The organism is Chromatiaceae bacterium (genome assembly GCA_024235395.1).
Classification (GTDB): domain Bacteria; phylum Pseudomonadota; class Gammaproteobacteria; order Chromatiales; family Chromatiaceae; genus Thiosocius.
On record JACKMK010000001.1, the window covers coordinates 749,730 to 807,400 of the forward strand.

At 63.7% G+C, this 57,671-nt stretch carries 55 protein-coding genes and 2 tRNA genes (2 of these 57 cut by a window edge); 28 read left to right on the forward strand and 29 right to left on the reverse strand.

The features are described from left to right. Nucleotides 1–965: the 5' portion of a hypothetical protein gene (locus H6955_03425; GenBank protein MCP5312580.1), read on the reverse strand. It extends 1,036 nt beyond the left edge of the window; the window shows 965 of its 2,001 coding nt (coding positions 1–965); its start codon is at nt 963–965; its stop codon lies off the left edge, out of view. 1,158 nt (nt 966–2,123) lie between these two features. Between H6955_03425 and H6955_03430 the strand changes: the two genes are divergently transcribed. After that, complete coding sequence (locus tag H6955_03430) at nt 2,124–2,900, forward strand: hypothetical protein (GenBank protein ID MCP5312581.1); 777 nt, start codon at nt 2,124–2,126, stop codon at nt 2,898–2,900. A 198-nt stretch (nt 2,901–3,098) separates the two neighbouring features. On the opposite strand, the gene H6955_03435 is transcribed toward H6955_03430, so the two are convergent. The 7 genes from H6955_03435 to H6955_03465 all read right to left on the reverse strand — a co-directional run bounded on the left by H6955_03435 (nt 3,099) and on the right by H6955_03465 (nt 11,058). Beyond that, nucleotides 3,099–4,112: a hypothetical protein gene (locus tag H6955_03435; protein ID MCP5312582.1), complete on the reverse strand. Its 1,014-nt coding sequence runs from the start codon at nt 4,110–4,112 to the stop codon at nt 3,099–3,101. Nucleotides 4,113–4,138: 26 nt separating this feature from the next. Then, complete coding sequence (locus H6955_03440; protein ID MCP5312583.1) at nt 4,139–5,014, reverse strand: hypothetical protein; 876 nt, start codon at nt 5,012–5,014, stop codon at nt 4,139–4,141. Nucleotides 5,015–5,069: 55 nt separating this feature from the next. Beyond that, nucleotides 5,070–5,900: a hypothetical protein gene (locus H6955_03445; GenBank protein MCP5312584.1), complete on the reverse strand. Its 831-nt coding sequence runs from the start codon at nt 5,898–5,900 to the stop codon at nt 5,070–5,072. 61 nt (nt 5,901–5,961) lie between these two features. Then, the gene (locus H6955_03450) at nt 5,962–6,585 is read right to left on the reverse strand and encodes a hypothetical protein (GenBank protein ID MCP5312585.1); all 624 of its coding nucleotides are present in this window, start codon (nt 6,583–6,585) and stop codon (nt 5,962–5,964) included. Between the two features lie 97 nt (nt 6,586–6,682). Beyond that, on the reverse strand, nt 6,683–7,102 hold the full coding sequence (locus H6955_03455) for a DUF393 domain-containing protein (protein ID MCP5312586.1): 420 nt from the start codon (nt 7,100–7,102) through the stop codon (nt 6,683–6,685). Nucleotides 7,103–7,460: 358 nt separating this feature from the next. Next, nucleotides 7,461–8,915 carry a cardiolipin synthase gene (gene cls, locus H6955_03460; protein ID MCP5312587.1) on the reverse strand — a complete coding sequence of 485 codons (1,455 nt, stop codon included), beginning with the start codon at nt 8,913–8,915 and terminating at the stop codon, nt 7,461–7,463. A gap of 175 nt (nt 8,916–9,090) precedes the next feature. Next, a complete protein-coding gene (locus tag H6955_03465; GenBank protein MCP5312588.1) occupies nt 9,091–11,058 on the reverse strand; it encodes an acetoacetate--CoA ligase in 1,968 nt (655 codons plus the stop codon). Between the two features lie 69 nt (nt 11,059–11,127). On the opposite strand from H6955_03465, the gene H6955_03470 reads away from it, so the two are divergent. Further along, nucleotides 11,128–12,417: an aminotransferase class I/II-fold pyridoxal phosphate-dependent enzyme gene (locus tag H6955_03470; GenBank protein MCP5312589.1), complete on the forward strand. Its 1,290-nt coding sequence runs from the start codon at nt 11,128–11,130 to the stop codon at nt 12,415–12,417. Nucleotides 12,418–12,536: 119 nt separating this feature from the next. Continuing rightward, nucleotides 12,537–13,241: a TSUP family transporter gene (locus tag H6955_03475; protein ID MCP5312590.1), complete on the forward strand. Its 705-nt coding sequence runs from the start codon at nt 12,537–12,539 to the stop codon at nt 13,239–13,241. 233 nt (nt 13,242–13,474) lie between these two features. On the opposite strand, the gene H6955_03480 is transcribed toward H6955_03475, so the two are convergent. Then, on the reverse strand, nt 13,475–14,326 hold the full coding sequence (locus tag H6955_03480; GenBank protein ID MCP5312591.1) for a ketohexokinase: 852 nt from the start codon (nt 14,324–14,326) through the stop codon (nt 13,475–13,477). A 90-nt stretch (nt 14,327–14,416) separates the two neighbouring features. After that, nucleotides 14,417–15,544 (reverse strand): NAD(P)/FAD-dependent oxidoreductase, encoded by a 1,128-nt coding sequence (locus H6955_03485; GenBank protein ID MCP5312592.1) that lies wholly within the window; start codon nt 15,542–15,544, stop codon nt 14,417–14,419. A gap of 142 nt (nt 15,545–15,686) precedes the next feature. Between H6955_03485 and H6955_03490 the strand changes: the two genes are divergently transcribed. Next, nucleotides 15,687–17,327, forward strand: coding sequence for an ATP-binding protein (locus tag H6955_03490; protein MCP5312593.1), 1,641 nt, complete (start codon nt 15,687–15,689; stop codon nt 17,325–17,327). Further along, nucleotides 17,324–17,563, forward strand: coding sequence for a hypothetical protein (locus H6955_03495; protein MCP5312594.1), 240 nt, complete (start codon nt 17,324–17,326; stop codon nt 17,561–17,563). The genes H6955_03490 and H6955_03495 overlap by 4 nt, the downstream gene beginning before the upstream one ends. Nucleotides 17,564–17,581: 18 nt before the next feature. On the opposite strand, the gene H6955_03500 is transcribed toward H6955_03495, so the two are convergent. The 7 genes from H6955_03500 to queA all read right to left on the reverse strand — a co-directional run bounded on the left by H6955_03500 (nt 17,582) and on the right by queA (nt 26,043). Then, nucleotides 17,582–18,856 (reverse strand): aminotransferase class I/II-fold pyridoxal phosphate-dependent enzyme, encoded by a 1,275-nt coding sequence (locus H6955_03500; protein MCP5312595.1) that lies wholly within the window; start codon nt 18,854–18,856, stop codon nt 17,582–17,584. A 112-nt stretch (nt 18,857–18,968) separates the two neighbouring features. After that, nucleotides 18,969–20,156 carry a glycosyltransferase family 4 protein gene (locus H6955_03505; GenBank protein MCP5312596.1) on the reverse strand — a complete coding sequence of 396 codons (1,188 nt, stop codon included), beginning with the start codon at nt 20,154–20,156 and terminating at the stop codon, nt 18,969–18,971. A 240-nt stretch (nt 20,157–20,396) separates the two neighbouring features. Further along, complete coding sequence (gene secF, locus H6955_03510) at nt 20,397–21,338, reverse strand: protein translocase subunit SecF (GenBank protein MCP5312597.1); 942 nt, start codon at nt 21,336–21,338, stop codon at nt 20,397–20,399. Nucleotides 21,339–21,353: 15 nt separating this feature from the next. After that, complete coding sequence (secD, locus tag H6955_03515) at nt 21,354–23,210, reverse strand: protein translocase subunit SecD (protein ID MCP5312598.1); 1,857 nt, start codon at nt 23,208–23,210, stop codon at nt 21,354–21,356. 55 nt (nt 23,211–23,265) lie between these two features. Next, on the reverse strand, nt 23,266–23,592 hold the full coding sequence (yajC, locus tag H6955_03520) for a preprotein translocase subunit YajC (GenBank protein MCP5312599.1): 327 nt from the start codon (nt 23,590–23,592) through the stop codon (nt 23,266–23,268). A 162-nt stretch (nt 23,593–23,754) separates the two neighbouring features. Beyond that, nucleotides 23,755–24,864, reverse strand: coding sequence for a tRNA guanosine(34) transglycosylase Tgt (gene tgt / locus H6955_03525; protein ID MCP5312600.1), 1,110 nt, complete (start codon nt 24,862–24,864; stop codon nt 23,755–23,757). 138 nt (nt 24,865–25,002) lie between these two features. Next, nucleotides 25,003–26,043 (reverse strand): tRNA preQ1(34) S-adenosylmethionine ribosyltransferase-isomerase QueA, encoded by a 1,041-nt coding sequence (gene queA / locus H6955_03530; GenBank protein MCP5312601.1) that lies wholly within the window; start codon nt 26,041–26,043, stop codon nt 25,003–25,005. Nucleotides 26,044–26,108: 65 nt separating this feature from the next. Here queA and H6955_03535 point away from each other — a divergent pair. The 10 genes from H6955_03535 (at nt 26,109) to H6955_03580 (ending at nt 32,864) form a co-directional block, all read left to right on the forward strand. Next, nucleotides 26,109–26,195, forward strand: a tRNA-Leu gene (locus tag H6955_03535). A 138-nt stretch (nt 26,196–26,333) separates the two neighbouring features. Next, nucleotides 26,334–27,047, forward strand: a complete 714-nt coding sequence (locus tag H6955_03540) for a hypothetical protein (protein ID MCP5312602.1) — start codon at nt 26,334–26,336, stop codon at nt 27,045–27,047. A 305-nt stretch (nt 27,048–27,352) separates the two neighbouring features. Further along, a complete protein-coding gene (locus H6955_03545) occupies nt 27,353–28,603 on the forward strand; it encodes a hypothetical protein (protein MCP5312603.1) in 1,251 nt (416 codons plus the stop codon). A 16-nt stretch (nt 28,604–28,619) separates the two neighbouring features. Beyond that, the gene (locus H6955_03550; GenBank protein MCP5312604.1) at nt 28,620–29,162 is read left to right on the forward strand and encodes an ATP/GTP-binding protein; all 543 of its coding nucleotides are present in this window, start codon (nt 28,620–28,622) and stop codon (nt 29,160–29,162) included. Then, nucleotides 29,155–29,799 carry a hypothetical protein gene (locus H6955_03555; GenBank protein MCP5312605.1) on the forward strand — a complete coding sequence of 215 codons (645 nt, stop codon included), beginning with the start codon at nt 29,155–29,157 and terminating at the stop codon, nt 29,797–29,799. The genes H6955_03550 and H6955_03555 overlap by 8 nt, the downstream gene beginning before the upstream one ends. Before the next feature lie 70 nt (nt 29,800–29,869). Beyond that, a complete protein-coding gene (locus H6955_03560; protein MCP5312606.1) occupies nt 29,870–30,232 on the forward strand; it encodes a roadblock/LC7 domain-containing protein in 363 nt (120 codons plus the stop codon). A 133-nt stretch (nt 30,233–30,365) separates the two neighbouring features. Continuing rightward, nucleotides 30,366–30,830, forward strand: a complete 465-nt coding sequence (locus H6955_03565) for a PAS domain-containing protein (GenBank protein MCP5312607.1) — start codon at nt 30,366–30,368, stop codon at nt 30,828–30,830. A gap of 12 nt (nt 30,831–30,842) precedes the next feature. Beyond that, on the forward strand, nt 30,843–31,589 hold the full coding sequence (locus H6955_03570; protein MCP5312608.1) for a phosphate/phosphite/phosphonate ABC transporter substrate-binding protein: 747 nt from the start codon (nt 30,843–30,845) through the stop codon (nt 31,587–31,589). Nucleotides 31,590–31,825: 236 nt separating this feature from the next. Beyond that, a tRNA-Leu gene (locus H6955_03575) sits at nt 31,826–31,912 on the forward strand. Between the two features lie 355 nt (nt 31,913–32,267). Then, a complete protein-coding gene (locus tag H6955_03580; protein ID MCP5312609.1) occupies nt 32,268–32,864 on the forward strand; it encodes a TIR domain-containing protein in 597 nt (198 codons plus the stop codon). A gap of 79 nt (nt 32,865–32,943) precedes the next feature. Here the strand turns inward: H6955_03580 and H6955_03585 are convergent, their stop codons facing one another. Genes H6955_03585 through H6955_03625 form a run of 9 tightly spaced genes read right to left on the reverse strand, consistent with a single transcriptional unit; the run spans nt 32,944 to nt 44,213 of the window. Further along, nucleotides 32,944–33,804, reverse strand: coding sequence for an oxidoreductase (locus tag H6955_03585; protein MCP5312610.1), 861 nt, complete (start codon nt 33,802–33,804; stop codon nt 32,944–32,946). After that, nucleotides 33,789–34,055 carry a hypothetical protein gene (locus tag H6955_03590; protein ID MCP5312611.1) on the reverse strand — a complete coding sequence of 89 codons (267 nt, stop codon included), beginning with the start codon at nt 34,053–34,055 and terminating at the stop codon, nt 33,789–33,791. Before H6955_03590 ends, H6955_03585 begins: the two co-directional genes overlap by 16 nt. Next, on the reverse strand, nt 34,048–34,638 hold the full coding sequence (locus H6955_03595; GenBank protein MCP5312612.1) for an RnfABCDGE type electron transport complex subunit A: 591 nt from the start codon (nt 34,636–34,638) through the stop codon (nt 34,048–34,050). The genes H6955_03590 and H6955_03595 overlap by 8 nt, the downstream gene beginning before the upstream one ends. After that, nucleotides 34,628–35,287 carry an electron transport complex subunit E gene (locus tag H6955_03600; GenBank protein ID MCP5312613.1) on the reverse strand — a complete coding sequence of 220 codons (660 nt, stop codon included), beginning with the start codon at nt 35,285–35,287 and terminating at the stop codon, nt 34,628–34,630. Before H6955_03600 ends, H6955_03595 begins: the two co-directional genes overlap by 11 nt. Continuing rightward, entirely contained in the window at nt 35,287–35,940 is a 654-nt protein-coding gene (locus tag H6955_03605; protein ID MCP5312614.1) for an FMN-binding protein, read from the reverse strand. Before H6955_03605 ends, H6955_03600 begins: the two co-directional genes overlap by 1 nt. 47 nt (nt 35,941–35,987) lie before the next feature. Next, nucleotides 35,988–37,040, reverse strand: a complete 1,053-nt coding sequence (locus H6955_03610) for an RnfABCDGE type electron transport complex subunit D (GenBank protein ID MCP5312615.1) — start codon at nt 37,038–37,040, stop codon at nt 35,988–35,990. A gap of 7 nt (nt 37,041–37,047) precedes the next feature. Next, nucleotides 37,048–38,403, reverse strand: coding sequence for an electron transport complex subunit RsxC (gene rsxC / locus H6955_03615; protein ID MCP5312616.1), 1,356 nt, complete (start codon nt 38,401–38,403; stop codon nt 37,048–37,050). A 16-nt stretch (nt 38,404–38,419) separates the two neighbouring features. Continuing rightward, entirely contained in the window at nt 38,420–43,345 is a 4,926-nt protein-coding gene (locus H6955_03620) for a 2-oxoacid:acceptor oxidoreductase family protein (protein ID MCP5312617.1), read from the reverse strand. A 31-nt stretch (nt 43,346–43,376) separates the two neighbouring features. Further along, nucleotides 43,377–44,213, reverse strand: a complete 837-nt coding sequence (locus H6955_03625; protein MCP5312618.1) for an RnfABCDGE type electron transport complex subunit B — start codon at nt 44,211–44,213, stop codon at nt 43,377–43,379. Between the two features lie 765 nt (nt 44,214–44,978). Between H6955_03625 and H6955_03630 the strand changes: the two genes are divergently transcribed. Together H6955_03630 and mog are read left to right on the forward strand one after the other, a co-directional pair. After that, entirely contained in the window at nt 44,979–45,923 is a 945-nt protein-coding gene (locus H6955_03630) for a chemotaxis protein CheV (protein ID MCP5312619.1), read from the forward strand. A gap of 267 nt (nt 45,924–46,190) precedes the next feature. Beyond that, nucleotides 46,191–46,748, forward strand: coding sequence for a molybdopterin adenylyltransferase (gene mog / locus H6955_03635; protein MCP5312620.1), 558 nt, complete (start codon nt 46,191–46,193; stop codon nt 46,746–46,748). A 10-nt stretch (nt 46,749–46,758) separates the two neighbouring features. Here mog and H6955_03640 read toward each other — a convergent pair whose 3' ends face one another. Both H6955_03640 and H6955_03645 read right to left on the reverse strand, forming a co-directional pair. Continuing rightward, the gene (locus tag H6955_03640) at nt 46,759–47,712 is read right to left on the reverse strand and encodes a hypothetical protein (GenBank protein MCP5312621.1); all 954 of its coding nucleotides are present in this window, start codon (nt 47,710–47,712) and stop codon (nt 46,759–46,761) included. Further along, nucleotides 47,712–49,223, reverse strand: coding sequence for a HAMP domain-containing protein (locus tag H6955_03645; GenBank protein ID MCP5312622.1), 1,512 nt, complete (start codon nt 49,221–49,223; stop codon nt 47,712–47,714). Before H6955_03645 ends, H6955_03640 begins: the two co-directional genes overlap by 1 nt. 214 nt (nt 49,224–49,437) lie before the next feature. Here H6955_03645 and H6955_03650 point away from each other — a divergent pair, with 214 nt between their 5' ends. The 9 genes from H6955_03650 to H6955_03690 all read left to right on the forward strand — a co-directional run bounded on the left by H6955_03650 (nt 49,438) and on the right by H6955_03690 (nt 55,881). Next, a complete protein-coding gene (locus tag H6955_03650) occupies nt 49,438–50,388 on the forward strand; it encodes a zinc ABC transporter substrate-binding protein (protein ID MCP5312623.1) in 951 nt (316 codons plus the stop codon). A gap of 5 nt (nt 50,389–50,393) precedes the next feature. Further along, nucleotides 50,394–50,885 carry a transcriptional repressor gene (locus tag H6955_03655; protein ID MCP5312624.1) on the forward strand — a complete coding sequence of 164 codons (492 nt, stop codon included), beginning with the start codon at nt 50,394–50,396 and terminating at the stop codon, nt 50,883–50,885. Then, nucleotides 50,875–51,633, forward strand: a complete 759-nt coding sequence (znuC, locus tag H6955_03660) for a zinc ABC transporter ATP-binding protein ZnuC (GenBank protein ID MCP5312625.1) — start codon at nt 50,875–50,877, stop codon at nt 51,631–51,633. Before H6955_03655 ends, znuC begins: the two co-directional genes overlap by 11 nt. After that, nucleotides 51,626–52,408 carry a zinc ABC transporter permease subunit ZnuB gene (znuB, locus tag H6955_03665; GenBank protein MCP5312626.1) on the forward strand — a complete coding sequence of 261 codons (783 nt, stop codon included), beginning with the start codon at nt 51,626–51,628 and terminating at the stop codon, nt 52,406–52,408. The genes znuC and znuB overlap by 8 nt, the downstream gene beginning before the upstream one ends. Before the next feature lie 94 nt (nt 52,409–52,502). Next, a complete protein-coding gene (locus H6955_03670; GenBank protein MCP5312627.1) occupies nt 52,503–52,949 on the forward strand; it encodes a glycine zipper 2TM domain-containing protein in 447 nt (148 codons plus the stop codon). A gap of 12 nt (nt 52,950–52,961) precedes the next feature. Continuing rightward, the gene (locus H6955_03675) at nt 52,962–53,219 is read left to right on the forward strand and encodes a PepSY domain-containing protein (GenBank protein ID MCP5312628.1); all 258 of its coding nucleotides are present in this window, start codon (nt 52,962–52,964) and stop codon (nt 53,217–53,219) included. Between the two features lie 4 nt (nt 53,220–53,223). After that, entirely contained in the window at nt 53,224–53,901 is a 678-nt protein-coding gene (locus H6955_03680) for a response regulator transcription factor (GenBank protein MCP5312629.1), read from the forward strand. A gap of 2 nt (nt 53,902–53,903) precedes the next feature. Continuing rightward, the gene (locus H6955_03685) at nt 53,904–55,232 is read left to right on the forward strand and encodes a GHKL domain-containing protein (GenBank protein MCP5312630.1); all 1,329 of its coding nucleotides are present in this window, start codon (nt 53,904–53,906) and stop codon (nt 55,230–55,232) included. Between the two features lie 115 nt (nt 55,233–55,347). Continuing rightward, complete coding sequence (locus H6955_03690) at nt 55,348–55,881, forward strand: hypothetical protein (protein ID MCP5312631.1); 534 nt, start codon at nt 55,348–55,350, stop codon at nt 55,879–55,881. A gap of 6 nt (nt 55,882–55,887) precedes the next feature. Here H6955_03690 and msrB read toward each other — a convergent pair whose 3' ends face one another. Further along, complete coding sequence (msrB, locus tag H6955_03695) at nt 55,888–56,301, reverse strand: peptide-methionine (R)-S-oxide reductase MsrB (protein ID MCP5312632.1); 414 nt, start codon at nt 56,299–56,301, stop codon at nt 55,888–55,890. 121 nt (nt 56,302–56,422) lie between these two features. Between msrB and H6955_03700 the strand changes: the two genes are divergently transcribed. Both H6955_03700 and H6955_03705 read left to right on the forward strand, forming a co-directional pair. After that, nucleotides 56,423–57,604, forward strand: a complete 1,182-nt coding sequence (locus H6955_03700) for an alanine--glyoxylate aminotransferase family protein (protein ID MCP5312633.1) — start codon at nt 56,423–56,425, stop codon at nt 57,602–57,604. 5 nt (nt 57,605–57,609) lie between these two features. Then, a protein-coding gene (locus H6955_03705; protein ID MCP5312634.1) for a hypothetical protein crosses the window boundary here: on the forward strand, nt 57,610–57,671 show its start. 529 nt of this gene lie beyond the right edge of the window; 62 of the gene's 591 nt are visible here — the first part of the coding sequence; its start codon is at nt 57,610–57,612; its stop codon lies off the right edge, out of view.

The window sequence follows — 57,671 nt, forward strand, 5'->3', positions numbered from 1 at the left end:
TCGACAGGCGGTTCAGTCGCTACGAAGTGGAGCGCATCGAGGCCCAAAAAGCGCGCGGCCGGTTCCAGTGCGGTCACCAGGTCAGGATGTTTGATCACGACACCGTTCCCCAGGCGCAAGACATCGCCATCGCTGAAAACCGGCTTGCCTTCGAACAGGATCTCCGTTGAGAAATGAATCGAGCGTCGGTTGCCGTGACGATCTGCACTGACGGCGTCCAGGCCAAAGTCCACTCCGCGATTCGGAACGCCGGCCGGCACGGACACAGGCAACAAAATCGAATTCCTTGCGACAATGGTCCCCGTCCTGGCGGACAGCAGGTCCCCATCGAGGAAAGGCAGCTTGGGCGAGTACGCCGTCCCCTCGGTCGAGAACCAGATGTCCAGTTGCATTTCGTCGAGTATCTTGGGCAATGCCTGCGGATTTTCGACCCAGAACTCACGCCCTTTTTCCTGGATCAACATCAACAATCGAACGATCGCCTCCTGGTCACCGACAAAGTGCACGGCGTCCAGGCCGAAATCCTGGGGTTTTGGTGTTTGAAACTGGGCCAGAAGCGCGACATTTGGCAGGATGGCACCGTTTGTCGCCAACAAGTCACCGGCGGTGAAACGGCCTTTTTCGTCGTCCAGTTCCGTAGAGAACGCGATCAGATGCTTTTCGGCAAGCACAACATCGACGGCATCGAGCCCGAGATCGAGTCGGACATCAAATGCACGCAGCAGATCACTGTTCCTGGCACATACCGAGACACCACCACCGGGGATCGCCCTAGCCAACAGGTCCCCATCCGAGATGATCGGGTTTCCGTCCGGTGGAACGGGCCCTCTGGTAAGAAAGTCCTCTTCCGTTGAAAAGACGAGACCTTGGCACAGCGGAGCCTGTGCGAAGCTCAGAACGGGTGCGGCGCAGAGTGCAACAAGCAATAGCGCCCTTTTCGCAGTAAGAAACAATCGCTTTTTCATCGCTACGTCCTCTATGTCTTGGGAGTTGTTGATCGCACCGCTGTCGATACGCGCAACGACTCGAATCACTGAAAAAAACGAAAGTCTTCTTATTTGTTGATCAAGCTTTGACTGGGTGTTCTCTCACTCCTTCACACGCATCTGCGACAACCGGGCATGCGCCATCTTCATCCAAGCCAATCAGCGCCTGCTTTTCTCCTCGACCGTACTGTCACAGAGAAAGACATGTACACGAACCCCGTTTCCCCCAAACTCCAACCCGGTGGTCCAGTTGGCATCGCGACGCTGAACGTCGCATCCATTCGGACCGCAGCGAACGAACAGGTTGCGTTACGGACCCTCGCCCCAGGAGTGACCGTTGCAACTTTCGCCACAACACGGCTTTACGGTTGCGCAGATAGTCGATCTCGCGCTCTGCTCTCATCGATCGACGGATTCTCCCGTTCGCACCGAACCACAGCGTGAACAAACCGTTACCGTTGATGGTTCAACGGAAACGCAGCGACAGAACGGGTAGTGTTTTGGGTTAACGCGGGGGCGGATCCGATGGAGCGCCAGGCACCGGGATGATCAGGAGAGTGAGTGACACACCGAGCAACATCCCTTGTCGAAGGCAGATCCACCAGACCAACTACGCAACATTGGTCACCTCCTAATCCCTTAGTGCCTGTATTGAATATAGACGACGTCGCAACAACTGCAATCGTCCAAAAGCCGTCGAAAAATCCTTCGCCACACATCCAGGGACCGGTGTCCGTCCATGAACCACATTCAATCGCCCAGATCACGACGGATCCAAGTCACACCATCCCAGACAACCCTCCGGGTACACCAGGGGAAGGATCGCAACCCGTCGATGAGCGCCCTACGGTTGCGTCGTCCGACGATCGTCGCCACGGCAGCTCATGGGGAAAGTCAGGTGGGCAACACTGGTCATTCACGCTTCCCTCAATGTCGACCTCGTGGCCAACCGCCACCGTGCACGATAGGCAATCCCCGCCCACACCCTCATAATCCCGCCATGCAGTCCGTCGGATCGTTGTGCGATCTCTTTTTCAGCCAACTGCCCGCGGGACCGGCCACGCCGCCGGGTCGAGGTGACCGGCTCATCGGAGGCCGGGTTGCCAGGCAAAACAGGGTCAGAAGAGGTAAGGGTTGATGATTTTTGGGTTGCTCGATCGTGGGCCACTGTTGGACGAGAGCTATGCCGAATGGATGCTGGACGTCTTCGCGTGGGCATTGCGCAACTTCGACGCCGCGATGTTCCACGATGAAACCGTGCTGGTCACGCCCTCCAATGAGCATTTTCCGGGTCGGGCGAACAGTCCCGACGAAATGGCAAGCCTGATCTTCGATCGGGTGGTTTCCTATGCGGGCATGGCGCATTGGCCACTGAAACTGTTGCCGCCGGACAGCTGCGTACTGGAACCGGCCGCCGAAGTGCGGGTGGTCGCAGGTGCACGCGGTTCACGCGCGGTAGCGGCCGCTGCGTCTCCGGCCAGTCTGACAATCAGCTACGACGCCAGCCATCTGAACAATCCCGAGGCGATGATCGCGGTATTCGCCCACACCTTGGCCCACTACCTGGGCACGTCGGCCAAAGAACCGCCACCGGGTGGCGTCGAAAACTGGCCACAGGTGACCGAGATACTCGCGGTATTCCTGGGGTTCGGCCTGATGTTCGCGAACACCGCCCTGGTTCTGCCACAGGGAGGCTGTTGTGGTGGTCCGGTGGTGCGACGCCAGGCGTTCGTGTCGCAACACGACATCACCTACGCGCTGGCCATATTCGCGGCCCTCAAGCGTCTTTCGGCAAAACACGTACAGAGCCACCTGAAGAAGTCTCTGCGCGGACATTTCAAGCGCGCATTGCGCGAGATAGAAGTCAGACATGCGCCGCGACTGCGCGAGATCGAACAGTACTCCATCCATTGATGACAGCGTTCAGACGCAGGCGCTCACGACCAGGTGCCGCCGGCATGCGCGATGTCTTGAATCACCATGACGCATCAGTAATGCCGACTTCCCCGTTGTACGCACATTGCCTGTCCACACTTTTAGCGAGAGCCATAAGGGCAAAGCGGGGCAGCCCCCAACGCCTCGACTGTGGCTGCGAAACGACCTTCGTGGCAATCAAGGTGGGCAGGCCGAGGCCGCCGGCACCAGCGCGGGCGCACTCGGGTTCGAAACGCCGGCACCGAACACCTGGGCCCGGGTGGGACGGGTGTTGAACGTGTTCCACAGATTGTTTGCCGAGGTCACGATCTGGTTACGGAAACCGGTCGTGACCGGCATGACGTTATCGGCACACGCACTGAGCCACCACAGATACAGAATCTGGTAGCGATTCGCGCCGTTGTATCCCCACGTGGAATCGCAGGAGCCCCCATTGCCACACGCGGTACCGCCGTCGTGCCCCTTGTCGTCGTGGCGCGCTTCGTGGACGATCGTACCGGCTCGCTGGAACACGTTCTGGTTATAGAAAAACGGCCAATAGAGTTCGATGTATTCGTCGATACCATCGAAATGCGTCGCAAAGGTTTGCTGCCCACAGCCGGGACAGAAGCCGGGACAACCGGATCCGCAGCGGCCGAGCAGTTCGTCGGTGTCGGCGGCGTAGTCGTAAAAATACGGCAACCAGTTGTTGCTGCCACTTGGTTTCGAGGTTCCGAAAAAGTCCAGGAGGTTCAGCGCATTGAAGGTGCGTCCCAGCGGCAGGTTTTCATTGCATGGCGCGTTGTAGCCGAAACCGCCATCCCAGTCATCACGTTCCATGTCGAAGTCATTCCAATGCTGGTTGATCGACGACTGGTTGCAGAATGCATCGAAGAACGTATCGAAGCTGGTCGTGTTGTTGCCAGGCGACGGTGAGCAGGCACCGACCCGGTGACAGGCATTGATCCGGAAGCCACGTGCCTGAAAATCGTTCAGCATCGCATTGATGTTGCCGCGGCGTCCGGCGATCTCGCGTACTTCCTCGACATTGCAGTTCTCTTCGAAGCACTCGCTTTCGTAGCTTTCGTGCAGCTCTTCCGATTCCTCGTTGTCGCAGCTTTCCTCGACGCACTCCTCCTCGAAATCAGCGCACGCGAGCGGGACGCTGAACATCAGTGCGAATCCGGCGAGTATCTGGAGTGATTGCTTCATTCGCATTCCCCTCGCAGGCAAACGGATCAAGGCGCCGGTGGCGCGACACCCGTCAATACCAGCCAATCACGGTAATCGCCAGGGAAGATCTCCACGAGCCATTTCAGCCGCACTTTTTCGCGCTCACGGACGATGACCTCAGCGAGCGACTGCCTCGCCTGCTCACGCAGCGGTATCTCGCGGTGTTCTGCAAGCACCCCGAGTCGCCGTGCTGCAACATCGTCTTCGAATGCGAGGTTTCCAAGCCCGCGAATTGCGGTCATGCGGACGATCGTCTCCTGCTGGATGGGGCCGTAGGTATCGTCCGGTAGCGGTTGACGTTCCGGAAGCTTCGCATTGGTGATCCGCAGCAGCGGGTCACGCGCTTGTGCGACGCGCAATTCGGCGAGTGTTTCGACCAGAATCGCTCGCTCGAAGTACAACGCCTTGTCCGCTTCCTCGTACGTCTCGACGATGGCCGTTACGCTTTCTCCAGGCTTTTCGCGCAATGCCTGCAACGATGCCTGGTAGTTGTTCTCGGCGTCGGGGCCGATAGCGAGCATGGTTTCAAGATGGCTGGCGACGGCACGGCCCGCATCTGTGTCGGGAAACACAAGTCCGGGCCTCGGCGTGATATCGACGTCAACTTGCCCATCGGCATCGGGCGCTTTGTCGCAGCCGGACAAAAGCGCTACTGCCAACAGTGCGCCGCACAGGCGTGACAGATGCGCAATACGCACTGAAAAAGACCGGCCGGGATCGACCAGGGAACGGACGACGGGCGCCAACCCGCGATTACTGCACCTGTCTCTCCCTGTCATGTGCCGGTCTCCCCAGCCGTCAGCGCTGTTGACCTGCCCTGTACCTACATGAACATCGGGGCTGTAATCAGAAAAGCTAGTCCCGCGTTGTGGGCTTGTCAATTCAGGGTGCCGGGACGCCTGCCATGCGTTATCGAAACGCGTCGTCAGCGAGCGTTCAACTGCCAGGGAACAACGTCGACCACGGGTATTTGTAGACCTGCAAAAGCACGAAGGCGAACAGATACAGCAGGCGGGTCGTGACTGCAGTCCGTTCGAGCTGGGCAATGCCGAGGATGATCAGTACCCAACCGAATCCGATGACCGGTGCGAACAGATAGGTTGAGAAAATGAACAACAAGAGCAGCGGGTGCCGCCAGGCGGCCGGCCGGCTGTTGGACGGCGCGACGAACGCAATCGCGATCGCGCACTGCACGAGGTAGTTCCACCATGTCACGAATCTTGCGAGGTCGTGCAGTTGACCACTACTCGCCAGTTTCACGCTGGTGAGCACACTGTCGTAGTTGACCAGTGCACGCCTGGCCGATGCATTGAGATCGCTGACGAACTCCTGGATACCGCCGACATACTGCGCCAACCCTGAGAAACGCCGGTCGAACAGCAGCTCGAAGTAAAAGAAATCCGTAGACAGGTAGTCGTCGGACAGTGACTTCTGCAACACCGCGATCGAAATGACGCCGACTATCAGCCAACGGGCCACGGTCTGCAGGGACCGTTCGGGGTCGCGGGTCGCGAGGCTGCAACAGATCGCCAGGCACCAGTAGGCAAGCAGATATTTGTGATTGTCGGTCGTATGCCAGTTCACGACACTGACAATCCCGACCAGGGTCGCTGCGAACAGCCAGAATCCTGGACGGTAGCGCAGGGCCGGCACGACCAAGGCGCAGATCGCCATTACCGACAATGGCAGACTTACGTAGACGTATTGCGGCGGATAAAACACCAGCAACAACAGCGTCAACAGGAGCGCCAAGTCCAGTCGACTCATCTCGCCGACGGCGTCGCGCAAACCTAGGTGCCACGCTTGTGTCGTTCGGCGGCTGATCCTTTCATCCACCGGTCTGACCCCGCGAAAACGCCTGCGCAATCTTTTCTGCACGCAACACGAGCTCTTCGCGATCGAAGCGATAGCGCCACACCTCGACGCGTACGCCGCTGACCTCCAATGGCGTATCCTGCGGTATCGGCTCGTCTTCTTCGAGCATGCGGACGAGCTGCAGCTCATCGAAGTCCAGGTGCGGAACGCCGGAAGCCGCCTGATAGCTGATATCGTCCGCCGATTGATCGTATCCGGGGCCGGACGATTTCAGCAGATCCAGGTAATGCTGCGATGCAGATACCATCGTGAGCGGTATCCAGGTGCCGGCCTGCAACCGCTGTGCAAGTACCGTGATCCGCTCGGCCGTTGGCATCACCCGTGCCTTGTGCGACAGCTTTGCCAGGTCACGCGGCACCATGACCGGGATTTCGCCATCGCTGGTCGACAGGTAGATGCGCAGAAAGCGCGCACTTGGTGAATCGACCGTCGTGAACATTCCGAATCCACCACCTTTCCAGCGCGACAGATCATTCCGGTCCACAAGGTAAATCTGCACGGCGGCCACCGCACTCAGCAGCACGGGGACGAGTGCGACGAGCATGCGATCACGTACCGTCCGGTCGAACTGTTTCATGATCTGTTTCCCGACTGGCCCGTTCGTGTTGCATTACTGTTGTCGCCCCCGTCAGGCAGAAAACCGTTCAGCACCCTGTTCATTCGCGCGGACCGCATCAGAAGCGGTCGTTGCCGGCAATCCCGAGATTGTTGATCTTGCGCACGCGAAGCACCCGCAACAGCGTATTACGCAGAGACCGCAATATCGGATACAGCCATCGCGAGCGCCGACGCGATCGGAAAGTCCGGTAGTTGATTCGGTTCCAGGTGTCGGAACGACTACTCATCAGCGCCAGCACATGCATCGCATCCGCGCCGTGATAAAAATTGTCCCCGATCACCACGACCATACCCTGGTCCAGATCCAGTCCACGCTCGTTGACCCATTCCTTTGCGGCACTGTCCTCGCGGGCATCGATGGTCTGCAACCGACCGAGTCGGCTGCGAATCCGCACCATTCGGGCATAGTTGCGACAGGCTGGACACTCTTTGTCGTAGATGAGGAGGATCTCTGCGGACTCAGGCGGATCGATCATGCGCGCCAACCGGCTTTGGGGGTCCTTTGCATGATTAAAGTGGCCCGGCTTGGATTATTCAAGAAGCGCGCTGTCGGCCGCGCGCTACCTGAACAAGCCACCGAAGCAAGGCGCGACGGCGCAGTAATGCTCGCTGCCGCTCCGAACCCAATGACCAAGGTCGCCCTACGCAACCGTGCTACACAGGCGCCCATCGTGTAGTCGAGAGTATTGAAGATATGGAAGGCATTTTCTTTCACTTGCAGCACCACGCATGCTGCATTCGCAGTATGCCCAACAGCAGCATCAGCCACTTCGCGACCTGGGTTGCCCCGCAGACCGTGCCGGCCGCCTAACCGGGCCGGTCTGCGCACCTCTATTACAATACCGGGCCCAACATGGCTACCGCATTGTTCAGCAGGCGACGCGGCCAATGCCAGGCGCCGACCGCCTGCGCCGATACCTCAAGCGAACCGGCCACGTATTGCTGCTGCCGCCGGCGTACCTGACCGGTGAGGTCCGAATCGCAGAACAGAATGTTGTTCTCGTAATTGAGGTCGAAGCTGCGCCTGTCCATGTTCGCGGAACCGATCAGCGTCATCTCACCGTCCAGGGTCAGCAACTTGCTGTGCAGCAGTCCTCCGGCGTATTCGTAGATCTTTACCCCGGCGGCCAACAGCTCGCTGTAGTAACTTCGACTGGCAGCCGCGACGATCCGCGAGTCGTTGCGCGCCGGAAAGATCAACGTCGTTGCGACGCCGCGCCGGGCACAGCTGCACAAGGCTGCCTGCATCGAGTTGTTGGGCACATAGTACGGCGTGGTGATGGTCAACTCGCGGCGGGCGTTGTAGATCAGCGACTCGAACATCTCGGGCATCGCCGAGTAACGTACCGTTGGACCCGTACCCATCGCCTGCGCCGTAAAGCCGTCCGGGTGCTCCCTTACCGGCTGGAGCAGCAGCCCATCGAGATCCTCGTCCACGTGGGCCATCCAGTCACCGGCAAACAGGAACTGGTTTTGCCGCGCGATCGGCCCCTCGAAGCGAATCACCGCGTCTACCCACGGGGCGTACTTGGCCTTGACCAGAAACTCCGGGTCGGCACAGTTCTGGCTGCCGCAATACGTGACCCAGTCGTCGATCACCACGATCTTGCGGTGATTGCGCAGATCGATCCGTCCCTTGAAAGGCCTCAACAGCGGGTTGCCGATCGGCAGCGCACTGGCGAGGCGCACGCCCGCGTCGCGCATCGCTTCCCAGTGCCGCGATCGAATCATCGTGCGCGAGCCCAGGTCGTCCGCCATCGCCCGGCAGACGACGCCGCGCCGCGCCGCGCGACACAGGGCCTCGACGACCTTCAGGCCGTTGTTGTCCGGCAACCAGATGTAGAACAGCAGGTGGACATGCTGCTGCGCGGCATCGATATCCCCCACCATCGCGTCGATGGTCGCGTTCGAATCGGACATCAGCGTGCCGCGGTTGCCCCCGACCGGCACGAAGCAGCTGATCGACCAGCCTACGCGGAACAGGTGGGCATGATGTTCCGCCAATGGCAGTGCCAACGTCTCCAGGTCCCGGCTTCGCACCCCGGGCAGATCCGGCATGCGCTCACGCAGTCTGCGTCGGCGCTCGACCCGCAGCCGGCCGATGTTCACCTCGCCGAACAGCGTGTAGATCACCAGCCCCGCCACCGGCATCGCAAAGATCACTGCCAGCCAGGCGATACGCGATGCGGGATCGCGGTGCGGGTGCAGTATGACGCGCACCGCCAGCCCCACCTGCAGCAGGACGTGCAGCGACACGGCCAACACCGCGAACCACGCCGAGTCCGTCATGCGCTGCAGGTTCCACGCCGTTGCGCAGACGCCGGCAGGATCGGCATCCTTCGGCACACGAGACCGACCACAATGGCGGTCGCAACGCGTTGCGCGACGCACTTGGGCGTCTGCGGCGGGCCGCCGGTGTGGGGCGAGTGATCGGCGATTCCCGGCGGCACCTGCGACATGGTCTTCAGTCCTGCTGCAGTTCCGGGCGGTCGCGATACTGGTCAAGCGTTTCCGGATTCAATAGCGCCTCGGTGTTGTTCACCGTCTTCCCCTCGATGACGTCGCGCACCGCCAGTTCCGAGATCTTTCCGCTGCGCGTGCGGGGGATGTCGCCGACCTGCAGGATCTTCGCCGGGACATGACGAGGGCTGGCGTTGTCACGCAGCACCTGGCGTATCTGCTGGCGCAGGCCGTCGTCGAGCACCGCACCGTCGCGCAACACGACGAACAGCACCACGCGCACGTCGTCGTCCCAACGCTGGCCGACACAGACACTCTCCTGGATCTGCGGCAGGCGCTCGACCTGTCGATAGATCTCGGCCGTCCCGATGCGTACGCCGCCCGGGTTCAGCACCGCATCGGAGCGGCCCTCGATGATCAGGCCGCCATCGTCTGTCAGCGTGGTCCAGTCGCCATGCGTCCAGACGCCGGGAAAGCGCTCGAAATAGGCTGCGCGATACCGGCTGCCGTCGGGGTCGTTCCAGAAGCCGACCGGCATGCACGGGAATGGCCTGGTGCAGACCAGCTCACCGGGCCTGCCACGCACGCTGTTGCCATCGCCATCGAAGACCTCGACCGCAAGCCCCAGACCGCGACACTGCAACTCGCCGCGGCGCACCGGCAGCAGCGGATTGCCGAGCGCGAAACACGACACGATGTCGGTGCCGCCGGAGATCGAGCTGATCTGCACACCGGGCCTGATATCGCGCAACACATAGTCGAAGGACTCCGGCGCCAACGGTGAACCCGTCGACAATACGGTGCGCAGTGACTCGAGGGGCAGATCGGGTGTCACGCGCACCCCGGCCTTCTCTTGCGCCGAGAGGTACTTGGCGCTGGTGCCGAACACACTGACCCCGAGCTCGTCGGCGATGCGCCAAAGGGCGTCGGGGGACGGATGAAAGGGGTTGCCGTCGAACAGCACCAGCGTGGTCCCGCTGGCGAGACCCGACACCAGCCAGTTCCACATCATCCAGCCACAGGTGGTGAAATAGAACAGCCGGTCGTCGCGGCGGATGTCGGTATGCAGTCGGTGTTCCTTGAGATGCTGCAGCAGCGTGCCGCCTGCACCGTGCACGATGCACTTGGGTCTGCCTGTGGTCCCGGACGAGAACAGGATATACAGCGGGTGCTCGAAAGGCTGCTGGGCGAACGGCGGCGGTGTAGCGTCCTCGCCGCTCAACGCCGCCCAGTCGAGCATGCCGTCCAGCGGGCCCGTGCCCTGCCAGCCGATCAGGATGCCGTGCCGACAGCCCGCGCCCAGCCCCTCGCGTACCGCGCGTACCTTGTCACGCAGGTCGATCTGTCGTCCCTTGAAGCGGTAACCATCGGCCGCGATCAGCAGTCTGGGTTCGATCTGACCGAAACGGTCGAGAATCCCGTCCACACCGAAATCGGGCGAACACGACGACCAGACGGCACCCAGCCAGCTCGTCGCCAGCATGCCGATCACCGCCTCGGGAATGTTCGGCGTGATCGCTGCGACACGATCACCCGGACCTATCCCCAGCTTGTGCAGCGCCGCGGCGAGGGCCGCGCTGCGACGGTAGAGCTGTTGATAGCTCAGGCGCCGCTCGCTGTCGTCCTCACCACGAAACACGATCGCCGGGTGATCGTCGCGGTAGCGCAGCAGGTTCTCGGCGAAATTGAGGCGTGCACCACGGAACCACCGCGCCCCCGGCATCGCATCGGGGTCGTCGAGCACAGCGTCCCAGGGACGACTCGCGATCACGCCGGTGAATCGCCACAGTGTCGACCAGAATGCCGCGCGGTCATCAATCGACCATTGCCATAGCTGTTCGTAGTCGGCGAAGCCGTGCCCTGACGTATCGGCGGCATACCGCATGAACGCGCCCATCTGGCTCGCCGACACCCGTTCCGCCGATGGCTGCCAGACGATTGGATGGTTTTCTGCTGTGGCGTCGCGTCGCATTGCCCTATCCTAGTGGTAACAATCCAACCTTAGCCAATCCGCCCATCGCCGATCAAAGGAAGCAGCGAAATGCCCGCGATTCAGCCACGTTCCCCCGAGGTCTATCTCAATCTCAACATCCGCGGCATGGGACCATCGGCGACACTGGCGATCAACGAGCGCTCCCACCGCCTGCAGGCGGAAGGGCGCGAGGTGTTTCGCCTGGGTCTCGGCCAGTCGCCGTTTCCGGTGCCCGATCACGTGCGCGACAGCCTCGCACGCAACGCCCATCAGAAGGACTACCTCGCCGTCAAGGGACTGCCGGCATTGCGCCAGGGGGTGGTCGACTGGGTACGACGCACCGAGGGGCTCGACTATTCGCCGGACAACGTACTGGTCGGGCCGGGCACCAAGGAATTGATGTTTCTGGTCCAGCTGGTCTATTACGGCGACCTGGTGATCCCGTCACCGTCCTGGGTGTCGTACGCCCCACAGGCGCGCATCATCGGTCGCCAGATCCACTGGCTGCGGACACGACCGTCGACCGGGCTGGGCGTGGAGCCGGACGCGCTCGAGGAACTCTGCCGCGAAGACCCCGAGCGCCCGCGCCTGCTGATCCTGAACTCGCCCAGCAACCCCACCGGGCTGTCGTACGATGCCGAACAGCTGCAGGCGCTGGCCGAGGTCTTGCGCAAGTACCGGGTCCTGGCCCTGTCCGACGAGATCTACAGCGGCACGCACTACGCGGGCGAACACATCTCGCTGGCACGCTACTACCCCGAGGGGACCATCATCAGCAACGGCCTGAGCAAATGGTGCGGTGCCGGCGGATGGCGGCTCGGGTTCTTCGTGTTTCCGTCCGGGTTGAGCTGGCTGGCCGACGCGATGGCGGCCGCCGCGAGCGAGACCTTCACCGCGACCAGCGCGCCGATCCAGTACGCCGCGGTCACCGCGCTCGAAGATCGCCCGGAGATGACCACCTATCTGCAGCACAGCCGAAAGATCCTGGGCAGCCTTGCAGAATATGCCTACCGTACACTGGCCGGTGCCGGCGCGGTGCTGCATCCCGCTTCCGGCGGCTTCTACCTGTTTCCACGTTTCGAGGCGCACCGGGAGAAGCTCGCGGCACGCGGCATTGACAGCGGCCAGGCGTTTTGCGAGCGCCTGCTCGACGAGACCGGCGTCGCGGTGCTGCCCGGCGTGAACTTCGGCCGCCCTCCGCAGGAGCTGTCGTTGCGCCTGGCGGTGGTCGATTTCGACGGCGCGCGCGCGTTGCAGAAGGCCGCCGAGGAACCGGTCGACGAGGCCTTCGTCGGGCAGTATTGCCATCGCGTCACCCAAGCGATCGACCGCATGGCGGAATGGGCGTCCGCCGACTGAACCCTGCAAAGCCGCGCTGTCACCGCCGTTAGGTGCAGCGTAGAATCCGCGGTTTTGCGGAGTCGGGCGTGGACGCGCTGCCTCTCGAAGTCCTGTCGATACTGGTCGCGGTCGCAGCGATGGCCGGCATGATCGATGCGATCGCCGGTGGTGGCGGGCTGCTCGCGCTGCCGGCACTGCTATGGGCCGGCCTGCCTCCAGTGCAGGCCCTGGCCACCAACAAGCTACAGGGGACCTTCGGCACCATGACCGCGTCGTTCAACTTCGTGCGGCGCGGTGAGATCGACCTGCGACGACTGCGCATCCCAGTCCTGATGACATTCATCGGTTCGGCGGCCGGCACCCTGGCTGTGCAACGCCTCGGTTCGGAAATGCTCGAACGCATCGTGCCGACGTTGTTGATCGTGTTCGCCCTGTATTTCCTCTTCTCGCCACGCATCGGCGATCAGGATGCACAGCACCGGATCGGACATGGCCTGTTCGGTCTCACGATCGGTTTCGCGGTCGGGTTCTACGACGGCTTTTTCGGGCCCGGCACCGGCAGTTTCTTTGCCGCAGCCTTCGTGCTGCTGCTCGGTTACAGCCTGCGCCGTGCGACCGCCGGCACCAAGGTGCTCAACTTCACCAGCAACGTCGCCTCGCTGATCTTCTTCGCGCTCGCCGGCGAGGTGATCTGGAAGGTCGGACTGCCGATGGGCATCGCACAGATGATCGGTGCCTGGATCGGGTCGCACCTGGTGATGCGCCACGGTGCACGCCTGGTGCGCCCGGTGCTGGTCGTGGTCTCGCTGGCGATCTCGCTCAAACTGCTGCTCGGCGACTGAGCTCCTGACGCGCCGGGCGCGGTGGCAGCCCGGTGCTGGGGGTCGAACCCGAGATCATGTGCAAAAAGCACAGATGGAGGTTCCCGATCAATCCGTCGCGTCCGTTGGCCTCCATCAGAACCGGAAATCTTCGCCGCCGATGGGGTCCGACGGTCCCTTCGTCCGGCGAGGCGACGCAGCGGCCGTCCGCCGTTTCAACGTCCGGAAGGCTCGTTGCACGCTGCACTCCGCTATCAGTCGTCCGACAGCTGCAGGCCCTCCCGGGCACATTGCGCGGCGGCCAGGGCAACGCTGGCCTGCAGTGCAGGACCGAGGGTCTGACCGCTGCGAAACGCCTGCACCATCGCAGCATTGAAGACATCCCCGGCACCGATGGTGTCGATCGCCGTTTCCAGCCGTGGCGCGGGTTCGTGCAGCAGTCGCCCGTCGCGCTCGACCGCCCAGGCCCCCTGCGCACCCCAGGTACAGCTGGCCTGCAGCCCCCGCGGCAGGCTGCGCAGCAGTGCAGCGGCGTCCGCGAATCCCTTCGACTGCGCATAGTCGCGCGAGAACAACGCCAGGTCGGCGAATTCGAACAGGGCCTCGATGCCCGGTCTCAGCTTTTCGACCTCCAGCGACACGCGCAGTCCGGCGAACGAACGCGCGCGCGTCAGCATGAGCGCCAGTTCGTCGATCGCACGCCCTTCGAAATGCACCCAGTCGAAGCCTCCGAGATCCAGGGCGAGGAAGTCCGCGGCGCGATACTCCGGAAGCTCGCGGAAATGCACGATGGTCCGGGAGCCGGTCTCGGCACTGAGCGTGATATACGAGGTCGGCAGCGTAGCCCCGGTGATGCGCACCGCGAACGAGGCGTCGACGCGGTAGCGAGCGAAACTGTCGTCGACGATCCCGGGGGCTGATGGAAGATTGCCGGCCCAGGCCACGTCGGCACCCAGTTGCGCAAGCACGACGGCGGTGTTCGCGGCATTGCCGCCCATACGTCGTGCCTGCGCGATTGCGCGCACCTCGTCGTCTTCGCGCGGATAACGTTCGACCCGGTTGACGATATCGAGCGTCGCAACGCCAATGCACAGAACGCGGGTCATGCCACCCTTCCGCAATCGACACCGGTTGCCGCGAACCGCCTGTGCGGCCAGCGCATGTCGCGTTGCGGCCTCATACGCCAGGCGGATCGTTCAGCGGTATTGGCGCAGGTAGTTCCACTCGAATGCGCGCTTGGCCCAGTGGAAGCCGACGAACGACGGCAGCACCAGGTTGCGCGACGGGGTGCGGGCCACCAGCATGCCGCTGGAGCGCGTGTCGACGATGCAGATCAGCTCGGTCTTATAGGTGTGGCTGGCGACCTTGCCGCGAAATGCATCCATCAGGTTGGCGACCGCGGCTTCGGCCTGAAGGTCGGCCATGTGCGCCTGTTTCGGCAACCAGTCGGGACCCGGGAAACTGCCGGCGTCGCCGGCGACATAGACCTTGTCCCAGCCTTCGACCTCGCAGTGCCGATTCGCCTTGATCATGCCGCCGGGGGAACGCGGCAGTTCGGTCTCATCGAACCAGGCGTTGCCGGTCATGCCGGGCATGAACAGGATCAGGTCGGCCGCGAAGTCGCCGCCCTCGGTCTTGACCCGGTCGGCCTCGAATCCCTTGAGCTTGTGGCCGAGATGAGTCTCTATGCCGCGTTTCGCCATCTCGCGCATCAATCCCTCGACCGCTTTCGGGCCGAGGCGCTGACCGGGCTTTTCGGCCGGCGTAAAAAACACCAGCTTGAAACGTTCGCGCGTGCCCTGCCGACGCAGCCAGGAGTCGATGCCGAACAGGAACTCGAACACCGGCCCACCGCGCATCGCGGCCGGTTCGTTCGGGTTGCCGGAGAAACCGAACGCCAGGGTACCGCCCTGCATCGCGCCGAGGCGGTCGCGGATCTGCGTCGCCGCATCGACCCCTCCACACGGCAGGATCGATTGCTCGATGCCCGGCAGTTTGCGTATGAAGCGACCACCACACGCGATGATCAGGCCATCGTTGGGGATCTCGCCCTGATCGGTGATGACGCCACGTCCGGCACCGCTCAGTCCCTGCGCGGCGGCCTGGTGGTAGGTGACGTTCATGCGACGGAAGAAGTTGCCCAACGGGATGACCAGGTCCTGCGGTTCGCGAAGCCGGGTCGGGATCCAGATCGTGCCCGGGTAATAGACGAACTCGGGCTTCGGCGCGATCAGGTCGATGCCGATGCTCGAATCGGCGGCGCGCAATTTGCGAACGGCGGTCAATGCAGCGAACCCGGCGCCTATGACGGTCACTCGTGACATATCGACAACTCTCCTCGGAATCTGGCGGATCATTCTACCCGCCGCGGTGCTGGCGTGTCAGAACGCGCCCGCTGGCTACCCGCTTGGGTAATCCGCGCAATACCGCTATTCTTGCCGGAACCACGCTGCAGTAAGGATATCCATGGCCGAGCTCGATCCCGGTTTTCTCGGTACCCTAAAGGACGTTTCCGGGGCGCGCTTCATCGCACAGATCGACGACGACGGCGGCGCATTCCAGCCCTATCGACAGATCGGCGTCGAGAAGGTCGCGGTCGGCCAGATCGGGTCCTACGTGCTGGCCCGAGGCGAACTCGAGCAGGTGCTGTGCCAGGTCGTGCAGGTCTGGGAGGAGCCGCGCGACGCAACCAAGGTGCGCCTGATGCGTCTGCTGCCGCTCGGCGAGGTCACCAGCGACGGCCAATTCTTCCGCGGCGTCGGTCGGTACCCGCCACTCGAGACACCCGTCTACCTGGCCGACAGCAAGCAGCTCGAGGCGATGTTCGACTCGGTACGGCGCTTCGGCCTGGATATAGGCCGCCTCAGCCAGCGTGCCGAGCTGCGCGTATTCGTCGAACCGAATCTGCTGTACAACCGTCACCTCGCGATCCTCGGCCAGTCCGGTTCCGGCAAATCCTGGGCGGTCAGCAGCCTGCTGCAACGAACCGTCAAGCTGATGCCCAAGGCGCACATCGTGCTGCTGGACCTGCACGGCGAATACGGTTGGCGCGATTCCACCGGCAACTTTCACAGTGCCTTCCCGGTCGACATGGTGCGGCATATCGATGCGCGCATGCTGGAGATCCCGTACTGGCTGCTGACCTACGGCGAACTGGTCGACCTGCTGATCGACCGTACCGATCCGAACGCGTCGCTTCAGATCTCGTTCATGCGCGAGGTGTTGCATACCTTGCGCAAGAAAGGCAATCAGGACCTCGGTATCGACCGCATATCGGTCGACTCACCGGTCTATTTTCCGCTGAAGGACCTGTACCTGCATTTCAAGCAGGCCAACGAACAGCAGTTCGATTTCGGCAAGACCAAGGGCCCGCTGTTCGGCGCGTTCGACGAGTTCCTGGTACGTTTCCAGGCAATGTACAACGACTCGCGTTACGAGTTCCTGCTCCGACCGCGCAAACGGGTCAAGTCGAAGGACCTCGAGGACCTGTTGCGTGACTTCATCGGTCTCGGCGATCCCAAACGTCAGATCACCGTCGTCGACCTGAGCCCGGTGCCGCACGACGTCCGGCCGACCGTGTCCGCGCAGATCGGGCGCCTGGCGTTCGAGTTCAACTACTGGAACCCACAGCGCCGCGAGTTTCCGATCCTGCTGGTCTGCGAGGAGGCCCACCAGTACATCCCGCGTGAGAGCGATGCGCAGCATGCCGGCAGCCGGCGCGAAATGGAACGCATTGCGAAGGAAGGACGCAAATACGGTGTCGGCCTGTGCGTGGTCAGCCAACGCCCCAACGAGCTGTCCGAGACGGTGTTGTCACAGTGCAGCAACTTCGTGTGCCTGCGCACGACCAACCCGCAGGACCAGGAATACATCCGCAAACTGATGCCCGAGGGTGAACAGGATCTCGCCGACGTGCTGACCACGCTGCGCCGTGGCGAGGCCCTGGCGGTCGGTGAGGCCGTGCCGATCCCGACCCGGGTGCGTCTCTACCCGCCCGATCCGGCACCGGCCAGCAGTGACGCGCCAGTGGCCGAAAGCTGGCGCTCGGGGCCCGACGATCTGGATGTCGCCGCGATCGTCGATCGCTGGTGGCGGCAGCAGCGATGAGCGACGACAACGTCCTGCCTTTCCCGGACCGCATGCGTGATGCAATCGACGAGGAGAAGTGGCGCGCGCTGCAGGGCGAGTTCTACCTGGACTGCTATATGGCGCAGCATGGCCAGCCGGCCGAAGACCCGGAACAGCTGCGCACCTGGCTCGAGCAGGCGCAACTTTTCGCCGAGCTCGAGAACCCGTTTTTCCGCGGCTGGTTGGTACGACGTCTCAGCGAACCGGTAGGCTGAAACGTCGTACCTGTGGGATCAAGCGGCGGCGAGCAGTGCCTGATCGATGTCGGCGATGATGTCGTCGACATGTTCGATACCGATCGACAGCCGCACCATGTCCTCCCTCACGCCGGCAGAGGCCAGCTCCTCCGGACCGAGTTGGCGGTGCGTCGTCGTGGCCGGGTGACAGGCGAGCGACTTGGCATCGCCGATGTTCACCAGGCGCAGGATCATCTGCAGCGCATCGATGAACCTCGCGCCGGCCTCCTTGCCGCCCTTGATACCAAAGCTGAGTATTCCCGAGGCCCTGCCGCCGGTGATCTTCTGACACAGGGCATGGTACGGGCTGTCCGGCAGACCCGCATAGCTGACCCATTCGACGCGCGGGTGCGCCTTGAGGTGTTCGGCGACGCGTTGGGCGTTCGTGCAATGCCGCTCCATGCGCAGGCCCAGCGTCTCGAGTCCCTGCATGATCAGGAAGGCGTTCAACGGCGAGATCGCCGCACCGGTGTTGCGCAGCGGCACCACCCGGCAACGTCCGATATAGGCCGCCGGGCCGAGCGCCTCGGTGTACACCACGCCGTGGTAAGACGGGTCGGGCGAATTCAACATCGGGAAACGTTCGGCATTGCCGGCCCAGTCGAACTTGCCCGAATCGACGATCACGCCGCCAATGCTGGTGCCGTGTCCACCGATGTATTTGGTCAGCGAGTGGATCACGATGTCCGCGCCGAGTTCGAACGGTTTGCACAGGAAGGGTGTCGGCACCGTGTTGTCGACGATCAGCGGGACCCCGTGGCGATGGGCGATCTCGCCAAGCGTCGCGATATCGACGACGTTGCCGGCCGGATTGCCGATCGACTCGCAGAACAGCGCACGGGTGTTGCCGTCGATCCGCGACTCGAGTCCCGCATAGTCGTCGTGCGACGCAAAACGGACCTCGATGCCCTGCCGCGGGAAGGTGTGCGCGAACAGGTTGTAGGTACCACCGTACAACTGGCTGGTGCTGACGATGTTGCAGCCGACGTCGGCGAGACATTGGATCGAGTAGGTGATCGCGGCCATGCCTGATGCGAGGCACAGGGCACCCACCCCACCCTCCATCTCGGCAAGGCGTTGCTCGAGCACCGCCTGGGTCGGGTTCATGATGCGCGTATAGATGTTGCCGGCGACCTTGAGGTCGAACAGGTCCGCACCGTGCTGTGTATTGTCGAACGTATACGAGGTCGTCTGATAGATCGGCGTGGTCGCGGCGCGCGTGGTCAGGTCGCCTGCATAGCCGGCATGCAGGGCCAGGGTCTCGAGTTTCATCGGGGCTCCTCCAGGTATTCTTGTATAGGCAGCGGGTGCCGCCAGGTCCGATGGGCGGACCTCGCGGATGATAGCCGCTGCGTGGAGGATATTGAAACGCCGCCCGGTCGGTTCAGGGATGCCGATCGGCCAGCGTGTGACGGAAGATCTCCAGCTGACCGCGCGATGTGTCGTCCCACGCAAACCCCTCGGCGTAGGCACGCGTCGCGACCCGTTCGGGCAGCTTGTCGAACAGCGCCTTCACCGCCTGCACGATCGCCCCGGCGCTGCGATCTGCGGTGAGCTGTCCGGCGGCTGGCGCCGCGACGACTTCGGGTGTGCCGTCGACCGGGGTCGCAACGACCGGTGTCCCGCATGCCATTGCCTCGAGCAGCACGTTCGCCCAGCCCTCGCGGCTCGATGCCAGCACCAGCGCGTCGGCGGCCTGGTAGTGCCCGCGCAACACCTCCTGCGAGAGCCGGCCGGCAAACGTCACCCGATCGACCAGCGCGTGGCGTTCGACCAGATTGTGCAGTGTGGCCTCTTCCGGCCCGTCGCCGGCGATGACCAGGTGCAGATCCGGCAGTTCGCGCATCGCCTCGATCACCAGGTGGTGTCCCTTGCGCTCGATCAGATGACCGACCGACAGCAACACCCGTCGATCGCCGAATCCCAATTCCTCGCGCAGCGCCGCGCGTTCATCGCTCGGGTGAAAGAACACCAGATCGACCCCGTTGCGCAAAACGGTGACCCGATCGCCGTCGACCCCCATCGCCAGCAGGTAGTCCTTCAGCGCGGCCGCGACGGTGATCATGTGCCCGGCCTCGCGGGTCACGTGCAAGATCTTGCGCCGCGGCCCGGGGTAGCGTGGTATCAGGTTCAGATCGGTACCGCGTCCGGTGACCACGAACGGCCGTCCGAACTCCCTCGCGAGGTACATCGCAGCGACGCCGTCGGGGTAGAAATAGTGGGCGTCGATCAGGTCGAAGTCGTAGCCCTGTTGGCGCAGGCGCCGCACCCAGGGGCGCACCGCGCGATACATCAGCCAGGGGGCCATGCCCATGCCGATCTTCGGTATCACGGCATAGCGTGGATGCCAGACGTCGATACCGTGCCGCATCTCCCGGCTCCCGACACCGGCGTACTTCGCATATTCGCCGAAACGCGGATTCTGCGAAGGAAACCAGGGTACCGGGGCGATCACCCGCGCCTCGATCTCCGGTGCAAAGTCGAGCAGCTGGCGCAGCCGGTTCTCGACGAAGATGCCGTGCGATGGCTGCCTGGTATTGGGGTACAGCGAGCTGAAGGTGAGGACTTTCATCGCGGCGCGCCAACCGGGCCGGCGGCATCCGCCGGTGCGGTCACGAGGGGTTCCGCGTAGTCGCCGGGCACATGACACCTCCGATTACGGCCACCGGGTGCGTATCCCCGTCGGCCACACGCCACGCCGGGCGGTGTGCGGTGATGGAAGAGCACATGCATCTCAGCCCCCGATCGTCTCCTGCTCGCGTCCTGGCCTTCCGGCCGATGGCCCGCGCCGCAGCGGACGGCCGCGGCAGTCTCAGGGTCTATCGTCCACGACGCCTTCTTTCTTGACCGGCATCAGGTCGGCCTTGCTGACGCCAAGCCACAACGCGACCGCGGAGGCGACATAGATCGTGGAGTAGGTACCGATCACAACGCCGACGATCAACGCCAGCGAGAATCCATGGATGTTTTCGCCACCCAGGAAGAACAATGCGAGCAGCACGACCAAGGTCGTGCCCGAGGTCATGATCGTCCGCGCCATGGTCTGGTTGATCGAGGCGTTGACGATATCGCCCGGCGTGCCCTTGCGCATCTTGCGGAAGTTCTCGCGCACCCGGTCGAAGATCACGATGGTGTCGTTCAACGAATAGCCGATCACCGCCAGCACGGCCGCCAGCACCGGCAGATCGAACTCGATCTGCAGCAAGGCAAACAGGCCGACGGTGAACAACACATCGTGCGCCAGCGCTGCGACCGCGCCGACCGCGAAGCGCCACTCGAAGCGCATCGCGACATACATCAGGATCGCGATCAGCGAGACCAGCACCGCGAGCGCCCCGTCTTCCGCCAGTTCATCGCCGACCTGCGGGCCGACGAACTCGACGCGGCGCAGCTCGACCTGCCCCGGTGCGGAACGGCTCAGCGCGGCGAACACCCGGTCGCTGAGCTGTGCACTGTCGTCGCCGCCCACTGCATCGGGTGCCAGGCGGATCAGCACGTCGCGCAACGTCCCGAAACGCTGCACCGCCGCACCCTTGAAGCCGCCTTCGGTCAGCGACTGACGCACCGAGTCGAGCTGCACGTCCTGCGCATAACCGACCTCGATCAGGGTGCCGCCGGTGAAGTCGATACCGAAGTTGAGGCCACGCACGGCGATCGCGACAGCCGCCGCGACCAGCCAGACTATGGACAACAGCACGGCGCCCTTGCGGACGCTCATGAAGTCGATGTTGAGGTTCTTGCTGACGATTTCCATCGGTTGACTCCGCGCTCAGATCGCGAGTTTCGCGACGCGCTTTGCGCCGTAGATGAGGTTGACCACGGCGCGCGTGCCGAGCAGCGCGGTGAACATCGAGGTCAGGATCCCGATCGCCAGCGTCACCGCGAAGCCACGCACCGGGCCGCTGCCGATCGAGAACAACACGACGGCAGCGATCAGGGTCGTGACGTTGGCGTCGAGGATCGAGCTGAAGGCGCGCTCGTAGCCGGCATGGATACTGGCCTGAGGTGTCGAACCGACTGCCAGTTCCTCTCGGATGCGTTCGTAGATCAGCACGTTGGCATCGACCGCCATACCGACGGTCAGCACGATGCCGGCGATCCCCGGCACCGTCAGCGTCGCCTGCAGCATCGACAGTATCGCGACGATCAGCACCAGGTTGGCCATCAACGCCAGGTTCGCGACCATGCCGAACACCTTGTAGTACACGGCCATCACGATCATCACCGCGACGAGGCCGACGACCACCGAGACCAGGCCCTGGTCGATGTTGTCCTGACCGAGGCTGGGACCGATGGTGCGCTCCTCGACGATGTTGATCGGTGCCGCCAGCGCGCCGGCACGCAGCAGCAGCGCCAACTGGTGCGCCTCCTGCGTGCTGTCCAGACCGGTGGTCTGGAAACGGCGGCCGAACGCCTCGCGGATGGTCGCGACGTTGATGACCTCTTCGACCCATTTGCGGATCGGCTTGCCCTCCGCATCACGACCGACCGTGCGCTTTTCCTTGAACACCACCGCCATCGGCTTACCGACGTTCTCGGTGGTCACGTTGCGCATGCGTCGTGCACCCTTGCTGTCCAGGTTGACGTACACCGCCGGTTGCCCGGATTGCTGGTCGAAGCCCGACGAGGCGCTGGTCATCTCGTCACCGGTGACGATCACCTGGCGCTTCAGCAGGATCGGCTGGCCGTTGCGCTCGTGATACAACGCCGCGCCCGGCGGCACACGCCCGCTGCGCTCGGCCTCGACGGCCTGCGCCGGGTCGCCATGCACCAGGCGGTATTCCAGGGTCGCGGTGGCGCCGAGCAGATCCTTGACCTTGCCGGGATCCTGGACCCCCGGCAACTCGACGACGATGCGCCGCTCGCCCTGCTGTTGAATCACCGGCTCCGCGACACCGAGAGCATTGACGCGGTTGCGCAACGTGGTGATGTTCTGCTCGAGCGCGAGCTTGCGCGCCGAACGTTCCTCGTTCGGCGGCATGAACAACCGAACCGAGTAGTCCCCGCCTTCGTCACTGACGCTGATACCGAGGTCCTTGTATTCGTTGCCGAGCACCTTCTCGGCCTGGTCGCGCGTCTCGGCGTCCTTGAACCGGATGTCGATGCCGTTGCCCGACTCCTTGACGCTCACGTAGCGGATACGCTCCTCGCGCAGCGTCGTGCGGATGTTCCCGGCGTGCCGCTCCACCGCCTTGGCGATCGCCGCGTCCATGTCGACATCGATCAGCACGTGGATGCCGCCGCGCAGGTCGAGACCGAGGTTCATCGGTTTTCCACCGATCGCGGCCAGCCAGGCCGGGACGTCGGGCGACAGGGTCATCGCGTGGGTGAACTGGGGCGGCAAGGCCTTCGCGACGATGTCCTGGGCGGCGAGCTGGTCCTCCGCGGCATTGAACCGGATCTGCAGCCGATCGGCCTTGAGCACGGATGACTTGATATCGATCTGTGCACGCTGCAGCGCGGCCAGGACGTCGTTCTGCAGCGTCTGTCCGACCTCCTCGCCGCGGGTGCCGGTGACCTCGATGACCGGATCCTGCGAGTAGATGTTGGGCAGCGCAAACAGCAGACCGGCCAGCAGCACGATCGCCACCAGCAGGTTCTTCCAAAGCGGGTATTGGTTAAGCATCTTTTGTGAAGCCAGTAGCGGGAACGGCCGTGCCGGGAGGACGGCCGGGGCGCGATTACATCTCTTTGAGACTACCTTTCGGCATGACTGCCTCGACCGCACTCTTGCGCACGGTGACGATGACGTTGTCGGCAACCTCCACTTTCATGAAATTGTCGCCGAGCTCGGTGATCTTGCCCATCAGGCCACCCATGGTCTGGATCTCGTCACCTTTGCTGAGACCCTCGACCATCGCCTTGTGTTCCTTCTGTCTCTTGACCTGCGGACGGATCAGGAAGAAATACATAATGACGAACATGCCGATCAGGAAAATGATCGACATCCCGCCATCGCCGGCCGGCGCCGGACCCTGTGCCATCGCGTCGGAAATGAAAAAGCTCATCGTACGCTCCAAATCTCTTGCAAATTCAGCGGCGCCAGCTGCGCCTCGTCCAGACCCGCGTAGATGCCGTTGCGGCACAGACCGCGGACAGGCCGGCCCGATTCCCAGAGGCCGCCGCGTTCCCGACGCCCCAGAACCAAAGGCGCGTGATTATGCCACAGCTCAGAGCGGTGCGGGTAAACCACGCCGCTCGTAGAAGTCCCCGCGGAAGCTGTCAAAACGGCCAGCCTCGATCGCGCCACGGAGACCGCGCATCAACGCCTGGTAATAGTGAAGGTTGTGGATGGTGTTCAGACGCGCACCAAGGATCTCGTTGCAGCGGAACAGGTGGCGCAGGTAGGCACGACTGTAGTGGCGGCAGGTATAGCAGTCGCATTCCGGGTCGAGCGGCGTGGTGTCGTCGGCATGTGCGGCGTTGCGGATGCGCACCACGCCGGCGTGGGTGAACAGGTGACCGTTGCGCGCGTTGCGGGTCGGCATCACACAGTCGAACATGTCGATGCCGCGACGGACCGCCTCGACGATGTCCTCCGGCGTGCCGACGCCCATCAGATAGTGCGGCCGATCGGCCGGAAGACGCTCGGCGAGGAAGTCCAGCACCCGCCATCGGTCGTCCGGGGGTTCACCGACCGACAGGCCGCCGACCGCGTAGCCGTCGAACCCCAGCGCAGTGAGGCCGTCCAGCGATCGCGCGCGCAGCTCGCTGTACACCCCTCCCTGCACGATCCCGAACAGCGCGTTGGGATTACCAGCGTGCGCTTGCCGGCTGCGCGCGGCCCAGCGTAGAGACAGCTCCATCGAGCTGCGCGCCTCCTGCTCGGTCGCCGGATAGGGCGTGCATTCGTCGAAGATCATCACGATATCCGAACCGAGCTCGCGCTGGATCTGCATGGACTCCTCGGGCCCCATGAAGACCCGCGCCCCGTCGACCGGCGAGCGGAAATGCACCCCCTGCTCGGTGATCTTGCGGGTCTCACCGAGCGAATACACCTGAAATCCCCCCGAATCCGTCAGGATCGGGCGCTCCCAGTGCATGAAACGGTGCAGATCCCCGTGCGCCCGTATCACCCCTGTGCCGGGCCGCAGCCAAAGGTGGAAGGTATTGCCCAGGATGATCTGGGCGCCGAGCGCCTCGAGCTCCTCGGGGGTCATCGCCTTGACGGTACCGTAGGTGCCCACCGGCATGAACGCCGGGGTCTCCACGTCACCGCGCGCGAACCTCAGCCGGCCACGGCGAGCAAGCCCGTCGTGCGAGAAAAGCTCAAAATGCAAACCACACCTCAATAAAATCTATTTATGCTTGACGCGGAGTTCAAGAATATTAGAAAATACGGATGTACTGATTCGTCAGTACACTCCTCCATCCTCCTTTGGTGGAACTTGGCGCGGCACCCCCTGCCGCGCCTTTTTTTATGCCCCGCTATCCCCTGGCGCTCGCGGGCGGTCCAGCAGCATCGCGTCGCCGTAGCTGAAGAACCGATAGCGGTTGGCGACCGCATGCCGGTAGGCCGCCATCGTGCGCCGGTACCCGGCGAAGGTGCAGACCAGGATCAGCAGGGTCGATTCCGGCAGGTGAAAGTTCGTCAGCAGCCGGTCGACGACGCGAAACTCGAATCCCGGGCGGATGAACAGCGCGGTGTCGCCACGGTACGGGGCCAGTTCACCGCCGGCCGCCGCCGTCTCGAGGCTGCGTACGCTGGTGGTGCCAACGGCGATCACCCGTCCGCCGCGCGCCCGTGCCCTCGCGACCGCGGCGACCGCGTCCTCGTCGACCTCGAGCCACTCGCTGTGCATCCGGTGCTGGTCGAGATCCTGCACCCTGATCGGCTGGAAGGTACCGGACCCGACGTGCAGAGTCACGCGCGTGGTCTCCACCCCCTGTGCGCGCAGTGCGGCGAGCATCGCATCGTCGAAATGCAGTCCTGCGGTGGGCGCCGCAATCGCGCCGGGCCGCGCGGCATACACGGTCTGGTAGCGTGTCTGATCCTGCTCGGCGTCGGAACGCTTTATGTAGGGTGGCAGCGGCATATGCCCGTGCGCCCGCATCAGTTCCAGTAATTCGACGCCGAGGCTTTCGACGCGATACAGATCGCCGTCCCGCCCTTCGACTGACAACGGGTGCTCGCCGATCAGGATGCGACTGCCGGGCCGCGATGGCTTGCTTGCCCGCACATGCGCCAGGGCATAACGGTCCCCCAGCAGGCGCTCGATCAGTACCTCGACCCGGCCGCCGGTCTCCTTGACACCGTACAACCGCGCCGGCAACACCTGGGTGTCGTTGAACACCAGCAGGTCACCGGGGCGCACCAGATCCGGCAGATCGCCGAACAGGCGATCCTGAACCGGGCCCTCGGCCGGCAGGTAGAGCAGGCGGCTGTCGCCACGTCCGGCCAGCGGTTGCTGGGCGATCAGCTCTTCGGGCAGGTCGTATTGGAAATCGGTCAGGCGCATGCGCGCGCGATGTTAGCACAGGCGGTTGCCGGGTCAGTGGATGCCAGTATACTTCGCGGCGACTTGCCGGGGTGGTGGAATTGGTAGACACAGGGGACTCAAAATCCCCCGCTGGCAACAGCTTGTCGGTTCGAGTCCGACCCTCGGTACCAGTCGCGTGCCGCGTGCCTGCATTGCGCCAAGGCGCGCAAGCGGCCGTTGCGCGCGTGCCGCCTTCCTCGATGACTCAATAATCCGCACCGCGTGCCGACTACAGGAGTTCGAGGCAAGGCGTTCCACACGGCAGACCGATGCGGCCAGCACAAGCACCCGGCAGACAGATCGTCAGCGCGACCAGCAATCGGCGGGCCGCCCGCGACGCCATCGAGGCCGACGTCCATTTCCAGATCGCAGGAAACACGCGATTGCGCCTGCGGCGCTCGGACAATGACGCACAGTTGTTGGCGCACCTGGGTCAGCAGATCAAACACCGGCCGACCGATCTGCGTGCCCATATGCAGCGGATCGATCTGCTGAACAGGCTGTCCGATCAGCGTCAGCTGTACGGCGCCATGATCGACCTGTTCATCGCCCTCGGCAGCGCCGGAAGGGCGCTCAAGCAACGCTGCCTGGCGCAGTCTGGAACGGTGCTGAACGAGGCACAGAAGAAACTGCTGAACCGGGCGATCGACCGGGGCCTAAAGGCCACCGAACCACTCCTGGCACGGGTGCATCACTCGGTCCTCAGCCTCGGCTTCACCGGCCGTCACACGATCATCAAGCGACACCAGTCAACCCCGGACCGCTATCAGAACGCCTACGACGAGGCGATGTCGTGTCTCGAATACGGTCAACTGGAAGAGGCCCGGCGAGTCCTCGAAGACGCCGTGCGGCAGGGTGACGATGACCCGCGCCTGTCCGACCAGCTGCGCGAGATCTATGAACGCACCCAGGATCACGATGCCCTGCTCGCGATGCGTGATTGGTTGCGCAGGCGACACGGCGTACTGCCGGACGGCTGGTAAGCCACTCCCCTCTCACCGACAGCCCCTTCCGGTTCGACGATCGATGTGACGACGCCGCGCATCCGGGCGACCGACATGACCCGGTCGTCGACTCAAGTTCGTGCGCTCCACGCCGCTACCATCGCCTAACGGGTTTGATCCAAATATAGCGCCGTCCCGGTCCGGGCAGACACTGCGCACGACCGCGACCCTGCGGCCGCGGTCCAGTCCCGGGACCCTCAGGAAACAGAGCCGAGAAAAGGAAATCCCAAGGTACGGACAGACCGGTACAGATGCGCGCCCAATCCAGCAACAGCAGTCGTCCATTGAACATCATCGCCCTGGGTTTCAGTACCCATGCGCGTGCGGCGCTGGAAGTCTTCTTCAGCACCCAGGGGCGGTCTGCCTGGGAGTTCGTCGAGGACTACGCGCTCGCGGAGATCGGCATCGTCGATCTCGACGGGCCACACGGCCGCAAACTCCTGGCCGACTACCGTCAGCGCTTTCAGGGCCCGACACTGGTCCTGTCGGTACAGGACCCGCAACTGAGCGATTCAACCTGGATTCGCAAGCCGGTGGTCCCGGCCGAGCTGCTCGCTGCGCTGAAATCGATCGACCGAACCAACCCAACGGCCGCGCCGCCGGTGCCGGTACCGGCAGCGACGATTCCGGCCACCGCGGCGGGGGCGGTGCCGCAGCGCGATTCCGTGGACACCGGCGAGGCCGATGCGCCCGCCGCGGCGCCGGCGGACCCGGTTGATACCGCCGGGCTGCCAGCGCCTGCCGCCTCCGAAGCGCCCGCACGCGCTGCCCACAGCGACGATCGGGCCGCGCGCGATCCCGGTAGGGCCGCCGGGCTGGCGGTCACCGAACGTCGCCGGCATCCCTCGTACGGGGTCCTCGACGACGCCATGTACGCCGATCCGAAGTTGCGCGGGCAGTTCTTCTACGATCCGGCCGACTATTTCCAGGGTGTGCTGAAGCGTGCAATCGACCGGTCCTGCAAGACCGGGATCCCGGTGCGCATCAAACTGGACGAAAGCGGCAGCAGCAGGCACATCGACATCTTCCCGAAGGAACACAAGATCCTCAGCGACGTGCGCGAATATTTCCTGCGCAGTCTCTCCATCGGCAAGGGCGCCGGCGACCTCGCCACCGTCGAGACCCTGCCGGAATCGGAGGCCCCGGGTGGCGTTTCGGGCGACGCACGCATGCAAAACGAGACCAGCCTGCTGTGGAAGGTCGCCCTGTGGTCCGCACTGGGTCGCGTACCGGTCGGCACCGATCCCGAACGACCGGTACGGCTCGTCTACTGGCCGAACTTCACGCGGATCTTCATCCCGCATCACGCGATGCAGATTGCCGTCCTGTGGTCACGGCGACCGACCTCGCTGCTGGAGACCGCGAGGATCCTCGGCATCGAGTACCGCTACGTGTTCGCGTTCTACAGCGCGGCCGCAGCGACCGGTGCCGCCGAGCAGGTGCCCGGCTGGAAGGCCTCTGGCGAGGTGGCGAAACACGCGGTGCAACGCGGTTTCCTCGGGCGCCTGCTCGGCTATCTCGGCGCGCGCGACTGATTCGGGGCCTAACCGTATGGCGAACTACAAGATCGTATTCAGCGGGCCGGTCGGCGCCGGCAAGACCACCGCGATCGAGTCGCTCAGCGAAATCCCGGTGGTGAAGACCGATGCATCCGCCAGCGACATGACGTTGAGCCGGAAGGCGTCGACCACCGTTGCCATGGACTACGGAATTCTCAAACTGAGCAACACGGAACGCGTGCATCTCTACGGAACCCCCGGCCAGCAGCGGTTCGATTTCATGTGGGACATCCTCAGCGAGGGTGCCCTCGGCCTGGTGCTTCTGATCGACAACTCGCGGGAAAAGCCTTTCGCGGATCTCGACTTCTACCTTGGTGCATTCAAAGAATTCATCGACACGACGGGCGTCGTGGTCGGAGTAACGCAGATGGACAAGTCCAGTACACCGACGCTGCGCGACTACGCACAGCATCTTGGCCAGCAAGGCCGACTGCTACCGGTATTCGAGGCCGATGCGCGCAAACAGCGCGACGTCTCGATCCTGGTCCAGGTCCTGCTCTACAGCCTCGATCCGGGAGTACACGCGCATGGCTGATTTCGAGCTCAGTCCGGACATGCATGTCACGCCGTCACCGGCCGGCGCCTACTACGCAGTCTTCAGCCCGGAACAGGACGTCACTCGCAGGGTCCTGTTCGGACTGATGCGCAGCGCGGCAACCCATCCGCTCGACGTACACGCGCTGAAGAAGCTCACAGCACAGGACGCGAACGCGTCCCTTGAGTTGCTCTACCGCATGCAGTCGCTGAACCTTTTGCAGGGTTTCGACGACGTCCAGCACGCTCCGCAGGGGCCTCTCGACCAACTGCTCCCGGCGATCCTCAAGAAACTCGCCGGTCAGGGCAAGGCATTGCTTGCCGACGGCCAGGGGTTCTATGCAGCCAGCCACGGCTACCATCACGAGACCGCCGAGGAGCTCTCGGCGCTGAGTGCCGACCTCGCGACGCTGCACGAGCGCCACCACCAATTGCTCAACCGCAACATGTCGCTGCACAGCAGCGCCTGGGGGCTGATCGATGCCGGCGGCACCAGTCAGGTTGGATTCTGGCCACTGTACATCGGTACCCAGCGCTTCGTCCTGGTGCTCAGTGGCGTACCGAATATGAACCGGCCGGAGCTGGTCGACCTGGTCTGGGCCCTGAGCCTGCGGTATGCCGAGGGCCAACCCGAATGAACGGCGAGACGCGGCACTGCAATGATTTCCGCGACCTCCCGTACCCGATGTCAATCTAGGAGACACCACGATGCGTGCAGACATGCTGACTGCGACACTCAACGAGCTTAACGGCACGTCGGCCGATATCGAGGCCTCGGCCGTCATCTCGACCGATGGACTGATGATGGCGGCGTTGCTGCCGGCCGGAATGGACGAGGACCGCGTCGGCGCGATGAGCGCGGCGATGCTGTCGCTTGGTGATCGCACATCGCACGAACTGGCACGTGGCTCCCTGGAGCAGGTGCTGATCAAGGGTGGCAACGGTTACGTCCTGATGACCGGCGCAGGCGAAAACGCCGTATTGACCGTGCTCGCCAAGCCGAACGCCAAACTCGGATTGATCTTCCTCGACGTCAAGCGCGCCGCCGAGGCCGTGCGCAAGATGATCTGATCATCTGGATACCTGTCGGCTGGTAGACAGGCGACGACGCGCAACCCTGCCCGACGTGTCGCCGCTCCACCCAAGCCAGCCACGCGCACATCGATCGAGGGGACTGAATCGTGAGGATCTGGCTGTGAAAGACATGAAACCGGAAGACGTCGCAGGGGAGTTTCGCGAAGCGACGCTGACATACTACGAAGGCAATTCGCGGAAGGTGCTGGTCACGGACGAAGAGGTCCCCTTTCCGGAGGGACGGTTGATCGTGTCGCGCACCGACCTGAGCGGCATCATCACCCATACCAACCCTGCTTTCGTCGAGATGTCGGGGTTCTCCGAAGAAGAACTGATCGGCCAACCGCATAGCATCCTGCGTCATCCGGACATGCCGGCCGTCGCGTTCAAGGATCTTTGGGACACCGTGAACGCCGGCAAGAAATGGCACGGCTATGTAAAGAATCTGCGCAAGGACGGTGCCTACTACTGGGTCTATGCAACCGTTATCCCGAACGTGCGCAAGGGCAAGGTGGTCGGGTTCACCTCGGTGCGCCGCAAGCCATCGCGCAAGAAAGTCGAGGAGAGCGACAAACTTTATGCAAGCCTGCGCTAGGGGAGCCCAACGATGACCTTCAACATCACCATCAGCCCAGACTTCTCCCCGGACCATATCTCAGGATGGTACATCTTCAATACCTGGCTGCAGCGCCAGCTGGAGATGGGGATACACCTCGAGCTCTACAACGATTTTGCGAGCCAGCGCGAGGCCATCGCCGCGGATCAGGTGGACATCATCTACGCGAACCCCTTCGATGCATCGATGCTGGTCCGCGAGAAAGGCTTCATACCGGTCGCGCGCCCTATCGGCAAGGCGGACGAGGCGGTGATCGCGGTGCAGACCGATTCGCCCGTGCAACACGTCGAGGATCTGCAGGCCGGAGCGCGCGTCGCAACCACCGATGATCCGCACGTCCACATGATGTGCATGATCATGCTGGAGCCCGCCGACCTCAACAAGGACAACCTGGAGTTCATTCCGTGCGGCGGTTACGTCCTGGTGGCAAAGGCCCTGTTTCAGGGGCGCGCCGACGTCGGCTTCTTCCTCAATGAGGCCTTCGACGACCTGTCCGACGTGATCAGAAAGGACCTGCGCGTGTTGGTGCGCAGCCAGATCAGTGTCATAGAACACGTTCTGCTGGTCGGTCCACGGCTCGCCGATCAGCAGCAGAAGATCCTTGGGACACTGCGTGGAATGACCGATGACGAAAAAGGCAAGGGGGTACTTTCCAGCCTGGGATTCGACGGCTGGGAACCGGTCGACCAGGAGGATACCGAGTTCATGATCGACCTGATGGAGACCCTGATGTCCTGACGCGGACGTCGTCGCCACACCGTCGAACCAGCACTGCCAGCGCGTCGCGGCCGCCCTGCCGCGCGCCACGACGATCGATCGCCGCCACGCAGGCCTTTCCTGGTCGGGCGGGCAGCGCGCTCAGAGGATGCCGGGGGAACGCCCGCCGCGGGCGACCACATGGCACCATGCGCCTCACTCCCTCAAGCGCGGGTACTTGCCGCCCCGGCCATTGTCGCTATACTGCGCAACTCCCTGCCGGGGTGGTGGAATTGGTAGACACAGGGGATTCAAAATCCCCCGCTGGCAACAGCTTGTCGGTTCGAGTCCGACCCTCGGTACCAGTTACTGGCTTCATGACTGCCGCAGCCTGCGTCGCAGGATCCAGCCTGCCCGTCGAGCGGGTATTGCGCGTGAAAACATCCACCGACCTAGGCCAGCCTGGCGCCTCGCGAACATCGGCGCCGGCCTCCGGCCCGTCGGCAGACCGCTCCGCCCCCACATCCAGCAGGATGGAGACGCATTCGGACGCGTCGATGCCGCGCGCAACTCGTCGTCCCCGGTGAAGGCGGTCATGATCCAAATGTCGGCGATCGCAAGGTGCCGTGCTCCCGTCGCGTGAGGTCCGGCGCCGTTCGAACATCTGTCGTCAGTGTTCCTTCGCTTAAACTGTAAACAGACACACATGGCAACCGACACATGCCGACAGATCGACACACGGTCTTCATCTCGTATGCACGCGCAGACAGCGAACTGGTCACTGTTGCGGCGAATCTGCTGCGCGCTGGCGGCGCCAAGGTCTTCATGGATGTGCGCGACATCGACTATGGCGATGACTGGAAAGCAGTCCTCATTGCCAAAATCCACGAAGTGGAACGCGTGCTCGTGTTTTGGAGCAAAAAGGCGGCGATCTCCGAGTGGGTCAAGCGGGAATGGGAACTGGCGCTGGAACTCGGCAAGCGACTCGTACCCGTTCCATTGGACGACACTCCGCTTCCGCATCGGATGGCCCGTTTTCAAGCACTCACGGATCTCGCACCCCTTTTCGAGTTTGTGGCATGGAAACGCGAAAGGGCCGAAGAAGCCAGGCGAGGTCCCTGGCCCGGTGGATTCGGGCCAAGCCTCGAAAAAGCAAGGCATTGGGTCCTGACAGCTTGGAAGGGGGCGCACAAGAACTCCGACCTGCGCACCAGACCGCCGCCGAGCGACCAGGACATCGCAAAGTACGTGACTGATCGCGTGTTCGATGGCTTCTCCGCGATCACCCTGGACGTCCCCCGGGTTGTGCGACGCTGAACGGCGGCGAAAATCCGAACAGACTAACCCTGCATCTCGCAGATACCCCGGAACCCGACGTATCCCGGAACCTCGCGCATTAGGTGTAGACCAGCTCGGACCACCGCCCTTCTGCATGCAGCCACTCCCTGGTCTGTCTCCAGGCCGTCGGCGAGGTGGCGGCCTTTTCCATCACCGCATCGAAGGCCTCGACGACCTTTCCGAGACCGGCGATGTAGATGTGCGTCTTCGCGTCCTGCATCAGCTCCCAGACGTCTTGCGCGTGGCCCTCGATCGCCGCCTGCAGGGTCTCGCCCTCGGAGGCCATCGGCTTGCTGATGATCGCGCGGAAGGCCTTGAACGAGTTGCGATCGTAGTAGTTGGACAGATCGTCGAGTTCGTCGTTGCGATACAGCAGATCCATGCCGCTCTTTGCGCCGTAGTAGAGGCGCACCAGGCCATGCCAGGCACGGTTCGTCCGATAGATCTCCTGGATGAAGCTGCGAAACGGTGCGACCCCTGTGCCGGTGCCGATCATCACGAGGTTGGCGGTATCGTCCTGGGGAATTCGAAATGGCGACCTGAACGGCCCGGTGATGGTGATCTGCGCGCCTCCCCTTGCATCACACAGATAGTTTGAAGCGATCCCGGGATATTGCTCGCCACTGATCTCGTCGACGTAGAAACAGCGGCGCACCAGGAGTTCGAACTCGACCGCGTCCTGTGTCCCGTCACGATGACCGCTGGCGATCGAGTAGCGGCGGATGTGATAGCGGTTGCCGAACGCATGCGGCCCCGGGACCACGACCCCGATCGACTGCCCGGGAGAGAAACGGAAAGCGGGCTCATCGACCCGCAGCCGTATCCGACGCACCTCGTCGCGATCCTCCGGCGTGACCCGGGTGCTGTCGACCACTACGGCCTCGCTGACAGGTCCCAGTTCCTTCATCGCTTGTGCCATCTCGCGGTCTCCCGGTATTCGAGCTTTTCCAGGCGGACAGATTTTATCGCGACTGACGACGTCGTCGGTTGAGGTGGATCATTGTGGCAGCCACCCTGATGACAGCCGCAGGATCCCTGACAGGTCGCCTCGCTGCGGAACGGCCCCCACTGTGGATGTCGCGCGGCGAATCGCCGGTACAGGTCCTGGACGTACAGCCAGCCGACCAGGACCGCGAAGATGACCGCCGAGGCCGCGAGGAACTCAGCCATGCGAGCCCCCCAATCCGGCGAACCCCATGAACGCCAGCGACAGCAGGCCGGCGAGCATCAGGCTCATCGCCGCACCCTGGCTCACCGCAGGTACCTCCGCCAGTTCGAGCTTTTCGCGCAGACCGGCCATCAGCATCAGCGCCAGCGTGAACCCGGCGCCGGCGCCGAGCGCGTACACGACGCTCTGCAGGAAATCGTACTCCTTGGCGGTCTGGAACAGCGCCAGACCGAGGATCGCGCAGTTCGTCGTGATCAGTGGCAAAAAGATGCCCAGGCTGCGGAACAGCGTCGGGCTGAATCGCTTGATGAACATCTCGACCAGCTGCACCGCCGATGCGATCACCGCGATGTAGCAGATCAAGCGCAGGAACATCAGGTCGAGTTCGGTCAACAGCCAGTTGATGCCATATGCGGCGATAGAGCTCACCAGCATCACGAACAGGGTCGCAAGCCCCATGTTCCAGGCGGTCTCCTTCTTTGCGGAAACGCCGAGAAACGGGCAGATGCCGAGGAACAACGCCAGCACGAAGTTGTTGACGATCGCCGCATTGAGAAAGATGAAACCGAGCGACTCACCCTGCATGGGACACCCCCTCGCCGCCCGCTGCGCGGCGCTCACGGCGTTGTTTCAGGAACGCGAACAGCAGCAGCCAGCTCCCGAGCACGAAGAATCCGCCCGGCGGCAGGATCATCACCACCCAGGGCTCGAAGTTCGCCGGCATCACCTGGAAACCGAGCAGGGTGCCGTTGCCGAGTACCTCGCGTACCGTGCCGAGTGCAAGCAGTGCCACCGTAAATCCGGCACCCATTCCGAGACTGTTGACCAGCGTGGTGTGCAGGCGTTGCTTCGAGGCATAGGCCTCGGCACGACCGAGGATCACGCAATTGGCGACGATCAGCTGGATGAAGGCACCGAGCGCATTGTAGAGATCGAGACTGATCGCCTGGATCACGTAATCGACCACGGTCACGAAGGTCGCGATGATCACGATGTAGCTGGCGATGCGCACCTGTCGGGGTATCAGCCGCCGGATCAGCGAGATCAGCGTGCTCGACGCGACCAACACAAAGGTCGTCGCCATCCCCATCGCAATCGCGTTCAGCGTCGAGTTCGTCACCGCGAGCACCGGGCACATGCCGAGCAGCATCACGAATACCGGGTTCTCTTCCCACAACCCCCGCAGGAAGGTGTCCAGCGTGAGCTGTTCCTGTTGACGCGGTAGCATCGCCATTATCGTTCACCTCCTGCGTCCGGCGCCGGCGCGGCGTCGCGCAACGCACCCAGATGGCGCTGGATCAGCGGGGCCATGCGCTGCATGCTGTTGTCGATCGCGCGGGCCACCGCGACCGAGGAGATGGTCGCGCCCGAGATCGCATCGATCTCCCAGGGATGTTGTTTCTTGCCGTGCTTCAGGGCCCGGATGGGATTGGTCAGCGCACTGCCCGACGGATCGAGGGTCGCGTCCAAGGCGTCGAAGTTTTCTAGGAATCCGGGATCAAACGCAATCTTGTCGCCCAGCCCCGGGGTCTCGGTCATCTTCAGGATCTTGATCCCGCGCACACACTGGCAGACCGGGTCGTAGCCATACAGCAGCCTGACCACATCCTGGTATCCCTGCGCACCCGCCTCCAACGCGAGGCCCTGCAGCCCGCCCTGCTCATCGAACGCGGCGTAGACCGTCTCGCCTTGCGCGGTCCCGCCTTCGACGATGCCGCTGCCGTCGAGGCACACGTCGACCCGGCGTGACGCGCCGGGCACGACCTGAAACACTGCCCGTTCGATCGCGATGCGCTGGTTCTCGGCGATGAAGGGCTTGGTCCATTGGTACACGAGCACCACCAGCAATCCCGACAACATCGCGATGCCGCCGAGCGTGCGGATCATCCGGAAGCCGGGTGTCTGTGCCGGCGTCTGGGTCAGGTCCGGCGTATTCACGTGCCCCGCTCCCTGCGCCTGCCACCGTAGACACGCGGTTGGGTCAGAGACGCGATCAGGGGCGATGCGGCATTGGCCAGCAGGATCGCGTACATCACACCTTCCGCGAGCCCACCGAACTGTCGGATGATGACAGTCAGCACCCCGATCAATCCGCCGTACAGAAAGGCGCCGAGCGGTGTCACCGGCGACGCGATCATATCGCTGGCCATGAACCAGGCACCGAGCATCAAACCGCCGGAAAACCAGACGAACATCGGCGATGGGTAGCTGATGCTGTCGAACAGCCACAGCGGTGTCGCGACCACTGCCGCGCCGACGAAGACACCGACCGGAATACGCCAGTCGAGCATGCGGCGCACCGCGAGGAACAGGCCGCCGATGATGATCAGGATCGCTGGCGCCTCACCCGACGACCCTGTGACACCGCCGAAAAAAAGGTCGGTGGTCGAGACGTAGATGTGCTGGAACTTCTGCATCGCCAGCGGCGTCGCGCCGGTGAAGCCGTCGATCTGCAAACCGGCGACCCACTGCGCAACCGGTTCAGGTTTCATGAACGGCGCGGTGAGCGTGGACGGGATGAACTCGCTGAAGCGCCCGGGCGCGAAAGCGGGCGTCCAGGTCGTGATGGCCACCGGAAATGCAGCCTGCACGAATGCCCGTCCGACCAGAGCCGGGTTCATCACATTGTGGCCGAGGCCGCCAAACAGCGCCTTGCCCAGTGCCACAGCGACGAACGCCGCAACCGCCGCCATCCACAGCGGAAACCCCGGCGGCAGGGTCAACGCAAGCAGTATGCCGGTGATCACCACACTCCAGTCGCGCAGCGTATTGCCCTTGCCCGACAGGTGTGCGAACAGGCGTTCGGTACCCATCGCGACCAGCGTCGTGGTGACGATCAGCGCCAGCGAACTGATACCGAACTGCAGGATGGAGAAGGCCGCGATCGGCACCAGGGCGTACACCACGTTGCGCATGATCTCATCGACCGATTGCGGTCGCTTGAGGTGCGGTGCGGTCCGTATCTCAACAGGTTTGTCCCTGAACATCGGCACCTCAAACGGCCACGACGGGGTGCTCCCGATTGACCGCCTTGGCGATCCGGAAGTACTGGGTCAACGGGATGTTCGACGGGCACACGTAGGCACAGCAGCCGCATTCGAAACACTGGTCGAGGTGGAAATCGGCCTGCATGCGCCCGTACTCGCGCTTTTGCGCCAACTGGCCAAGCAACGATGGGTTCAGGTGCATCGGACAGGCCTCGACGCAGCGCGAGCACTTGATGCATGGAAACACGGTGCGTGGCTGCTGGTCCTGGTCGCCGCGTTCGTAGACGACGACACCCGACACCCCCTTGGTGACCGGTACCTCCAGCGACGCGACCGTCATCCCCATCATCGGACCACCGAGGATCACCTCGTTGGCACTGCCGATGACGCCGGTCTGCTGCAGCAGGAAGCCGACGGGCGTACCGATGGGCACCCGGTAGTTGCCGGGTTTGGCCACGCCGGGACCGGACACGGTCACGACGCGCTCGATCAGACCGGCACCCTGCGGCAGCAGATCACCGATCTGCGCCAGGGTCCCGACGTTGTAAACCGCGACACCGAGATCGGCGGGCAGACCGCCCTCGGGGACCTGTCTGCCAAGCAGGCTTTCGACCAGCATCTTCTCCGCACCCTGTGGGTACTTGGCCGCGACCGCCTGCACCGAGATCGCCGGGTCGTCAGCGAGTCGGGCTTCGATCTCGACGACCGCGTCCATCTTGTTGTCCTCGATACCGATCACCGCACGTTCGGCACCGGTCGCACGCAGCACGATCCTGATCCCGCGCAGCAGTGCTGCGGTCTGTTCCAACATCACGCGATGGTCGCAGGTCAGGTAGGGCTCGCATTCACAGCCGTTGACCAGCAGCGTATGGATGCGCCTGCCGGCCGGCGGCAGCAGTTTGACGTGACTCGGGAAGGCCGCACCGCCCAGGCCGACCAGACCGGCGTCCTTGACCGCGTCGACGATCTGTTGCGGCGACAGTCCCATCGCGTCGACCGGGTCCTGGTACAGCACCTCCTGGCTCGCTGCCTGGTATACGTCGATCACGATCGCCGGCGCGCGCGGCCCTTCGGCGGTCGGCCGCAGATCGATCGCCCTGACCCGCCCCGTTGCCGGGGCATGCATCGGTACCGAGACATGCCCGTCGGCGCGGGCAATCGGTTCGCCGCGCACCACTTCCTGGCCGGCCACGACCAGCGGCACCGCCGGCGCCCCCTTGTGCTGCGACAACGGCACGATCAACTGCGGCGCGAACGGCAGGCGGCGGATTGCCTGGCCCGCGGTCAGCGCCTTGTGCTCGACCGGAAAGATGCCGCCGTGCGAGAACGTCTTGTGACGCCTGAACAGGTTCAAGAAGCCCATCTTTGCCGAGTACCGCTTACTGGTACTTCTCCGCCCGCTTGATCAACTTGTCGAGGTCCTTCTCGCCGGCATTCCAGGGTGTGCCGGGATGCAGACACCCGGCGGTACACTTTTCCGCGGCCTTGACGATGTCCTTGAACGCCGCGCCCTTGGGGTCGATCACGACCGCCTGTTTCTGATCGTTGTACCGGAACACCTTCGGTGCGATCTCGGTGCATTCGTCACACGCGGTGCACTCGGGCGTCTCCACCCAGACCGGCTCGTAGTCCCACGGCAGGTTGGCCGCCGGGGCGCTGCCCGGCACGACCTGGGCGGTCGCCGTCGGCACGGTCAATCCACTCAATGCCGACGCATCACCGCCATTGGCCAGCGCGAGCAGACCCGCCGTGATCGAACGCGCCATCTCGGCCTGCGTCTCGGCACGCACCTGCTCCAGGTCCACCCGCCTGTCGACACCGACCAGCGACTTGAGCTGGCGCCAGAAATCACGGCGCTCCACGGTCGAGGTCACGAGCTCCTGTGCAACCAGCACGCGCACCAGGCGGTTCTTGGCATCGGTCGCCCAGATGTAGGGGAACCTCCCCTCTCGATCGTCCTCGTCGAGATCGATGAATTCGGCCAGGGGGACCATGTCGTCGTGCCAGGTCTCGGGCGGCGCCTTACGGAAGTGTTTCCGGAAGCGCCCCTCGGTGAGCGCAAAATCGGCGAAGGTCAATGGCACCTCGAGGCTGTCCTGCCGACCGTCCTCGGTCTGGTATTGCAGCGTGTATTCCGGCCAGTCTTCGTCCAGCCCCGGGTTGCCTTCGATCGAGCAGCATTCCTCGAAGGTCACGCCTGCATCCGGGTCGTAACGGAACAACGGATAACCGCGCGACTCGACCGCCAGCTTCGACTGATGGTTCGACATATCGTCGCCGACACCATGCTCCGGCTGGCACACGGCATAGATGTTGAACAGCGCCGGTCGGCGGCTGTTCAGACCGTCGATGTAACCCTCCAAGAGGTGGGTGACATGCGCCATCGAACTCTGCAGCACGAACGAGGTGCGATGTGCCATGCCGATCAGGCTCATCTCCTTGCGGATCTCGGTCTTGCCCTTCCAGGCCTTGCCATACGGTGACATATCGGCGACCTGACCGACGAATCCGGAGGTACAGGCCTGTCCGCCGGTGTTGGAATAGACCTGGGTGTCGAGCACCAGCACCTTGATCGGCATGCCCGACGCCAGCGCACGTGAAAGATTCTGGAAACCGATGTCGTACATGGCGCCATCGCCGCCGACACTGACCACCGGTGGACACAGCCGCCACTCCTCGTCACTGAACTGCTTCCAGTTGAAGTGGGTGAAGAACGCATCGTGCTCGGCCGGCGTGTACCTGCCGTCGAGTTCGAGCTTGGCCTGGCGCACCGCCTTGAAGCCGTCGGCCATCTTGCGCATGTGACCTTCGAAGATGCCCATCGCAACCGACGGCGAATCCTGAAACAGGTGGCTGGTCCACGGGAACGGATAGGGATTGAACGGGAAGGTCGAACCCCACACCGAGGTGCAGCCGGTGGCGTTGATGATGCCCATCTCGGCGCGCCCCCTGCCGGTCTTGCCCTCGGTGTATTGCCACTTCAGGTATCGCAGTTTCTCCAGCAGTTGGGAGACCCAACGCAGCCACTTCTGGTCGACCGGTTGCGCACCCCCGGCGAGCGAACCCGACAGCTCGGCCAGTGTCAGATCGCTGTCCCGATGACTGTCCACCGCCTCGTCGATCTTGTGCAGGTTGGAAAGATCCATCCCCTGCGCGAGCTTGAGGCGCACATGGGTCTCGAGACGGTTGATCAGGTCGTCGATCTCCGCCAGATGACGCTTCACGCGTGGCTGCATCAGCGCGGTCACGGTACCGGTAAACAGGTGGATCACCGTTTTCTCGCCACAACCCATACAGGCGCCATCGCCGGACAGCATCGACTGGTAGTTGCCCTTGTCGAGCAACAGTGTCTCCAGGGCGCCGGCCTTCTCTTCGAGGTCGTCGATGCGGATGAAATCGGGATCTGTGGTCGGCAGGTCGAGCCAGAAGTCCCAGTCGCGGCGCATGCGTTCGACCGCATCGGGCGTCTGTTTCTCCGCGACCAGGGCCAGATCGTCGCAGACCTCTATGCATTCCATGCAGCCCTTGCAGGTGTAGGGGTTGACGGTGATCGCGAACAAACCGCCGCTTCCCTTGCTCTTTTTCTCGCGATTGCTCCAGTACGGCTTGGTCACGCTGAAGGCAAAACCACCGAGTTGTGCCGCGAACAGGCCGAACTCCTCTTCGAGCACCTTCCTGGCGTCACCGTCGAGCGTGCTCTCCGCGAGGTGCTCGAGGATCGCCTGGTCGATCAGCGCCACGACATCGGCCGCCTCTCCGCGCGTCTCGATCAATGCACGCAGGCGCTTCTCGACCCCGCGCGACTCGCGCCGCAGGTGTAGCGTCGGCCGACCCTGGGTCTCGATACGCAGGATCGCCGCGGTGAAAACATCCCCGATGGTATTGACCAGGCCCGGGATCGCGCTGTCCGGGCAGACCGTGTAGCAGTTGCCGCAGGCGGTACAGTTCTCCGCGACGAACTTCGGGTACTCGAAGCGGATCTGGGTCATGTCGCGAAACACGCCGGTCGAGGCCGGGATCAACGACAGCGCCTGGTACGGATCGGCCAGGTTGCCGTTGCCACGACCGCTGTTGTAGAAGGCACCGGTCTGCTCCCAGAAACGGTGGATGTCGGATACGCCACCGTCGGCCTCGGGCAGGTGTTTGAGCATCACCGGCAGCGACAGCGCCTTGCGCCTTGCAGTCGCGTGGCTGCCCACCACCTTGTCGGTGATCTCGCGGACCTCTTCGAAACCGCGGCGTACGACGCGCAGGTTGTCCTGCACCACGCGCTCGCCCTTGTCGCCGAACTTGTCGCGCAGCTGGCGTTCGATCGCCTCGAACAGGCCGGCCTCGTCGAGTCCGGCACGTTCCATCAGCGGCGACGCGGCGAAAAACGCACCCTGGAAGGCATTGCCCTGCATGCGGAACTGCAGCTCGGCATTGGATGCCTCTTCACGCGCGATCTTGAAGCCGTCCACATGGAACATGCGGATGTCGTGCTCGACGATGAAGCGCTGAGCGGCGACCGGGATGCGCGCCCAGACATCCTGCGCGGCCTCCAGTTCGGACTGCAGGATGAACACACCGCCCTGCTTCAATCCGAACAGCGGGTTCGAGTGGGTGAACACGTTCGGATCGGGCGACATCGTCACATCGACGTAGGTGTACTCGCAGTTCAGGCGGATCGGCTCCGGCGCCGCCGAAAGGAAATAGGTCGTCGGCTGTCCCTTTTTCTCGGAACCGTATTTCGGGTTGGCACGGATGTCGAAACCGAGCAGTTCGTACAGGGTCATCGCGAGGTTCTTGCCGGTGGTGACCGCGCCCCAGCCACCGACCGAGTGCATGCGCACGGTAATCGCACCCTTGGGCAGCAGGTCCGGGTTTTCGCTGCCCTTCAGCGCCAGGTCCTTGATCCGTGGATAGGCATCAAGCGTACGCTGAATGCGGATCTCATCCTTCGGGTCGGTCGGCTCGCGCACGAAATCCACGCCGAGATAGAAAAACTTGTGCTGGCCGCCGTCCGGCAGCATGTTCTCGAACGCCGCGATCAGCCCCTCGGGCTGCAGATCGCGCGAACCCAGTCCGTAGGCCGCGGAATACAGCGGCGGCATCTCGGCATGGCCCAGCTCGGCGTAACCCGGGTACGGCCTGCGCCCCTCGTGTGCGCCATGGCCGTTCTCGAGACACTTCGTCAGCGCCGCGCGCACCTCGCGCATGATCGGCAGGTCCTCGGCGAGCGGCTGGTCGGTGCGTTCGAGCACCGCGACACCTTTCTTGTTGCGCAGCAGGTGCCCGATGAGGTCGCCGGGGAAAGGTCGGAACATCGTGATGTCGATCACGCCGAGCTTGAGCTTGCGGGTTTCGCGCAGGTAATCGACGACCGCCTGCGCCTGCACCACCATGCTGCCCTGGCCGACGATCAGATAGTCGGCATCCTCCACCCTGTACGCGCCGACCCGGTGGTAGCGCCTTCCCGTCAGCGCGAAGTACTCGTCCATCACCCGGTCGGCGATGGTCGAGATATGTTCGAAGAAATAGGGGCGCTGTGCGGCGACTGCCTGCATGTACGCATCCTGGTTCTGTACCGAACCCGAGAGCATCGGGTTGTCTACATCCCATATCTCGGGGACCCGGCGGCGTTTCTCGCCGTACACAAGGCGTTGTGCCGGCGTCGGGCTGGCGATGATGTCGTCGGGTCGGCCGAGGAACTCCTCGATCAGCGCACGCTCGGGCACCTGCAGTGGTTCGATCAGGTGGGTGGTCAGAAAGCCGTCCTGGCCGACCGCGGCCGGTGTGAGCGATAGCTCGGCGATCTTGCGTGCGATCAGGTTCAGGTCGGCGGCACCCTGCGCGTTGTTCGCGAACACCTGGAAGAAGCCGGTATCGTCGATGCAGTGGTAGTCGTCGTGACCGCAATGCACGTTCAGCGAGGCCTTGGTGATCGCCCGGCTGCCGATATTCAGCACATAAGGCAGGCGCTTGCCGACCGCGGCATACAGGGATTCGTGCATGAAGGCCACACCCTGGGCCGACGAGAAGTTGGTCGCGCGCAGGCCCGACATGGACATCCCGGCCGTCACCGCCGCTGCGGCATGTTCCGATTCCGGTTCGACGAACACCAACGGCTTGCCCGAGATGTTGACGTGCCCCCGGGCGGTCTCTTCCGCCCAGTACTCCCCCATCTGGGTCGACGGGGTGATCGGATAGGCCCCTGCTGCATCCGAGGCCTCGCGCTCGCACATGATCACGGCGCTGTTGCCGTCCATCGCCATGCGGATGCCGGGGTACTTGAACTGCGGTTCACTGGTCTTCTTGCCGAACATGTTTTTTCCTCAACACTCTGTCTCGCCGCGCTCACCCGATGGGCAGTGCGGTCTTTCTGATGACGGGCCGGGCATCACGCCCTTTGGTCAGGCGTTCGTCCGGTTCGCGCCAGACGATCGCGCCGGTCGGGCAGCGCTCGATCGCAACCTTGGAGGCAAGCCGGTTCTTGCCGTAGTCGATCACCGCGAGGTTGTCGACGATGGTGATCAGCCCCTCCGGTGAATCGACCGCACAACGCTCACAGGCGGTGCAGATCACCTCGCATTGCGCCTCGGCGCGATCGCCGAACTCGCGGTTGCGGCACGCCACCCACAGTCGGTGGCTGACCGGATGGATCTCGAACAGGTCCTTCGGACAGACATCGACGCAGTCGCCGCAGGCAGTGCATTTCTCCGCATCGACGACCGGTAGGCCGTGGACATCCATCCGGATCGCTTCGAATGTGCAGACGGTCGCGCAATCACCCATCCCGAGGCAGCCCCAGGCGCAACCCTTGCCGCCACCGGACACCAGGTGCGCAGCCCGACAGCTTTTGAGACCGGCGTAGGACGCGCGGATATGGGCGACGTGTGCACCGCCGGCGCAGGCCAACCGCGCCACGCGTCTCTCGTGCCTGCCGAGCTCGACGCCGAGGAAGTCCGCGATCAGTTGATTGGTGCCTTTCGCGTTGACCGTACACAGTCCCGGGTCGACCTCGCCCTTGACCAGCTTTTCGGCGAACGGCCGACAGCCCGGTGTTCCGCAGGCCCCGCAGTTGGCCTTAGGCAACAGGTCCTCGACCTCGTCGATACGCGGATCTTCGAGAACGAACAGCCAACGATTGGCGACGACGAGGACGGAAGCCAGGAAGATGCCCAACACGGACATGAAGGCCACCGCGACGCCGACAAACTGCAACGAACTCACCCGATACCCCTGGAGCAAGCGCGGCCGAAACCGGTCGATTTACAGTTGTACGGCTTGTGGCCGTGTGCGGAACGCCGAGCGCCGAGGTGCGGCGGGAGACGCCCTTGCCGGGATCACAGTTCCCGGACATGAACCCTGAGGCGCCATTGGGTAATGGGCCCCGAAAGCGAAGGATGCGAGCCAGTCTATGGACCGCCGATCGATTGCAAACGGGAAGGTTTTTAATAGTCGCTATTGAAGCGATCGCAGGCGCACCGCGAAATTGTGCATCGCACAAAAAACAGGACCGAACCTGAAGGATTTTTATATTTTTAAATCAATATCTTATTTGCACTTATTCAAGTCACGATGAAGGATCGACAGCCCCTGAAGGTTACCGCCTAAACCCATGTGGCATGGTGAGTTTTTGTTGATGCCGGTCAAATTGAACGGTGAAGGATTCCGTGCCGCGCGGCGCTGGCCAAGACCGGTACAGCGCAACTGGACGGGGCGGATGTCCCTGCGGCGGGGCGAACAACGCTCGATGCGGACAGGCGTCACGACCACCCACGACCGGGCGGCGACAAGTCAATACGCGGGTGAAATGCGCTCCGCACGGGACCTGGTCGACTGCCGGGTATGGCCGGCACGCTAAAGCTCGGGCCGGGGATGCCGATCTTGGCAGATGTTCTCCAACACCCCCGCACCGGCGCATGTCGACCGGTGCGCCCTGGCGAGGAATCCGGCATGACCAGCTTCATCAATTCGGTGGATCAACGAACCAAGTTGGCGGGAACCAACCGCCTCGAGGTGCTCCTGTTCAGCCTCGGTGTGGACCTCGCAACCGGACGCAAGGAGGTGTTCGGCATCAACGTGTTCAAGGTTCGCGAGGTCATGCATGTACCGGACATCACACATGCGCCCGACATGCCGGATTCGGTCGAGGGCATGGTAAGCCTGCGTGGCAGCATGGTACCGATCATCAATCTGGCGAAGTTCTGCGGCGTACACGGCGAAGAAAAGCCGAAGATCCTGATGGTCACCGAGTACAACAAACACGTGCAGGGGTTTCTGGTCGATTCGGTGGAAACCATCGAACGACTGAGTTGGGACGAGGTCAAGACACCGCCGCCGATGATGTCGAGTCGCCTGGGCGGCCTCGTGACGGGTGTTGCCGAATTGCCCGACAAACGTCTCGTGATGATCATGGACGTCGAGAAAGTACTGGCGGAGACCGCCCATTTCTACGACCAGGAGCAACTGTTCGATACCATCCAGCCGTACCAGAAACGCGAGGTTCAGGGTCTGTTCGCCGACGACTCGAGCGTCGCACGCAAACAGATCTCGACGACCCTCGACAGGATGCAGATCAAGTACATCGCCACGGTCAACGGTGCGGAGGCATGGTCCAGACTGAAGGCGATCGCAGAGCAGGCAGAGGCGGCCGGACAGCAGGTCATCGACGTGCTGCAGTTCGTACTGACGGATGTCGAAATGCCGGAAATGGATGGATACGTGCTGACCCAGAAGATCAAGAGCGATCCTCGCTTCAAAGGCGTACCTGTCCTGATGCATTCCTCGCTCACCGCGGATGCCAACCAGCTGCTCGGCAAGGAGATGGGCGTCGACGCCTATGTGCCCAAGTTCGAGCCGAACGAGCTTTCGAACGTACTCGCCCGGGTACTCGGCTAGCCGCGATGATCGGCGAATGCACCGACCGCATCAGTTCGGCGTCGCCCGGACCGACAGCGACCTAGACGCTGCGCCCGGGACACCCACGCGGGGTCGCCGGTCGGCGGCGGGCCAGAGAGCCGGCCAGCGACCGACGACGCTACCCGGTAGCGTCGCGGAACTCTCGGATCTCCCTGCTGCTGCCGCACCCGGGCCGGCGTACCGGGACTGTGCGGCCATGCCCCGGCCGCGTATCCTGCCCTCCCAAAACCCCTGAGAGGAGCTGTGATGACCCAGTCCGTGCGTATCGGTATCGTGACCGTTTCCGACCGCGCCAGTCGCGGCGAGTACCAGGACCTCGGAGGCCCGGCGATCCGCGAGTGGCTCGAGCGCGCGCTGATCACCCCCTGGGAAGCCCTGGCCCGGATGGTCCCGGACGAACAAGGCGAGATCGAGCAGGCATTGCGCGAACTCGCCGATCACGACGGCTGCTGCCTGGTTGTCACCACGGGGGGCACAGGCCCGGCAAAGCGCGACGTGACACCCGAAGCGACCGCGGCGGTGTGCGAGAAGATCCTGGACGGTTTCGGCGAACAGATGCGCGCCGTTTCATTGCGTTTCGTGCCGACTGCGATACTCTCGAGGCAGATCGCCGGTATCCGCGGCACAACCCTCATCGTCAACCTGCCCGGAAAGCCGAGCGCCATCGCGGACTGCCTGGACGCGGTGTTTCCAGCAATCCCGTACTGCATCGATCTGATCGACGGGCCCTTTGTCGAGACCGACGAGGCCGTGGTCAGGGCATTCCGACCGAAGAACAAACCGGCCACTGAACAAGCCGGTTGACGTCGCCGGGTCAGGGGCTCTCGGTTGCGGAGTTCTGCTGGCGGCGCAACGCATCCAGCCGATTGAGTACCGTCTTGGCGCGTTCGATGCGTGCGGTAATCTCCTCGTCACCCGGTTTGAGGCTAAGTGCCGCTTGCCAGGTGGCCACCGCCGCGTCCAGCTGTTCATCGAGGTACAGGTGGTCACCCAGCTTGATCAACGCCTCGACCTGCGGACTGATCATGGACCAGGCCCGCTCCTTCAGACCGGCCACCTCGCTGTTGTTGGGCTGCAGCACGGCAACCCGCTCCAGCGTCTCGAGGGCCCTGCGGTAGTCGCGCGAAGCGATCGCCTCCTTGGCGTCGTCGAGCAGCTTCTTCGCCTTGACCTGCCGCTGCCGTTCCTCGGCCAGCCGGCGGCGCTCGGCGGCCTGCGTCTCGCTGGCCCGCAATTGCGCCTCGACCCGCGCCAGCCGTTCCTCGACACTTCCCGGCGCCGCGATCTGTGTCGCCACGGCGAAGCACCGCTGAGACAGCGCCGGCTCGCTGGTCAGATGACGTTCGGCGCATGCGGTCAGGGTCTCCAGTTTTCCGGAGAGCACCTCTTTCCAATACAGCTTGCGCGAGACGAGCATCAGGTTGTCCGGCTCCGCCAGCGCCAGCTTTTCCAACAAATCGATCTTGTTACGCTGGTTTTCGGCGTCACCGACCAATATCCGATCTTCCAGTGAACGCTGCTGGCTACTCCACTCGGCACGTAACCGGACGACCTCCTCGGCGAGACCGGCATCTTCCGGAAAAAGTCGCTGCGCCTGATCCAGCAACGCGACCGCATCCGACCATTTACCGCCGTGCGCCAGCTCGCGGGATACCTTGATCGCTTCCGCTGCAGAACCGACCGTCGGCAGGTCGGTTGGCTCGGTCTTGAGACTGCTGCAACCCGCCAGCAGTACGACTGCGATCAAGATCCACGACAGACGGTGCATTACCCGGTTACCGAAGAGAGTATGTGATCGATGAGTTGATCGGCGTTGACGTCCTTCGCCACCGCTTCGACATCCATTGCACAGACATCGACCGGTTCCCTGCGTCCACGCAACTGGGCGGCACCGAGGTCGTCGTAGTGCTCGCGCTGCCCCGGGTGTCCCGGCGCCATCATCGCGCGTGGCAGCAGCACACCGCCCGGTGGCGCGATGCCGCACAGCCGCGCCGCGACGTTCACGGTATCTCCGACCACCGTGTACTGCATACGTTCGACGCTGCCGAGGTTACCGGCCAACATCGGTCCACTGCTGATGCCGACCCGCAGCATCACGGTGGGCTGCTGGTTTGCCTCGCGTATCTGGTTTATACGCCGGGTCAGCTGCTGAATCAGCATGCCACAGGTCAATGCGTGCAGGGCATGATGTGCGTCGTTGTTGGGCGCACCGAACACGATCATGATGCAGTCGCCGATGAAGTTGTCGACAGTGCCACCACAGCTCTCGGCGGCGAGCGCAAAGTAACCGAAGTAGCCGTTCAACAGCGAGCCCACCTCACCCGGCTCGCGTTTCTCCGAGAGTTCCGTGAACCCGACAATGTCACAGAACAACACGCTGCCGGTGACGCAGCTGCCGCCGAGGCCGAGTCCGGTGTTCGCGGTCAACACCTGGTGTGCCACCTGTCGCGAGACGTAGCGCGACAGTGCCGCTTCCGCATGATGCTTGCGGCGCACGCCCTCGGCGAGGTGCTGGAAGGTCTCGAGGACCTGACCAATCTCATCGCGTCGCTCGGCCGCGCCCTGTGGCCTGCCGGCTCCCAATACCTCGCCGGCACGTGCCAGGCGTTCGATCGGCCGAGAAAGACGGTGTGCCAGCAGCGACGCCAGCACGATGCCGATCAGGATCATCGTCACGCTGGAAAGCATCAGAAAGCGCGAGGTCTCCTGCAGATCGGCCTCCAGCGGCGAACGGTCTATGCTGACGGTGAGATAACCCGCCGTCACGTCCTGGAACACCACGGGGCTGACATAGGACACGGCCTTGTACTCTCCGTTCTCCCAATCCCATGACTGCACATTGGATGCCTTGACATGACGGGTTCCGACCCCGGGGGGACTGACGCCGGCTTCGGCGACCAGATTGCCGTCGGCGTCATGTAGCGCCGCGCCCAACACCAGCTCACTTTGCACATGCCGCTGCAGCAGTATCTGCAGTCCAAGCGAATCAGCCGCCATCAGGGGCTCGCCGCTGACCCGTAGCAACTGTTCAACGATGACGGTACTGAAGCGATCGACCTGATTGCGATAGCCTTCTTCCTGCTGCTGGATCAGAAAGAATCCAAGCACGCCCATGGTCACGACGATCAACGCGGCGATGCTCATCGACCACTTCAGGCCCAGCGGGATCGACGAATTGTCGAAGCGACGCCAGGCCCGGCGCACAAAGCCGCCAAAGCCGGTCTGTCTCGGGGCATCGGGGAGAGGACACCGGTCGTCGGTCTGGCGAATGATGTTCATCGTCATGCAAATCCTGTCGTCCGATGCCCCGCCCGTCCTGGCGAGGCCTGCCGGGTGCGTAATTTAACACCGGTAAAGTTTACCGACACTGCCCGTCGCGACGATCCGCGGTGATGGCCGCATCGACAACGCCGGGCCGCGTCGCCGAGAGGCGGGTACCATCACCGCCAATGCAATGTTATGTTATTACAAATTCTCATGCCAAAAGCCGGACATGCCGACCTATCCCCGATCTCTGGCGTTCATCGCAGCCCTGACGCTGTGCCTGTCGATCAGCGCGCCTTCTGCCGGCACTCCGCCGCGTGTGGTCGCGAGCATCGCGCCGCTGCACTCACTGGTCTCGGCGATCATGCAGGACGTCGCGGAACCCCGTCTTCTGCTGCACGGTGGCGAGTCACCCCACACCTTCAGTCTGCGTCCCTCGGACGCGCGCATGCTGCACGATGCGGACCTGGTGTTCTGGATCGGACCGGCGCTGGAATTGCCGTTGGCACGCATCCTTGAGCGCATGCCTTCGGCAAAATCGGTGACCTTGTTGTCCGCCCCGGGCGTTGAGACACTGCCGGCGCGCGATATCCACGACCTGGCCGGAGCCGGGGCCGGGGCCGAAGCGCATGCGTCGCACGGGAAAGCCGCGGACCACCTGGTCGATCCACACATCTGGTTGTCGCCGGGCAACGCGTTGGCGATGAGCGACACGATCGAACGTACGCTCATTGAGCGTGACCCCGGCAATGCACAACGCTACCGGGCAAACGCCCGGCGTCTGCGCGCACGGCTTGAGCAGCTCGATCTGGACCTGCGGCATGAGTTCCAAGGCATCGACGCCGGCTTTATCGTCTACCACGACGCCTACCAGTACCTGGAACACCGCTATGATCTGCACGCCGTGGGTTCGGTGACCAGCCATGCGGAGCGCAGCCCGGGTGCGGCGCACCTGCGTGAGCTGCGGGAGAAGCTCGCCGACGGCCGGGTACAGTGCGTATTCTCTGAACCGCAGTATGCCGCGAAGCTGCTGCGCATGCTGCAGGGTCCCCACAGGCTTCGGCACGTGGTTCTGGACCCACTCGGCGTCGAATTCACACCCGGACCTGATCTTTACGAACGGATGATGCGGTTGATCGCCGAACAGCTGAGCGGCTGCCTGCAGGCCACCGGAACCTAGCCGATATGTCGCACGACAGCTTTCCCGATTCCGGCCACGACCACCGCGCCTGCGTACAGGGTGCATTGCGCGATGCCGAGACATTGTGCGCCCGGCGGGGGGTACGCCTCACCCCGGCGCGCCGCAGGGTGCTCGAACTGATCTGGCAGAGCCACCGCCCGAGCGGCGCCTATGACCTGCTCGAAAGGCTCGCGGCGGACGGCCACCGGCCGTCGCCACCCACGGTCTACCGCGCGCTCGACTTCCTGCTGCGGCAGGGCCTGGTCCATCGCGTCAGTTCGCGCAATGCGTTCGTCGGCTGCAATCACCCGGGCGACGACCATATGGCGCAACTGTTCATCTGCGATCGCTGTGACGTCGCGTTCGAACAGGCCGACGGTTCACTGAACCGGCGGATACGCCGCAACGCGATGGACCTGCAGTTCAAGATCCGCACCCAGACAGTAGAGATCGCCGGGCTGTGTCCACGGTGTGCGGGGCGCTCGGATGGCGCCTGAGCTGCTGATCGACGGGCACGACCTCGGCGTCCGCGTGCATGGCCGCGACCTGCTCGCGCATATCGATCTGCAGGTACGGCGCGGGAGGATCCTGACGGTGATCGGCCCCAACGGGGCTGGCAAGACCACCCTGGTGCGGTTGGCGCTCGGCCTTATCAGGCCGACCACCGGACGCATCGAACGCTGCGCCGGTTTGCGCATCGGTTACATGCCGCAGCGCCTGCAGCTGCCGGAGAGCATGCCGCTGAGCGTCCGACGGTTTCTCGCCCTCGCCCATCCCGATCACGACCGCCTGATACGCGACGCCGACCGGGTCGGCGTGTCACACCTGCTTGAGCGACCCATGCAGGGATTGTCCGGGGGCGAGACCCAGCGCGTGCTGCTGGCCCGCGCGCTACTCAGCGATCCAGACCTGCTGGTGCTCGACGAACCGGTTCAGGGAATCGACGTTAACGGCCAGGCGGAGATGTATCGCCTGATCGTCAGCCTGCGTGACGACCGCGGTTGTGCGGTGATGATGGTGTCCCACGACCTGCACCTGGTGATGGCCGCAACCGACGAGGTGCTGTGCATCAATCAACATGTCTGCTGCTCTGGGCACCCGGATGCGGTGAGTCAACACCCGGCTTATTTGAACCTGTTCGGCGCGCTGGATGCCGACGCCCTGGCGATCTACACGCACCATCACGACCATCGGCACAACCTGCACGGCGACGTCGTCGACGACCCGGACCACGGTCATGGATGATTTCCTGCTCTACGCGCTCGCCGCCGGCATCGGCCTGACGCTGATCAGCGGGCCGCTCGGGGTGTTCGTCGTCTGGCTGCGCATGGCCTATTTCGGTGACACCCTGGCACATTCGGCACTGCTCGGCATCGCGCTCGGGCTGTTGCTGCAGATCGACCTGCAACTCAGCGTGTTGCTGCTCGCGCTGTTCATCGCGATCGCGCTGGTCGCCCTGCAGCAGCGCAGCCCACTGGCGACCGACACCCTGCTGGGCATCCTGGCGCACGGCGCTCTGGCGATCGGCCTGGTGGCGATCAGCTTCCGCGACGACATACGCGTCGACCTGCTCGCCTATCTGTTCGGTGACATCCTCGCGGTCAGCGGTCGCGACGTGCTGTGGATCTGGGGCGGCGCCCTGGTCGCCCTGGCAGCACTAAGGGCAATCTGGCGGCCGCTGCTCAATCTCAGCGTGCACGCCGATCTCGCAGCGGTGGATGGCGTCGATGTGGCACGCGTGAAGCTGGCGTTCATGCTGCTGGTGGCCCTGGTGATCGCAGTAGCGATGAAACTGGTCGGCGTACTGCTGATCACCGCGTTGCTGATCATTCCTGCAGCGACCGCGCAACGCTTCGCGCGCAGCCCGGAACAGATGGCGCTGCTCGCGACGCTGGCCGGCTTTCTTGCAGTGCTCGCAGGCCTCGGCGGCTCCCTGGCATTCGACACACCGGCCGGGCCCTCGATCGTCGCGGCAGCCACCGGGCTGTTCCTGGTCGGTCAACTGAAACAGGTTCGCTGAACCAGGGGCATCCGTTCAGCGACTGTTCAGCAGAGCGCCGCTAAGGTATCTACCAAGGGTCGAATCGTCGACCGGAATTTAGGAGGTCGCACAGATGAACAGCATTCTCAAAACGGCGTTTGCGCTGCTGATCCTGGTCAGTGCCAACGCCAATGCCGGACACGACGACCGCGCGCTGGCAGGGGCGGTGATCGGGGGCATCATCGGCGGCATCGCGGGCAGCCAGCTGAGTTACGGTGACGAGCGGGCCGCACTGACGATCGGTGGCACCGTGCTGGGCGCGGTCATCGGCCATGAGCTGGCCGACGACAAGGACCGGGGACGGCACAGCGATCGCCGCCCGCGACGCGATTTCGATCGCCACCGCGGACACGACCGGCGCCCCGGACACCGTGACGAGCGGCGCGACCGCTGGATCGGCTACTCTAATAAGCGGCCGCGCGGCGCCTACGATGACTATCCGCGGCCAGGCGTACGAATCGGTTACACGTCCGGTGGAGACCATTCGCACGATCGGAGATGGCACACGAAGTACGATTGACGGTATCGAATCATGAGACACGCAACCCCCCTGGCCTTGGTCGCGGCACTCCTGCTGAGCGCCGCGACAGGCGTGCAGGCGGATCGCCGCAAGTCGCTCGACGACGCGGTGTCCGAGGCGCGCAGCCGTTATCCCGGGCGGGTGCTGTCGGCTGAAACGGACCGGCGGGGCGGACGCGAGTCGTACCGCATCCGGATACTGACCGACGACGGACGGGTCAAGCGGCTGCGCATCGACTCCGAATCAGAGCGTCGTCCGTCGTCGCGTTGACCCCATGCGCATCCTGCTGGTCGAAGACGAACCCCTGTTGCGCACCCAGCTGGCCGACCAGCTCACGGCCAAGGGCTATTCGGTCGACGCCGCGGCTGACGGCGAGGAAGGCCTGTACCTGGGCCGAGAGTACCCGATGGACCTCGCGATCATCGACCTCGGTCTGCCGAAGATCTCGGGGATCGAACTGATCCGCCGCCTGCGCGCACTGCAACGTGCGTTCCCGATCCTGATCCTGACCGCACGCGATGCCTGGCAGGACAAGGTCGAGGGCCTGGAGAGCGGCGCCGACGACTATCTCACCAAGCCGTTTCACACAGGCGAACTGCTGGCCCGTGTGAATGCCCTGTTGCGGCGCGCCGCCGGCCACAGCAGCCCGGTGCTGAACGCCGCAGGGATCGAGATCGACACCACCGCACAGACCGTGCGTAGCGCGGGACGCGAGGTCACGTTGACCGGCCATGAGTATCGGATCCTCGAATACCTGATGCTCCACGCCGGCAAGGTGGTATCCAAGACCGAACTGACCGAGCATGTCTACGATCAGGATTTCGACCGCGACAGCAACGTCGTCGAGGTGCTGATGGGCCGCATTCGCAAAAAGGTCGACCCGCACGGCGAGCATCGGCCCATCGAGACGCTGCGCGGCCGCGGCTACCGCCTGGGCAAGGACGACGGCTGACGGTGCGACGCTCGATCAACCGCCGTCTGCTGATCAGCAACCTGCTGGTCCTCGCGGCGTTTCTCGGTCTGGCCGGCGCCGCGCTCGACCGCGCGTTCCGCAGCAGCACCGAGAGCGCGATCCGCGAACGCCTGCAGGCACACGTCTACACCCTGCTGACGGCGGCCAAGGAGGACGACCTGGGCCGCATGCGCCTGCCGGACGCGCTCGCTGCACCGGCCTTCAACCAACCGGACTCCGGCCTGTACGCGGAGGCCGTCGGCGAGGACGGCGCGTACCACTGGCGCTCCGGATCGCTGCTGGGCCGTCTCTGGCAGCTGACGTCGCCGACCGCGGTCGGCATGACCCGCTTCCACTTCGCGGACGGGCTGGCGATCCTCGATCAGGGAGTCTCCTGGGAAGACGACAAGGGCAAGCCGATCGCCTACGCGCTGACCGTGGCGATGGACAGCGCCACCCTGCGCGAAGAACAGGCCGGCTTCCGCGGCACCCTGTGGCGCTGGCTGGGTGGCGTCGCACTGGTATTGCTCGCGGTGCAGATCCTGCTGGTGCGCTGGGGCCTGGCGCCGCTGCGCGACATGAGCGCCGCGGTGCAGCGGATCGAAAGTGGCGAGAGCGTACGCATCGAGGGACCCGTACCCTACGAACTCCTCGGCCTCAGCGACAACCTGAATTCCCTGATCCAGCAAAACCAACAACGTCAGGAACGCGTGCGCCACAGTCTCGCCGACCTGGCACACAGCATGAAAACACCGCTCGCGGTACTGCGGGGTGCCGCCGAACAGGGCGACATCAACCCCGTGCTGCGCGACCTGATCGGCGACCAGACCCGACGTATCGACGAGATCGTCGGCTATCAGCGGCAGCGTGCCGCGGTGGCCGGCAGCAGTGCGGTCAACCGCCCCATCGCCCTGGCACCGATCGTTCGCCGGCTGTGCGCCAGCCTGGACAAGGTGCACCGGGCGCGCGGCGTGCGCTGCTCGGTCGAGATCGACGATCGCCTCAAGCCGCGGGTCGACCAGGGCGACCTGTTCGAGTTGCTCGGCAACCTGGTCGAAAATGCGTTCAAACACTGCTCGACCCAGGTGGCGGTCGGCGCCCGCTCGGAACCCGGGGCCATGCTGATCGAAGTCGAGGACGACGGACCCGGTATCGCCCCGCAAGAGGTCGAGCGCCTGTTGCGTCGCGGCGAGCGTGCCGACCAGCAGCACCCGGGAGAAGGCATAGGTCTGGCCGTGGTCAGCGAGATCGTGCGCCACTATCAGGGCGACCTCAAGGTCGACCGCTCCGCGCTCGGGGGTGCCAGGATTCGCGTTCGCATACCAACCTAGCCGGGCCCACCGTGGTCGTCCCCGCCGGTCGCGCCGAACCGTTCGTCACGACCGGCTCAAGTCGCCTGATGGGGGGCCGTTAACGGAGAGATATCGGCCAGCTTCCGGGGGGGAAATGTCGAAACCGAAATCCGAGTCAGGCAAGGAACCACCGCGGATCCGTTTCGGCGACGACCTGCTGCCAGCGCACGATGTCTGGCACAAGATGGAAACCGTCAACGTGGTGGTCGACGCGATCGACCGCTTCAACCAGAAGTTTCCCGAACTGGCCAGCGCGACCACGCGCGACGTGGTACCGCTGGTGCGCCAACGGCTCAAGGATATCGAATTGCATATGCCCTACAAGGGCAGTCAGGCGGACCTTGCCGAGCTGGCGGTGAATCTGCTCTCCAGCATGTCGCCGGAAGAGGTGATCGATACCCTCGAGCAGGAGCACGGCGCCCGGATCGGGATCGTCGACCTCATCCAACTGGCCGGGGACGCGGCCTATCGCGCGGCTCTGAGCCGCGAAGCCACCGAGTACGAACTCAACCGCATTTCACCGCAGCAGGCGGCCGACCTGTGGAACGACCTGGGACGTCCGGCACCCGGCGGTGGCCTGTGGAATGCCGCCAAGGTGCAGGCCCTGTTGCTGCTCAAGCCGGACTGAGCGCCATCACTCGCCGTCACCGTCCCCGGTCGTATCCAGATCCAGCGAAACCGAGTTGATGCAATAGCGCAGACCGGTCGGGCGCGGCCCATCGGGAAACACGTGACCGAGATGCGACCCACAGCGCCGGCAATGCACCTCGGTACGCACCATGCCATGGCTTTGATCGGTCTCGGTCGCGACAGACTCGCCGTTCACCGGTTGCCAGAAGCTGGGCCAGCCTGTGCCCGAGTCGAACTTGGCCGACGCATCGAACAAGGGCTCACCGCACGCCGCGCAGCGGTACAGGCCGGGTGTCTTGGTATCCCAATAGGCGCCGGTGAAGGCGCGTTCAGTGCCTTTCTCCCGGCATACGTGGTATTGCTCCTCGGACAAGGTCTCGCGCCACTCCGCATCTGTCCGGTCGAACTTTTCTGTCATTGCCCCAACTCCGCTACTACCGCCCAAAGACCGGGCCAATCCGACCCGTATTGCGCTTGATTGCTTTTTGTGCCGGTCACTATACTCGCTGGCTCATTCACGATTGCCAATGGGTCTCGCCATGCCGACTAGCGCCTTCCACCCACCGCTCCGCACCCTGATGGGTCCCGGCCCCTCCGACGTGCCGCCGCGGGTCCTCGAAGCACTCGGCCGGCCCACGATAGGCCACCTGGACCCGAAATTCATCGACCTGATGGACGAGGTCAAGGCGCTGCTGCAATACGTGTTGCAGACACAGAATGCGCTCACCATGCCGGTTTCTGCGCCCGGTTCGGCGGGCATGGAGGCCTGTTTCGTCAATCTGGTCGAACCCGGCGAAAAGGTGATCGTCTGCCAGAACGGCGTCTTCGGTGGACGTATGAAGGAAAACGTCGAGCGCTGCGGAGGCCAGGCCGTCCTGGTGCAGGACCCCTGGGGACAGGCGGTCGACCCGCAGAAACTGGAAGACGCGCTGATTGCCAACCCGGATGCGCGGGTGGTCGCGTTCGTACACGCAGAGACCTCGACCGGCGCGCAGTCGGACGCCAAGACGCTGGTCGAACTCGCCCACCGCCACGACTGCCTGGCGATCGTCGATGCCGTGACTTCGCTGGCCGGCACACCGCTGTTGGTGGACGATTGGGAGATCGACGCGGTGTATTCGGGCACCCAGAAGTGTCTCTCGTGCGTACCGGGCATCTCACCAGTCAGCTTCAGCGAGCGGGCCCAGCACAAGATCGTCAACCGTCAGCACAAGGTGCAGAGCTGGTTCCTCGATATGAACCTGGTAATGGGCTATTGGGGCAACGGCTCACGCCGGGCCTACCACCACACCGCGCCGGTCAACGCGATGTATGCGCTGCACGAATCTCTGCTGATGGTGCGCGAAGAAGGCCTGGAAAACGGCTGGGCGCGCCACCAGCGCAATCACGAGGCGCTGAAGGCCGGTCTCGAGGCGATGGGCATCGGCTTTGTGGTCGACGAAGCGCACAGACTGCCGCAACTCAACGCCGTGTGGATCCCGCAAGGCGTCGACGATGCGGCCGTGCGCACCCGGCTGCTCGACGAACACCATATCGAGATCGGCGCCGGACTGGGTGAACTGGCCGGTAAGGTGTGGCGCATCGGGCTGATGGGCTACAGCAGCCGCATCGAAAACATCACCCGTTGCCTGGGGGCCCTCGACGGTGTACTTGCGGATATCGGCGCACCGGTTAACCACGGCGTCGCACTGCCGGCGGCGGAAAAGGTCCTGGCCGCCTGAAGCCCATGCGCCGGGCTCGGCGTCGGCGACCGCGTTCCCGCCTGCTGCTGATCGTCGCCGCGCTCGC

Coding starts and splice junctions, on each gene's coding strand:
- secD (MCP5312598.1), bottom strand. CDS start 23,210: ATGCTTAACCAATACCCGCTTTGGAAGAACCTGCTGGTGGCGATCGTG.
- H6955_03490 (MCP5312593.1), top strand. CDS start 15,687: ATGGCCGAGCTCGATCCCGGTTTTCTCGGTACCCTAAAGGACGTTTCC.
- H6955_03465 (MCP5312588.1), bottom strand. CDS start 11,058: ATGCGACGCGACGCCACAGCAGAAAACCATCCAATCGTCTGGCAGCCA.
- H6955_03430 (MCP5312581.1), top strand. CDS start 2,124: ATGATTTTTGGGTTGCTCGATCGTGGGCCACTGTTGGACGAGAGCTAT.
- H6955_03565 (MCP5312607.1), top strand. CDS start 30,366: ATGAAACCGGAAGACGTCGCAGGGGAGTTTCGCGAAGCGACGCTGACA.
- msrB (MCP5312632.1), bottom strand. CDS start 56,301: ATGACAGAAAAGTTCGACCGGACAGATGCGGAGTGGCGCGAGACCTTG.
- H6955_03680 (MCP5312629.1), top strand. CDS start 53,224: ATGCGCATCCTGCTGGTCGAAGACGAACCCCTGTTGCGCACCCAGCTG.
- H6955_03455 (MCP5312586.1), bottom strand. CDS start 7,102: ATGATCGATCCGCCTGAGTCCGCAGAGATCCTCCTCATCTACGACAAA.
- H6955_03590 (MCP5312611.1), bottom strand. CDS start 34,055: ATGGCTGAGTTCCTCGCGGCCTCGGCGGTCATCTTCGCGGTCCTGGTC.
- rsxC (MCP5312616.1), bottom strand. CDS start 38,403: ATGGGCTTCTTGAACCTGTTCAGGCGTCACAAGACGTTCTCGCACGGC.
- H6955_03550 (MCP5312604.1), top strand. CDS start 28,620: ATGGCGAACTACAAGATCGTATTCAGCGGGCCGGTCGGCGCCGGCAAG.
- H6955_03505 (MCP5312596.1), bottom strand. CDS start 20,156: ATGAAAGTCCTCACCTTCAGCTCGCTGTACCCCAATACCAGGCAGCCA.
- mog (MCP5312620.1), top strand. CDS start 46,191: ATGACCCAGTCCGTGCGTATCGGTATCGTGACCGTTTCCGACCGCGCC.
- yajC (MCP5312599.1), bottom strand. CDS start 23,592: ATGAGCTTTTTCATTTCCGACGCGATGGCACAGGGTCCGGCGCCGGCC.
- queA (MCP5312601.1), bottom strand. CDS start 26,043: ATGCGCCTGACCGATTTCCAATACGACCTGCCCGAAGAGCTGATCGCC.
- H6955_03480 (MCP5312591.1), bottom strand. CDS start 14,326: ATGACCCGCGTTCTGTGCATTGGCGTTGCGACGCTCGATATCGTCAAC.
- H6955_03700 (MCP5312633.1), top strand. CDS start 56,423: ATGCCGACTAGCGCCTTCCACCCACCGCTCCGCACCCTGATGGGTCCC.
- H6955_03650 (MCP5312623.1), top strand. CDS start 49,438: ATGCCGACCTATCCCCGATCTCTGGCGTTCATCGCAGCCCTGACGCTG.
- secF (MCP5312597.1), bottom strand. CDS start 21,338: ATGGAAATCGTCAGCAAGAACCTCAACATCGACTTCATGAGCGTCCGC.
- H6955_03580 (MCP5312609.1), top strand. CDS start 32,268: ATGCCGACAGATCGACACACGGTCTTCATCTCGTATGCACGCGCAGAC.
- H6955_03620 (MCP5312617.1), bottom strand. CDS start 43,345: ATGTTCGGCAAGAAGACCAGTGAACCGCAGTTCAAGTACCCCGGCATC.
- H6955_03495 (MCP5312594.1), top strand. CDS start 17,324: ATGAGCGACGACAACGTCCTGCCTTTCCCGGACCGCATGCGTGATGCA.
- H6955_03670 (MCP5312627.1), top strand. CDS start 52,503: ATGAACAGCATTCTCAAAACGGCGTTTGCGCTGCTGATCCTGGTCAGT.
- H6955_03585 (MCP5312610.1), bottom strand. CDS start 33,804: ATGGCACAAGCGATGAAGGAACTGGGACCTGTCAGCGAGGCCGTAGTG.
- cls (MCP5312587.1), bottom strand. CDS start 8,915: ATGACGGACTCGGCGTGGTTCGCGGTGTTGGCCGTGTCGCTGCACGTC.
- H6955_03645 (MCP5312622.1), bottom strand. CDS start 49,223: ATGAACATCATTCGCCAGACCGACGACCGGTGTCCTCTCCCCGATGCC.
- H6955_03570 (MCP5312608.1), top strand. CDS start 30,843: ATGACCTTCAACATCACCATCAGCCCAGACTTCTCCCCGGACCATATC.
- H6955_03600 (MCP5312613.1), bottom strand. CDS start 35,287: ATGGCGATGCTACCGCGTCAACAGGAACAGCTCACGCTGGACACCTTC.
- H6955_03640 (MCP5312621.1), bottom strand. CDS start 47,712: ATGCACCGTCTGTCGTGGATCTTGATCGCAGTCGTACTGCTGGCGGGT.
- H6955_03625 (MCP5312618.1), bottom strand. CDS start 44,213: ATGTCCGTGTTGGGCATCTTCCTGGCTTCCGTCCTCGTCGTCGCCAAT.
- H6955_03435 (MCP5312582.1), bottom strand. CDS start 4,112: ATGAAGCAATCACTCCAGATACTCGCCGGATTCGCACTGATGTTCAGC.
- H6955_03470 (MCP5312589.1), top strand. CDS start 11,128: ATGCCCGCGATTCAGCCACGTTCCCCCGAGGTCTATCTCAATCTCAAC.
- H6955_03610 (MCP5312615.1), bottom strand. CDS start 37,040: ATGTTCAGGGACAAACCTGTTGAGATACGGACCGCACCGCACCTCAAG.
- H6955_03655 (MCP5312624.1), top strand. CDS start 50,394: ATGTCGCACGACAGCTTTCCCGATTCCGGCCACGACCACCGCGCCTGC.
- H6955_03475 (MCP5312590.1), top strand. CDS start 12,537: ATGGCCGGCATGATCGATGCGATCGCCGGTGGTGGCGGGCTGCTCGCG.
- H6955_03450 (MCP5312585.1), bottom strand. CDS start 6,585: ATGAAACAGTTCGACCGGACGGTACGTGATCGCATGCTCGTCGCACTC.
- H6955_03485 (MCP5312592.1), bottom strand. CDS start 15,544: ATGTCACGAGTGACCGTCATAGGCGCCGGGTTCGCTGCATTGACCGCC.
- H6955_03605 (MCP5312614.1), bottom strand. CDS start 35,940: ATGATCCGCACGCTCGGCGGCATCGCGATGTTGTCGGGATTGCTGGTG.
- H6955_03595 (MCP5312612.1), bottom strand. CDS start 34,638: ATGCAGGGTGAGTCGCTCGGTTTCATCTTTCTCAATGCGGCGATCGTC.
- H6955_03675 (MCP5312628.1), top strand. CDS start 52,962: ATGAGACACGCAACCCCCCTGGCCTTGGTCGCGGCACTCCTGCTGAGC.
- H6955_03500 (MCP5312595.1), bottom strand. CDS start 18,856: ATGAAACTCGAGACCCTGGCCCTGCATGCCGGCTATGCAGGCGACCTG.
- H6955_03445 (MCP5312584.1), bottom strand. CDS start 5,900: ATGAGTCGACTGGACTTGGCGCTCCTGTTGACGCTGTTGTTGCTGGTG.
- H6955_03630 (MCP5312619.1), top strand. CDS start 44,979: ATGACCAGCTTCATCAATTCGGTGGATCAACGAACCAAGTTGGCGGGA.
- znuC (MCP5312625.1), top strand. CDS start 50,875: ATGGCGCCTGAGCTGCTGATCGACGGGCACGACCTCGGCGTCCGCGTG.
- H6955_03560 (MCP5312606.1), top strand. CDS start 29,870: ATGCGTGCAGACATGCTGACTGCGACACTCAACGAGCTTAACGGCACG.
- H6955_03690 (MCP5312631.1), top strand. CDS start 55,348: ATGTCGAAACCGAAATCCGAGTCAGGCAAGGAACCACCGCGGATCCGT.
- H6955_03555 (MCP5312605.1), top strand. CDS start 29,155: ATGGCTGATTTCGAGCTCAGTCCGGACATGCATGTCACGCCGTCACCG.
- H6955_03540 (MCP5312602.1), top strand. CDS start 26,334: ATGCGGCCAGCACAAGCACCCGGCAGACAGATCGTCAGCGCGACCAGC.
- znuB (MCP5312626.1), top strand. CDS start 51,626: ATGGATGATTTCCTGCTCTACGCGCTCGCCGCCGGCATCGGCCTGACG.